This is a genomic window from Variovorax sp. J22P240 (assembly GCF_030316855.1).
Lineage (GTDB): Bacteria > Pseudomonadota > Gammaproteobacteria > Burkholderiales > Burkholderiaceae_C > Variovorax.
The window spans coordinates 57672-114821 of the sequence record NZ_JASZYR010000002.1 but is presented as its reverse complement, the minus strand read 5'-3'; the positions used below and the strand labels follow the sequence as shown (position 1 = coordinate 114821).

At 65.0% G+C, this 57150-nt stretch carries 53 protein-coding genes (2 of these 53 running past the window's edge); 18 read left to right on the top strand and 35 right to left on the bottom strand.

The window, feature by feature from the left end:
• Both QTI24_RS07420 and QTI24_RS07415 read left to right on the top strand, forming a co-directional pair.
• A protein-coding gene (locus tag QTI24_RS07420; protein ID WP_503011233.1) for an Hsp70 family protein crosses the window boundary here: on the top strand, positions 1-1203 show its 3' portion. It extends 78 nt beyond the left edge of the window; 1203 of the gene's 1281 nt are visible here — the last part of the coding sequence; its start codon lies beyond the left edge, outside the window; it ends in the stop codon at positions 1201-1203.
• Positions 1200-1709, top strand: a complete 510-nt coding sequence (locus QTI24_RS07415) for a M48 metallopeptidase family protein (protein WP_286599441.1) — start codon at positions 1200-1202, stop codon at positions 1707-1709. The genes QTI24_RS07420 and QTI24_RS07415 overlap by 4 nt, the downstream gene beginning before the upstream one ends.
• 15 nt (positions 1710-1724) lie before the next feature.
• On the opposite strand, the gene nagZ is transcribed toward QTI24_RS07415, so the two are convergent.
• From nagZ to QTI24_RS07305, 22 genes are all read right to left on the bottom strand, one after another.
• Entirely contained in the window at positions 1725-2798 is a 1074-nt protein-coding gene (gene nagZ, locus QTI24_RS07410) for a beta-N-acetylhexosaminidase (RefSeq protein ID WP_286599440.1), read from the bottom strand.
• Positions 2795-3190: a holo-ACP synthase gene (acpS, locus tag QTI24_RS07405; RefSeq protein WP_286599439.1), complete on the bottom strand. Its 396-nt coding sequence runs from the start codon at positions 3188-3190 to the stop codon at positions 2795-2797. Before acpS ends, nagZ begins: the two co-directional genes overlap by 4 nt.
• Positions 3187-3942, bottom strand: a complete 756-nt coding sequence (locus tag QTI24_RS07400) for a pyridoxine 5'-phosphate synthase (RefSeq protein ID WP_286599437.1) — start codon at positions 3940-3942, stop codon at positions 3187-3189. Before QTI24_RS07400 ends, acpS begins: the two co-directional genes overlap by 4 nt.
• The gene (gene recO, locus QTI24_RS07395) at positions 3939-4697 is read right to left on the bottom strand and encodes a DNA repair protein RecO (protein WP_286599435.1); all 759 of its coding nucleotides are present in this window, start codon (positions 4695-4697) and stop codon (positions 3939-3941) included. The genes QTI24_RS07400 and recO overlap by 4 nt, the downstream gene beginning before the upstream one ends.
• 15 nt (positions 4698-4712) lie before the next feature.
• The gene (era, locus tag QTI24_RS07390; RefSeq protein WP_286599434.1) at positions 4713-5681 is read right to left on the bottom strand and encodes a GTPase Era; all 969 of its coding nucleotides are present in this window, start codon (positions 5679-5681) and stop codon (positions 4713-4715) included.
• Entirely contained in the window at positions 5678-6376 is a 699-nt protein-coding gene (gene rnc, locus QTI24_RS07385) for a ribonuclease III (protein WP_286599432.1), read from the bottom strand. The genes era and rnc overlap by 4 nt, the downstream gene beginning before the upstream one ends.
• A gap of 71 nt (positions 6377-6447) precedes the next feature.
• Positions 6448-6804, bottom strand: coding sequence for a DUF4845 domain-containing protein (locus QTI24_RS07380; RefSeq protein ID WP_286599426.1), 357 nt, complete (start codon positions 6802-6804; stop codon positions 6448-6450).
• A gap of 33 nt (positions 6805-6837) precedes the next feature.
• Entirely contained in the window at positions 6838-7809 is a 972-nt protein-coding gene (gene lepB / locus QTI24_RS07375; protein ID WP_286599424.1) for a signal peptidase I, read from the bottom strand.
• 3 nt (positions 7810-7812) lie between these two features.
• Entirely contained in the window at positions 7813-9624 is a 1812-nt protein-coding gene (gene lepA, locus QTI24_RS07370; protein ID WP_286599422.1) for a translation elongation factor 4, read from the bottom strand.
• Between the two features lie 524 nt (positions 9625-10148).
• Positions 10149-11627 carry a DegQ family serine endoprotease gene (locus tag QTI24_RS07365; RefSeq protein WP_286599421.1) on the bottom strand — a complete coding sequence of 493 codons (1479 nt, stop codon included), beginning with the start codon at positions 11625-11627 and terminating at the stop codon, positions 10149-10151.
• A gap of 87 nt (positions 11628-11714) precedes the next feature.
• Positions 11715-12779 (bottom strand): MucB/RseB C-terminal domain-containing protein, encoded by a 1065-nt coding sequence (locus QTI24_RS07360; protein WP_286599418.1) that lies wholly within the window; start codon positions 12777-12779, stop codon positions 11715-11717.
• 22 nt (positions 12780-12801) lie between these two features.
• Positions 12802-13437 carry a sigma-E factor negative regulatory protein gene (locus QTI24_RS07355; protein WP_286599417.1) on the bottom strand — a complete coding sequence of 212 codons (636 nt, stop codon included), beginning with the start codon at positions 13435-13437 and terminating at the stop codon, positions 12802-12804.
• A 13-nt stretch (positions 13438-13450) separates the two neighbouring features.
• On the bottom strand, positions 13451-14125 hold the full coding sequence (gene rpoE, locus QTI24_RS07350) for an RNA polymerase sigma factor RpoE (protein WP_286599415.1): 675 nt from the start codon (positions 14123-14125) through the stop codon (positions 13451-13453).
• A complete protein-coding gene (locus QTI24_RS07345) occupies positions 14122-14607 on the bottom strand; it encodes a YgfX family protein (protein WP_286599414.1) in 486 nt (161 codons plus the stop codon). The genes rpoE and QTI24_RS07345 overlap by 4 nt, the downstream gene beginning before the upstream one ends.
• A gap of 13 nt (positions 14608-14620) precedes the next feature.
• On the bottom strand, positions 14621-15865 hold the full coding sequence (gene fabF, locus QTI24_RS07340) for a beta-ketoacyl-ACP synthase II (RefSeq protein ID WP_286599413.1): 1245 nt from the start codon (positions 15863-15865) through the stop codon (positions 14621-14623).
• A gap of 94 nt (positions 15866-15959) precedes the next feature.
• A complete protein-coding gene (gene acpP / locus QTI24_RS07335) occupies positions 15960-16199 on the bottom strand; it encodes an acyl carrier protein (protein ID WP_007830471.1) in 240 nt (79 codons plus the stop codon).
• A gap of 99 nt (positions 16200-16298) precedes the next feature.
• Positions 16299-17042: a 3-oxoacyl-ACP reductase FabG gene (fabG, locus tag QTI24_RS07330; protein ID WP_286599412.1), complete on the bottom strand. Its 744-nt coding sequence runs from the start codon at positions 17040-17042 to the stop codon at positions 16299-16301.
• Positions 17043-17066: 24 nt separating this feature from the next.
• Positions 17067-18020 carry an ACP S-malonyltransferase gene (fabD, locus tag QTI24_RS07325; protein ID WP_286599411.1) on the bottom strand — a complete coding sequence of 318 codons (954 nt, stop codon included), beginning with the start codon at positions 18018-18020 and terminating at the stop codon, positions 17067-17069.
• 46 nt (positions 18021-18066) lie between these two features.
• Positions 18067-19044 (bottom strand): beta-ketoacyl-ACP synthase III, encoded by a 978-nt coding sequence (locus tag QTI24_RS07320; RefSeq protein WP_286599409.1) that lies wholly within the window; start codon positions 19042-19044, stop codon positions 18067-18069.
• A complete protein-coding gene (plsX, locus tag QTI24_RS07315; protein ID WP_286599408.1) occupies positions 19044-20096 on the bottom strand; it encodes a phosphate acyltransferase PlsX in 1053 nt (350 codons plus the stop codon). Before plsX ends, QTI24_RS07320 begins: the two co-directional genes overlap by 1 nt.
• Before the next feature lie 96 nt (positions 20097-20192).
• Positions 20193-20375: a 50S ribosomal protein L32 gene (gene rpmF / locus QTI24_RS07310; protein WP_028248601.1), complete on the bottom strand. Its 183-nt coding sequence runs from the start codon at positions 20373-20375 to the stop codon at positions 20193-20195.
• A gap of 149 nt (positions 20376-20524) precedes the next feature.
• Positions 20525-21073 carry a YceD family protein gene (locus tag QTI24_RS07305; RefSeq protein ID WP_286600070.1) on the bottom strand — a complete coding sequence of 183 codons (549 nt, stop codon included), beginning with the start codon at positions 21071-21073 and terminating at the stop codon, positions 20525-20527.
• A gap of 38 nt (positions 21074-21111) precedes the next feature.
• Here QTI24_RS07305 and QTI24_RS07300 point away from each other — a divergent pair, with 38 nt between their 5' ends.
• The 3 genes from QTI24_RS07300 to QTI24_RS07290 are packed head-to-tail and all read left to right on the top strand — an operon-like array spanning position 21112 to position 23611.
• Complete coding sequence (locus QTI24_RS07300; protein WP_286599407.1) at positions 21112-21693, top strand: Maf family nucleotide pyrophosphatase; 582 nt, start codon at positions 21112-21114, stop codon at positions 21691-21693.
• Positions 21690-22457: an SAM-dependent methyltransferase gene (locus QTI24_RS07295; RefSeq protein ID WP_286599406.1), complete on the top strand. Its 768-nt coding sequence runs from the start codon at positions 21690-21692 to the stop codon at positions 22455-22457. The genes QTI24_RS07300 and QTI24_RS07295 overlap by 4 nt, the downstream gene beginning before the upstream one ends.
• Positions 22394-23611 (top strand): MFS transporter, encoded by a 1218-nt coding sequence (locus QTI24_RS07290; protein ID WP_353506084.1) that lies wholly within the window; start codon positions 22394-22396, stop codon positions 23609-23611. The genes QTI24_RS07295 and QTI24_RS07290 overlap by 64 nt, the downstream gene beginning before the upstream one ends.
• A 1-nt stretch (position 23612) precedes the next feature.
• On the opposite strand, the gene QTI24_RS07285 is transcribed toward QTI24_RS07290, so the two are convergent.
• The 4 genes from QTI24_RS07285 to QTI24_RS07270 are packed head-to-tail and all read right to left on the bottom strand — an operon-like array spanning position 23613 to position 26744.
• The gene (locus QTI24_RS07285) at positions 23613-24656 is read right to left on the bottom strand and encodes a S49 family peptidase (protein WP_286599405.1); all 1044 of its coding nucleotides are present in this window, start codon (positions 24654-24656) and stop codon (positions 23613-23615) included.
• 1 nt (position 24657) lies between these two features.
• Positions 24658-25023 carry a Rieske (2Fe-2S) protein gene (locus QTI24_RS07280; protein WP_286599403.1) on the bottom strand — a complete coding sequence of 122 codons (366 nt, stop codon included), beginning with the start codon at positions 25021-25023 and terminating at the stop codon, positions 24658-24660.
• A 10-nt stretch (positions 25024-25033) separates the two neighbouring features.
• Entirely contained in the window at positions 25034-25702 is a 669-nt protein-coding gene (locus tag QTI24_RS07275; RefSeq protein WP_286599401.1) for an HAD family hydrolase, read from the bottom strand.
• The gene (locus tag QTI24_RS07270) at positions 25695-26744 is read right to left on the bottom strand and encodes an RluA family pseudouridine synthase (protein WP_286599399.1); all 1050 of its coding nucleotides are present in this window, start codon (positions 26742-26744) and stop codon (positions 25695-25697) included. The genes QTI24_RS07275 and QTI24_RS07270 overlap by 8 nt, the downstream gene beginning before the upstream one ends.
• A 538-nt stretch (positions 26745-27282) precedes the next feature.
• On the opposite strand from QTI24_RS07270, the gene QTI24_RS07265 reads away from it, so the two are divergent.
• The 10 genes from QTI24_RS07265 (at position 27283) to QTI24_RS07220 (ending at position 40655) form a co-directional block, all read left to right on the top strand.
• On the top strand, positions 27283-30318 hold the full coding sequence (locus tag QTI24_RS07265) for a ribonuclease E/G (protein WP_286599398.1): 3036 nt from the start codon (positions 27283-27285) through the stop codon (positions 30316-30318).
• Between the two features lie 507 nt (positions 30319-30825).
• Positions 30826-31548 carry a sugar transferase gene (locus QTI24_RS07260; protein WP_286599396.1) on the top strand — a complete coding sequence of 241 codons (723 nt, stop codon included), beginning with the start codon at positions 30826-30828 and terminating at the stop codon, positions 31546-31548.
• Entirely contained in the window at positions 31545-32972 is a 1428-nt protein-coding gene (locus QTI24_RS07255) for a mannose-1-phosphate guanylyltransferase/mannose-6-phosphate isomerase (protein WP_286599395.1), read from the top strand. The genes QTI24_RS07260 and QTI24_RS07255 overlap by 4 nt, the downstream gene beginning before the upstream one ends.
• 40 nt (positions 32973-33012) lie before the next feature.
• Positions 33013-33978, top strand: coding sequence for a GDP-L-fucose synthase (fcl, locus tag QTI24_RS07250; RefSeq protein ID WP_286599393.1), 966 nt, complete (start codon positions 33013-33015; stop codon positions 33976-33978).
• Positions 33979-34010: 32 nt separating this feature from the next.
• On the top strand, positions 34011-34988 hold the full coding sequence (locus QTI24_RS07245; RefSeq protein WP_286599392.1) for a hypothetical protein: 978 nt from the start codon (positions 34011-34013) through the stop codon (positions 34986-34988).
• Positions 34985-35647, top strand: coding sequence for an acyltransferase (locus QTI24_RS07240; RefSeq protein WP_286599391.1), 663 nt, complete (start codon positions 34985-34987; stop codon positions 35645-35647). The genes QTI24_RS07245 and QTI24_RS07240 overlap by 4 nt, the downstream gene beginning before the upstream one ends.
• Positions 35644-36825 (top strand): glycosyltransferase, encoded by a 1182-nt coding sequence (locus QTI24_RS07235; protein WP_286599390.1) that lies wholly within the window; start codon positions 35644-35646, stop codon positions 36823-36825. The genes QTI24_RS07240 and QTI24_RS07235 overlap by 4 nt, the downstream gene beginning before the upstream one ends.
• Positions 36822-38171: an O-antigen ligase family protein gene (locus QTI24_RS07230; RefSeq protein WP_286599389.1), complete on the top strand. Its 1350-nt coding sequence runs from the start codon at positions 36822-36824 to the stop codon at positions 38169-38171. The genes QTI24_RS07235 and QTI24_RS07230 overlap by 4 nt, the downstream gene beginning before the upstream one ends.
• Positions 38168-39388 carry a glycosyltransferase gene (locus QTI24_RS07225; RefSeq protein WP_286599388.1) on the top strand — a complete coding sequence of 407 codons (1221 nt, stop codon included), beginning with the start codon at positions 38168-38170 and terminating at the stop codon, positions 39386-39388. The genes QTI24_RS07230 and QTI24_RS07225 overlap by 4 nt, the downstream gene beginning before the upstream one ends.
• Positions 39389-39395: 7 nt before the next feature.
• Positions 39396-40655, top strand: coding sequence for a glycosyltransferase WbuB (locus QTI24_RS07220; RefSeq protein ID WP_286599387.1), 1260 nt, complete (start codon positions 39396-39398; stop codon positions 40653-40655).
• 100 nt (positions 40656-40755) lie between these two features.
• On the opposite strand, the gene QTI24_RS07215 is transcribed toward QTI24_RS07220, so the two are convergent.
• The 7 genes from QTI24_RS07215 to hemC all read right to left on the bottom strand — a co-directional run bounded on the left by QTI24_RS07215 (position 40756) and on the right by hemC (position 48898).
• Positions 40756-43011, bottom strand: coding sequence for a polysaccharide biosynthesis tyrosine autokinase (locus QTI24_RS07215; RefSeq protein WP_286599386.1), 2256 nt, complete (start codon positions 43009-43011; stop codon positions 40756-40758).
• Positions 43008-43448: a low molecular weight protein-tyrosine-phosphatase gene (locus QTI24_RS07210; protein WP_286600067.1), complete on the bottom strand. Its 441-nt coding sequence runs from the start codon at positions 43446-43448 to the stop codon at positions 43008-43010. Before QTI24_RS07210 ends, QTI24_RS07215 begins: the two co-directional genes overlap by 4 nt.
• 11 nt (positions 43449-43459) lie before the next feature.
• Entirely contained in the window at positions 43460-44617 is a 1158-nt protein-coding gene (locus tag QTI24_RS07205; protein ID WP_286599384.1) for a polysaccharide biosynthesis/export family protein, read from the bottom strand.
• A 236-nt stretch (positions 44618-44853) separates the two neighbouring features.
• Complete coding sequence (locus tag QTI24_RS07200; protein ID WP_286599383.1) at positions 44854-46137, bottom strand: heme biosynthesis protein HemY; 1284 nt, start codon at positions 46135-46137, stop codon at positions 44854-44856.
• A 7-nt stretch (positions 46138-46144) separates the two neighbouring features.
• Positions 46145-47224, bottom strand: coding sequence for a uroporphyrinogen-III C-methyltransferase (locus QTI24_RS07195; RefSeq protein WP_286599382.1), 1080 nt, complete (start codon positions 47222-47224; stop codon positions 46145-46147).
• Positions 47221-47991: a uroporphyrinogen-III synthase gene (locus QTI24_RS07190; RefSeq protein ID WP_286599380.1), complete on the bottom strand. Its 771-nt coding sequence runs from the start codon at positions 47989-47991 to the stop codon at positions 47221-47223. Before QTI24_RS07190 ends, QTI24_RS07195 begins: the two co-directional genes overlap by 4 nt.
• Position 47992: 1 nt before the next feature.
• Positions 47993-48898, bottom strand: coding sequence for a hydroxymethylbilane synthase (gene hemC, locus QTI24_RS07185; protein WP_286599378.1), 906 nt, complete (start codon positions 48896-48898; stop codon positions 47993-47995).
• A gap of 95 nt (positions 48899-48993) precedes the next feature.
• Here hemC and ppc point away from each other — a divergent pair, with 95 nt between their 5' ends.
• Complete coding sequence (gene ppc, locus QTI24_RS07180; RefSeq protein ID WP_286599377.1) at positions 48994-51840, top strand: phosphoenolpyruvate carboxylase; 2847 nt, start codon at positions 48994-48996, stop codon at positions 51838-51840.
• Here the strand turns inward: ppc and QTI24_RS07175 are convergent, their stop codons facing one another.
• Positions 51841-53238, bottom strand: coding sequence for an XVIPCD domain-containing protein (locus tag QTI24_RS07175; RefSeq protein WP_286599376.1), 1398 nt, complete (start codon positions 53236-53238; stop codon positions 51841-51843).
• 46 nt (positions 53239-53284) lie between these two features.
• The gene (locus tag QTI24_RS07170) at positions 53285-53803 is read right to left on the bottom strand and encodes a hypothetical protein (protein ID WP_286599375.1); all 519 of its coding nucleotides are present in this window, start codon (positions 53801-53803) and stop codon (positions 53285-53287) included.
• A 413-nt stretch (positions 53804-54216) separates the two neighbouring features.
• Between QTI24_RS07170 and QTI24_RS07165 the strand changes: the two genes are divergently transcribed.
• Positions 54217-54435 (top strand): hypothetical protein, encoded by a 219-nt coding sequence (locus tag QTI24_RS07165; RefSeq protein ID WP_286599373.1) that lies wholly within the window; start codon positions 54217-54219, stop codon positions 54433-54435.
• A protein-coding gene (locus QTI24_RS07160; RefSeq protein WP_286599372.1) for a glycoside hydrolase family 94 protein crosses the window boundary here: on the top strand, positions 54432-57150 show its 5' portion. 5444 nt of this gene lie beyond the right edge of the window; 2719 of the gene's 8163 nt are visible here — the first part of the coding sequence; its start codon is at positions 54432-54434; its stop codon lies beyond the right edge, outside the window. The genes QTI24_RS07165 and QTI24_RS07160 overlap by 4 nt, the downstream gene beginning before the upstream one ends.

Genomic DNA, 57150 nt, shown 5'->3' with positions numbered 1-57150 from the left:
GGGCTGGCGCGCCCGTTGACGCTCGAAGGCTCGGCCACCGCCATCCCGACCGCCCTCTTCTTCAATGCCGAGGATCGCAGCACGCACTTCGGCCGCGATGCCATCGCGCATTACCTCTCGGGCACCGAAGGCCGGCTCATGCGCTCGCTCAAGAGCCTGCTGGGCAGCTCGCTCATGCAGGAGCAGACGGAGATCCTGAATGAACGGGTCAGCTTCGAGGACATCGTCACCCTCTTCCTGTCGGAACTCGGGGCGCGCGCCCGCAAGGAGCTTGGCGCACAACCCGGGCGCGTGGTGATCGGCCGGCCGGTCCGATTCGTCGACGACGACGAGGAGCGCGACAGGCTGGCCGAAGACACCCTGCGCCGGGCCGCACTGAACGCCGGGCTCGGTGACGTCGAGTTCCAGTACGAACCGATCGCGGCGGCCTTCGACTACGAGCGCCGCGTCAGCCGCGAATCGCTGGTGCTGATCGTCGACATCGGCGGCGGCACGTCCGACTTCACGGTCGTGCGCCTGGGCCCCGAGCGCACGGCGCACGCCGACCGGACCAGCGACGTGCTGGCGACCACCGGCGTACACATCGGCGGCACCGACTATGACCAGCGCCTCAGCCTCGAGTGCGTGATGCCGCACCTCGGCTTTCGGCACATCGGGCCGCAGGGCCGCGAAGTGCCGAGCCGAACCTTCTTCGACCTGTCGTCCTGGCACCTGATCAACTGGCTCTACGCGCCCAAGGCGATCCGGCAGGTGCAAGACCTGCGCACGAGCTACCTGGACATGCGCCTGCACGAACGCCTGGTGAATGTGCTGGTCGATCGGCAAGGGCACCGAATCGCCAGCGAAGTCGAGGAGGCGAAGATCCGCACCTCCATGACGAACGATGGGGTGGCGATCGACCTGTCCTGCGCGGAGCCGGGCCTGAGTGCGGCACTCGGCGCCGACGACATGGCGCGTCATCTTTCCGCGCTGCTCGACAGCGTGGTCGCTTGCGCGCGTGACTGCGTGCGGCGCGCGGACCTTGCTGAAGGCAAGCTCGACGCGATCTACCTGACCGGCGGCTCTTCCGCATTGCGCCCCTTTCAGAGGGCGTTGGGGGCTGCGTTTCCGGGCACGAAACTGGTCGAAGGTGACCTGTTTGGTGGCGTTGCCGCTGGCTTGGCCTACGCCGCCGCCAACGCGCGAACCCCGCAAACCGCATGAAGTACCTCGCCGCGTATCCCGCGGCGCTGCGCGCCCAGGTCGAGCAGCTGATCGTGCAAGGTCGCCTGGGCGAGTGGCTGCAGAAGCGCTACGGCAGCACGCACGGCATCCGCACCGACCGAGCGCTCTACGACTATGTGAACGATCTCAAGAGCCAGTTCATGCGAAACGCCGAGCCGCTCTCCAAGGTCGCCTTCGACAACAAGCTCCACGTGATCCGCAACGCGCTCGGCACCCACACGACCGTCTCGCGCGTGCAGGGCAGCCGGCTGAAATCCAAGCGAGAGATCCGCGTGGCGAGCCTGTTCAAGGAAGTGCCGGTCGAATGGCTGCGCATGATCGTCGTGCACGAGCTCGCTCACATGAAGGAGCGCGAACACGACAAGGCCTTCTATCAGCTCTGCGCCCACATGGCGCCGGACTACCACCAGCTGGAGTTCGACTTGCGCCTGTACCTGACGCATCTCGACGGCGGCGGCGAGCGGCTCTGGTCGGCAGCCGCCTGAGCACGCACGCCAGGGCTAGGGACGCGGAAGTATCTCGATGGCGCGTCGATACGCGGGCGATTGCTGCAGTTCGGCCCAGTCCGGCGCGGGAGCACGCGGCAGCAGGCTTCGCCGGCGCGACTCGCTGGCTGCACGCGGCGTCCATCGGCCGCTGCGCTGTGCGGCAGCGAAACCGTCAAGCATTTCGTCCAGAGCAGCGCCTTCGCCGATGCTCTGGTTGCACAGCAAGGCCAGGTCACAGCCCGCCGCGAGCGCGGCAAGCGCGGCGTCCGCGTAGCTCAACAGCTCACCATTGACGCGGCGCGCTGCCTCCATGCTGAGGTCATCGCTGAACACCGCGCCGTCGAAGCCGAGCTTGCCGCGCAAGATCTGCTGCAGCCACTTCGATGAAAAGCCGGCCGGTCGGTCGTCCACCTTCGGATAGATCACGTGGGCCGGCATCACCGCGGCGAGCGTGCCTGTCAGCCAATCGTAGGGTCGCGCATCGTCGGCGAGGATCGCCTTGAGGCTGCGCCGGTCCACGGGGATCGCGACGTGTGAATCGGCCTTGACGAAACCGTGCCCCGGAAAATGCTTGCCGCAATTGGCCATGCCCGCTTGCAGCAGACCGTGCATCAAGCTCCTGGCAAGCATTGCGACCACGCGCGGATCGCGGTGAAAACTGCGGTCGCCGATCACGCTGCTTTCGCCGTAATCCAGGTCGAGCACCGGCGTGAAGCTGAAATCGACGCCGCAGGCCCGAAGCTCGGACGCCAGAACGTGGCCGCAGGCGACGGCAACCTGGGTCGCACGCAGGGCATCTCTAGTCCAGAGCTCGCCGAGCACGCGCATCGGCGGCAGGCGCGTGAAGCCATCCGTGCGAAAGCGTTGCACGCGGCCGCCTTCATGGTCCACGCAGATCAGGATGTCGGGACGCAGCGCCTTGATCTCGGCATTGAGGGCGGTCATCTGCGCCCGGTCGTGCCAGTTGCGCGCGAAATGGATCACGCCGCCCACCAGCGGGTCGGCGAGCCGGCGGCGATCGGCCGCGGTCAATTCGGTGCCCGCCACGTCGATGATCAGAGGGGCATGCAGTGCGTTGTCGGTCATTCTTGGCGTTCGACCACGACGAAGCTCGCCGCGTAGTCGGTTTCATCGGTGACGGTCACGTGGGCGCTCAAGCCCTCCGCTTCGAACCATTCCTTGAGGCCGCCGTGCAGGACGATCACGGGCTTGCCGCTTTTCAGATTGGCGATCTCGCACAGGCGCCAGCTCATCGGCATGCGCATGCCCGTGCCGATGGCCTTGCTGAACGCCTCCTTGGCGGAGAAGCGCGTGGCCAGGTAGCGCAGGCCGCGCTGGGGCCAGCGTGCGCTGCGGGCCTGCCAGACCGCGTACTCGGCGTCGCTCAGGACCTTCTGGGGGAAACGATCGCCCTGGCGCTCGAGGGTCGCGGCGATGCGCCGGACATCGCAGATATCGGTGCCGATGCCGTAGATCACTTGGCTTCGGCGATGCGCTGCAGGTACTCGCGCGTCGCGGCCGAGTAGCCGAGTTCCAGGGAGTCGGCGACGAAGGCATGGCCGATCGACACCTCGCGGACGGCCGGCACGGCGCGCAGGAACTCGGTCAGGTTGTCGCGGCTCAGGTCATGGCCGGCGTTGACTTCGAGACCGGCGGCATGCGCCGCGCGCGCAGCATCGACATAGAGCTGCAGGACGGCATCCGCCTTGGGGGTGTCGCGGGATGCCGCGTAGCCTTCGGTGTAGAGCTCGACCCGGTCCGCGCCGACCGCCTTGGCCGCGGCCATCATGTCGGGGTTCGGGTCCATGAAAAGGCTCACGCGCACGCCAAGCGCCCGCGTCTCTGCGATCAGCGGCCGCAGGCGCCCGGCATCCTCGGGGAAGCTCCAACCGTGGTCGCTGGTCGATTGGGTTTCGCTGTCGGGCACGAAAGTGGCTTGGTGCGGCCGCAGTTCGCGCACGAACTCCATCAGGTTGTGAAAAGGGTTGCCCTCGATGTTGAACTCGGCCCGAGGCCAATCCTTGCGCAGCAGCACGGACAGGTCGCGCACGTCCTGCGGTCGGATGTGGCGTTCGTCCGGCCTCGGGTGCACCGTGATTCCGTGCGCGCCGGCATCCAGGCACATCGCAGCGGCAAAGAGCACGCTGGGGATGCCGAGCGGTCGCGTATTGCGTACCAGCGCGACCTTATTGAGATTGACGGACAAGGCGGTAGGTTTCAGTAGGCTCATAGGGCTTGCAGGTCTCGCATCATCTGCCGCGTACGCAGCGTTGCAATGCCACAATGGTAGTTGAGCAAGGTGCGCAGTTGCGTGCGCAATGCGCCGTTGACGCCCGCGCAGGCTCTCAACGTGGCGGCAAAGGGTGCGCGATCGTCGAGCGCGGCTTGCAGCGCCTGCCAGTCGGCGCCTTGCAGCGCGGCCTCCTCGTCTGCCGCTTCGCGCAGGCCGGCCTCGGGCACCAGCGCATAGCGTGCGTTGTGCACCAGCGGTGCCAGCGTGAGCGTCTGGGCGTCGAGGGTAGGCAGCAAACCGACTTCGCGCAGAACCAGCAACTCGAAGGCGCGCAACGCGGCCGATTGCGTCGCAGCCTGCGCGCCCGCATGTTCGCTCGCCAGCACCTGCACCACCGCTGCATAAGCATCGAACAGCGCCTCGTGGGGGTCGTCACGCGCCAGCAGGCGCAGCAGCAGTTCGTTCACGTAGTAGCCCGACAGCAGCGCCTCGCCAGTCGGCATCACGTGCCCGCCCATCCATTCGGCGCCCTTGAGCGTGCGGATCTCGGCGTCGCCGCTGAAGTTGAGCTGGAGCGGCTGCAAGGGCAGCAACACAGGGCGAAAGTTGGAGCTGGGCCGCTTCGCGCCTTTGGCCACGATCGCGATGCGGCCGTGGTGACGCGTGAAGGTCTCGAGGATCAGGCTCGATTCGCTCCAGTCATAGCGATGCAGCACATAAGCCGGCTCGTGCGAAACGCGCTTTAAGGCCATACGCCCGGGGCGTGCTCATTCATAGCCGAAGGAGCGGACCCTCGCTTCGTCGTCGGCCCAGCCGGAACGCACCTTGACCCAGAGCTCGATGAACACCTTGGCATCCATGAGCTTCTCGAGTTCCTGCCGCGTCTCGGTACCGATGCGCTTGATGCGCTCGCCCTTGTCGCCGATCACCATGGCCTTGTGACCGTCGCGCTCGACGACGATCGTCGCCGCGATCTTGAGCAGTCGCTTCTGGCCCTTGCGAGCCGGGGGCTCCTCCTCGAACTTGTCGATGATGACGGTCGAGGTGTAGGGAAGCTCGTCGCCGGTCAGGCGGAACAGCTTCTCGCGCACCATTTCGCTGGCGAGGAACTGCTCGCTACGGTCAGTGAGCTCGTCCTCGGCGTACCACCAGGCTTGCTCCGGCAGGTACTTTTCGCAGATGCCGAACAGGCGCTCGATGTCCTTCGAGTTCTTGGCCGACATCGGAACGAATTCGGCGAAGGCATGCTTCTGCTGCATGGTCTGCAGCCACGGCGCGATGTCGCCACGGCGATGGACATTGTCCAGCTTGTTGGCGATCAGCACCGTTGGGATGCCGGAGCCGAGCAGCCTCAGCACCCGCTCGTCCGCCGGGGTGAAACTGCCGGCTTCGACGACGAACAGGATGAGATCGACGTCCGATACCGCGCCCACCACCGTCTTGTTGAGCGAACGGTTCAGCGCGTTGGCATGCAGCGTCTGGAAGCCAGGCGTATCGACGAAGACGAACTGCGTCGCGCCCAGCGTGCGCATGCCCGTGATGCGGTGCCGCGTGGTCTGCGCCTTGCGCGAGGTGATGCTGATCTTCTGGCCAACCAGGGCGTTGAGCAGCGTTGACTTGCCCACGTTGGGCTTGCCGACGATGGCGACCAGGCCGCAGCGCTGGGACGCCTGAGCGCCTGGAGCTCCGGACCCGTCTTCGGGCGCAGGAGGATTGGATTCGATGGGGTCGTTCATGGGGATGCCTTCGCGCCGCGCGCCTTGAGCCGGATCAACATGGCCGCCGCGGCGGCCTGCTCACCGGCGCGGCGCGAGCCGCCGATGCCGCGCTCGCGAAGACCCAGTTCGGGCACCTCGCATTCGACATCGAAAGTCTGCTTGTGGGCCGCGCCGAGCGTGCCAACCACGCGATAAACCGGCAGCTTCATTTTGTGGCCCTGGAGCCATTCCTGCAATTCGGTCTTCGGGTCCTTGGCCGCAGCATCCATGCGCGGGTTGATCTCGACGGATTCGTAAAGTCGGTGCACCAGCGCTTGTGCGGCGTGATAGCCGGCGTCGAGATAGACCGCGCCGATCACTGCTTCCAGCGCATCGGCCAGGATCGACGGGCGGTTCTGGCCACCCGAGCGCGACTCGCCTTCACCAAGCCGCAGCAGCGGCGACAGCGCCAGCTTGACCGCCAACTGATGCAGCGTGTCCTGCTTGACCAGATTAGCCCGGACCCGAGAGAGGTCGCCTTCGGGCAACGCCGAAAGACGCGTGTAGAGCAAATGGGACACGGCGAGATTGAGCACCGAGTCGCCCAGAAACTCGAGCCGCTCGTTGTGATCAGCCGAGAAACTGCGGTGAGTTAGCGCCAGCTGGAGCAACCGGACGTCGCCGAACGAATGCTGAAGACGCGCCTGCAACGCGCCGAGCCCACCTTCACTCACAACGCAGCCGCGGCCGGCAAGGCCAGGCCCGTTCCACGCCACAGGAAGTGGGCAAGCCTGGGGGTGCGCATCTACTTGGACTGGCCCTGGTATTTCAGGACCAGGTAGGCAGGGCCGAAGAGATGGATTTCGCGATCGTAAGCAAAGGACACGATCACCTTGTCGCCATCCTTCCTTACGTCGAGATCCTTGCCGGTAACCGACTTGAAGTCGTCGATGGCCTGGGCACGGTCGAAGATGGCGCGGACCTCAGGCACCGTTGCGCCTTCCTTGGCCTTGTTGGCGGCCTTGGTGATCGCCTGGTATTCGATCAACGTGGGAATCACCTGCGCGACGACCACGCCGACGCAAGCCAATACGACCGCCACGAACAGCAGGCCGATGAACGAGATGCCGCGCTGTTTATGCCTTGTCTGCTTTGCTCTCATGCCCTCTACCCCTCGAATGAAAAACTCGAATATTTATTGGAAACTGCCGATGCGCTTGAAATTGCCGAAATTCATCCAGACCAGGAAGGCTTTGCCAACGATGTTCCGGTCGGGGACGAATCCCCAATAGCGCGAGTCCAGGGAATTGTCCCGGTTGTCGCCCATCATGAAATAGTGACCTTCGGGCACCTTGCACACCACGCCTTCAACACTGTAGCGGCAATTTTCCTGATACGGGAAAGCCATGATCTCGGCTTCGGACAACCCGGCACGGCGACTGTCGTCATTGAGCAATTTGTGCTCCTTGTCGCCCAGTTTTTCGGTGTATTGCTTGAGGTAGCGCATGGCCTCCTCGTCGAAATACTCGGGGATGGCATTCTTGCTTACCGGCTGGCCGTTGACCGTCAATTTCTTGTTGAGGTAGGCCACTTCGTCGCCCGGCACGCCGACCACGCGCTTGATGTAATCCATGCTCGGCTTGGGCGGATAGCGAAAGACCATGACTTCGCCTCGCGCAGGAGGCCGGCCCTCGGTGATCTTGGTGTTGATGACCGGCAGACGCAGGCCGTAGACGAACTTGTTCACCAGGATCAGGTCACCGGCAAGCAAGGTCGGCATCATCGAACCGGACGGAATCTTGAACGGCTCGAACAGGAACGAGCGCAACAGGAACACCGCCAGGATCACGGGGAACAGGCCTGCGGTCCAATCCAGCCACCAGGGCTGCATGACCAGGCGTTCGCGCGCCTTGGTGTCGACGGTATCGACCTGGGTGATGCCCTGTTTCGCCAGTTCTTCGCGTCGCTGCGCCAGCGAGGCGTCGAGCGCCGCCGCTGCGCGCCGGCGCTTGGGCAGAAAATAGAAGCGCTCGGCCACCCAATAGATTCCGGTGACGAGTGTTGCGAGAAACAGCAGCAACGCGAAGTTGCCTTCGACCGCGCCGAAATACCAGGCGCCGATGTAGCCGACAAAGGCCGCGAGGATCAATGAGGTGAGGAATGCCATCTTTTAGTCTTCGACCTGAAGGATGGCGAGGAAGGCCTCTTGCGGGACTTCGACCGAGCCGATCTGCTTCATTCTTTTTTTGCCCGCCTTTTGCTTCTCGAGCAGTTTCTTCTTACGGGTGATATCGCCGCCATAGCACTTGGCGAGCACGTTCTTCCGGAGGGCTTTGATTGTCTCACGCGCAATGATGTTGGCCCCGATCGCGGCCTGGATCGCGACGTCGTACATCTGGCGGGAAATGATCTCGCGCATCTTGGACACGACCGCGCGGCCACGGAATTGGCTCTGGCTGCGGTGCACGATGATCGACAGCGCATCGACCTTTTCGCCGTTGAGCAGGATGTCAACCTTGACGACGTCCGACGCACGGTATTCCTTGAACTCGTAGTCCATCGAGGCATAGCCGCGGCTGACCGACTTCAGCTTGTCGAAGAAATCCAGCACGATCTCGCCAAGCGGCATCTCGTAAGTCAGCATGACCTGCCGTCCGTGGTAAGCCATGTTCATCTGCACACCGCGCTTCTGGTTGGCGAGCGTCATGACAGAGCCGACGTACTCCTGCGGCATATAGAGATGCACCGTAACGATCGGCTCACGGATCTCCGCCATCCTGCCGACGTCGGGCATCTTGGATGGGTTCTCGACCATGATCACTTCGCCGTCGTTCTTCACGACCTGGTAGACCACGCTCGGCGCGGTCGTGATCAGGTCCTGGTCGAACTCTCGCTCCAACCGCTCCTGCACGATCTCCATGTGCAGCAGGCCCAGGAAGCCACAGCGGAAGCCGAAGCCGAGTGCCTGGCTCACTTCGGGTTCGTAGCGCAGCGACGAATCGTTGAGCTTGAGCTTCTCCAGAGCGTCGCGCAGCGAGTCGTACTCGCTCGCCTCGGTCGGATAGAGGCCGGCAAACACCTGCGGCTGGATTTCCTTGAAGCCGGGGAGCGCCTCGGTTGCGGTGGCTGCGGCGCCGCCGGTCCCTGGCTTGATCAATGTGACGGTGTCGCCGACCTTCGCGGCCTGCAGCTCCTTGATGCCGGCAATGATGTAGCCCACTTCGCCCGCTTCGAGCGACGCGCGGGGTTCATTGGCGGGCGTGAACACGCCGATGTTGTCGGCGTTGTACATCGCACCGGAGGCCATCATCTTGATGCGCTCGCCCTTGGCGAGCCGGCCGTCGACCACGCGCACCAGCATCACCACGCCGACGTAGGAATCGAACCAGCTGTCGATGATCATCGCGCGCAGCGGGCCATCGGGATTGCCGCGCGGCGCAGGCATCTTCATCACCACCGCCTCGAGAATCTCGTCGATGCCCATGCCCGTCTTCGCGGAGCACGGAATCGCATCCGTCGCATCGATGCCGATCACATCTTCGATCTCGCTGCGCGCGTTGTCGGGGTCCGCGTTCGGCAGGTCCATCTTGTTGAGTACCGGCACCACTTCGACACCGAGGTCGAGCGCGGTGTAGCAGTTGGCAACGGTCTGCGCTTCGACGCCCTGGCTTGCATCAACAACGAGCAACGCGCCTTCGCATGCAGAGAGCGAGCGACTCACCTCGTAGGAGAAGTCGACGTGGCCCGGTGTGTCGATCAGATTGAGGTTGTAGACCTGCCCATCGCGCGCCTTGTAGTGCAGCGCAGCGGTCTGTGCCTTGATGGTTATCCCACGCTCTTTCTCGATGTCCATCGAGTCGAGCACCTGCGCTTCCATCTCCCGTTCGGCGAGGCCGCCGCAGCGTTGGATCAAGCGATCCGCAAGCGTCGACTTGCCGTGATCGATGTGCGCAATGATCGAAAAGTTTCTGATGTGATTCATCAACGGGAACGCTTAAGTACTTGAATTGGCTCGTGCGCAGAAGGCGACAGGCAAGAAAAAAGGGCGCGTCCACAAGAGACGCGCCCTGAACCAACAAGCAATGGCAACTGCAGTAGTTGGAACTTCATTGTAGGCAAAAAGGGGGGCGCGTACAGCCGGGCCGGAGCCCTGGGACGGTCGTTGCAGGTCAGCAACATGGGACTTATGAACAGCTTATCAACAGAATCGGTGGACCGTTTCCTTAACAACTTGTGGGCGAACTGTGGAACGCCGGTGGATGGGCTGCGGGTATCTCGCATCGTGAAGATTCCAGGGTCGCTTATGCGTCGACTGATGCCCGAAGGGGCTCTATTCTACCGAAAATCATCATTAGAGGACTTTGAAGTTAGTGAATACCAACCAAAATCGACCCGCTCGACTGCCAAGAAAAATTTCATGATGCTGCTGTCCGCACGCGACAGCGTCCCAAAAAACGGGCCCCAAACCCGACTGACGGGTGGGGCCACTTGACGCATCGTGCGAGATCAGCGTGAAGGCCGGATCAACGCATACTGCGCCCAGTCGCCCCGGCGGAACAGCAGGGTGACGGGCTTGCCCTTTTCGCTCTTCGCCAGGGCAGTCTCGAATTCCTTGACGCTGGCGATCTCGGTGTTGCTGATGGCGAGAATCACATCGCCTTCGCGCAGGCCGGCTCGCGCAGCTGCATCGGTGGCCGCGTCGATCTTGACGCCACCCTTGACCTTGAACTCCTTCTTCTGCGCATCAGTGAGGTCACTGAGCACGAGCCCCATGGACTTCGTGGCGGCCGATGGCGGCTTGTTGGCCGGCTCGTCCCGATCCGCGACACGCTTGGCAGGCTTTTCGGGCTCGATCTCGGCGATGGTCACGTTCAGGTCGCGCGAACTACCACGGCGGAACACCGTGACCAGGCTTTTCGTACCGGGCTTCGTGTTGCCGACGAGGCGCGGCAAGTCACTCGGCTTGTCGATGGACTTGCCATCGAACTTGGTGATGATGTCGCCCGGCTCGATGCCGGCCTTCTCGCCTGGCGAGCCCGATTCAACCCCGCGCACGAGAGCGCCCTGCGCCTTGCCAAGTCCGATCGACTCCGCCACGTCCTTCGTGACCTGATCGATCTGCACGCCGATACGGCCGCGCGAAACCCGTCCGAACTGACGCAGTGCGTCGCTCACGCGAATCGCCTCGTCGATCGGGATCGAGAAGGAGATGCCCATGAAGCCGCCGGACCGCGAATAGATCTGGCTGTTGATGCCGACCACTTCGCCACGCATGTTGATCAGCGGGCCGCCGGAATTGCCGGGGTTGATGGCGACGTCGGTCTGGATGAAGGGCAGGTAGTCGCCCGTATCGCGCTGCTTGGCGCTCACGATGCCGGCAGTGACGGTGTTCTCGAGGCCGAACGGCGAGCCGATCGCCATCACCCATTCGCCGACACGGAGCTTGGAAACGTCGCCGACCCTGACCGCCGGAAGGCCAGTGGCGTCGATCTTCACGACCGCCACGTCTGTGCGCTTGTCAGCGCCGATGATCTTCGCCTTGAACTCACGCTTGTCAGGCAAGGTCACCAGCACCTCGGATGCGCCGTCGACCACGTGCGCATTGGTCATGACAAAGCCGTCGGACGACAGGATGAAGCCGGAGCCTACACCGCGCGGACGCTCCTCCTCCTGGGGCTGCTGGGGACGGTTCGGTCGCGGGCCCTGGCGCGGAACGCCAGGCATCGGCTGACCGAAGAAGCGGCGGAAGAACTCCTGCATCTCCTCGTCCATCTCGCCACTGCCGCTTCCCTGCGCCACTTTCTCGATGGTGCGGATATTGACCACGGCCGGGCCGACCTGGTCGACGAGATCGGTGAAGTCCGGGAGCACGCGCGCCTGCGCTTGAGCGGGTGTTGACGGCAGCAGCGCGGCGGTCGAAGCAACCACCATGGCGCAGGCCATGAGACATGAACGGAATGTGTTCCCTTCGAACTTGAACATCATCGGTTTCTTTCGTTGAGACTAGGACTAGAACAAAGAAATTCTGCGAACGCTCGCGAGGTCGCGGGCGAAAGGCCTCGAGTCGCCGGCTTACCGTGCACGCGTCAGGCTCTGGGCGAACGCGTCGAGTGTTTCCGGCGGAACTTCGCCAACCGCAGTCAACCACCAATCGCCGTCCTTGTCGACCAGACGACGGGTGAGCGTGTAGGTGGCGCCGAGCGCAAGAAGGACCTCCCGCGGCTTGCGCTGCGCGTCGTAGGGCTCGACGAACAGAGAGACCGAAGCCAGCCCGTCGGAGAAAGTCCATTGCATGGTGTGGCCCCGCGCATCGCCGCCCATCGAACGTCGATAGCAGTTGATGGGTTTGAAACCCGCAACAGGTGCCTTGAGCGACCAGCCCTCGCTCTGCGCCGTCGTGCGCTCGAGTTCGGACTTCTCGACGCGGTAGCCTGCCGTGCTGCTCATCATCTGGGTCAGGGCGTGCGTCTTGATGGGTGCATCGAGTTGGAGTTCGGAGAACGCCGACTGCTCGATCACCTTGCTTTCGCCGTCGATGGTCTGCAGCTTGACGACCAGGCCCGAGCGGCGCTCGCTCCAGACACGGTAGCCGAATCGGAAGCCGTCGCGAGGCTCCACCTGCACGACGTCGGCGTCGAAGCCTGCCACGCGATCCTTGCCGATCACGCGCACCCCGTAAAGCGCGGCGATGGACGAATCGGGATTGCCCAGCAGGTTGGGAAACAGTTCGAGGTTCTCGCGCCTCTCGCTCTTGACGACCTTCGATTCGGGCAGGAAGGTCACGACCTTGTCGTTGCGACGGAACGTCGAGCGCGGTGGGCCTGACAAGGCCTCGATGCGCTCCATCTGGAGATCGCCCTCGGACACGTGCCAGATGCGGGCACTGGAGAGCGTGCCCGTCGCAGCGGAGACGACGAAGGTCCCGATGTAGCTGCGCTGGCGCGAGGCCGTATGCATGCGCTGGAGCCATTCGACCACGCTCAAGGTCGGCGCTTCGCCGCCCGCCGCATTCGATGAACTCGGAGTCTTGGGTGGCGACGAAGAAGTCCGACTCTGGGCCACAGCGGCCTGTGCCATGCACAGGGCCGCCATCAGGGTCAGAAATCCACGCACAGGAATCGGCATCGGAACAATCATTGCAACGGATGGATATGCGCGATCAGCGCGACGGCCTCTCGAACGTCGCATTTCGCAGGAAGCCCGAGGGCATCTGCGACGCACCTCCCGTTTGCTGATGCGCTTCCAGCAGTTGATCCAGGCGTGGATCGCGCAGCATGATCTGCGGACTACCGTTGCCGACCATGACACGCGTCGGCGTCAGGGCCTGGACTGGTGGCTGGGCGGCGGCCACGACCGTCGGCGCCGCCTGCTGCACCGAGGCCAACTGAGCACCGGACGCTCCGAGGCCGCCCACGCCGACCCAATTCCACCCGATGGCGGCCGCCGCAGCCAGGGACGCCGCACCGGCGACCAGCTTCCAGCGGAACACCGGCTCGTTGGCGGCCTCGACGTGCCGCCGGACCGGAGCTGCCTTGGGGAGAACAGGAATCGAGGACGGGATCATGGATTCCACTGCAAGCCGCCCCTGCAGCCGAGACAGGAAAATCGAGGTGTCGCTGCACCTCGCGTGGACGCCTGAGCGCAGTACGTCCCCGACCAGGTGATAGGTCTGCCAGGTCGCCCTCAGGTCGTCGTCGACGCCGAGCTTGTCAATCACTTGGGCGAACTCGTCGTCCTGCAAATGACCGTCGGCAAGCGCCGAGACCTGTTCGTGGACCGTGTTTGTGTTGTTCATTTCATTCACCTGCTTACCAACGCTTGCCGGACTGGTTGTCCAGCAAGGGCTTGACTCTCGCCGAAATAGCTTCGCGGGCCCGAAAAATCCGAGACCGCACCGTGCCGATCGGACAATTCATCACCTCGGCAATCTCTTCGTAACTCATACCTTCGATTTCGCGCAGCGTCACCGCCTGCCTCAACTCGGCAGGCAGCGCTTCCATCGCCGCCTCGACGGCTGCCGCAATTTCATTCGCAGCCATCACGGATTCGGGGGTCTCGTCGCTGATTGGTTCGTTTCCGGGCCGGTAAGTTTCATCCTCGTCTTCAGAAGACGAACGCAGGGCACTTTCCGAAACCGTCGGGTCGCGCTTCATGTCGACCAAAGCCTTCTTGGCCGTGTTGACGGCAATCCGGTAGAGCCAGGTGTAGAACTGGGCCTCGCCCCGAAACTGGTGAAGGGCGCGATAGGCGCGGATGAAGGTCTCCTGCGCGATGTCCTCGACCAGGTTCACGTCGCGGACCATGCGGCCGATCAGCCGCTCGATCCGGCGCTGGTACTTGATGACAAGCAGCTCGAAGGCCTTCTGGTCCCCCGCGACGGTGCGCTGGACCAGCTGAAAGTCGACCTCGCCCGGCCTCGCTCCCGCGGCGGGCTCATCGGTCAGGCCGGCGTCCGGTGGCACCGGGGGTAGCGAAGCTGTCATGAGGAGGAATGATGCACGTCGACGCCCTTCGAATCGGCCTTTTGGGCGGTCGGCTCCGGCGAAGGCGCGCGCGAATATAGCGCACGGCGCAAATCGCGCCAGCGTTCCGGCATGGCCCGCCGGTCGACCCAGACCCAGCGTCGCGCCCGCGCGGGCTCTGATAGGTGCACCAGCAGCAAGGCTTGCAGGTCGAGCACGACACTGGCCTGTGCGGTTCGAAGCGCCGCATGGCCCGAGATCGACCAATGTTGGCCGTCAAAGCTCAGATCGGCCGGGTCCGTGCATCGAAGGACGCCGGTCCATGCGGCAAGACCGGCGACAGCCGCGCTGAGCGCCAATATCCCCTGCCGCCAGTCGAACCCGGCCGCCTGGACGCAAGCGACGGTCACACCGAGGACACCAAGGGCCCAAAGACCCAGCAGAAGCCGCTCCGCATAGCGAGAACGCCCCACCGGGTAGTTCACCGATGGGGCGCTGTGCATGAGACGAAAAGATTCAAACGCGCTTGAACACCAGCGTGCCGTTGGTGCCGCCGAATCCAAAGTTGTTCTTGACCGCCACGTCGATCTTCAGATCGCGCGCCTCATTGGCGCAGTAGTCGAGATCGCACTCCGGATCCTGGTTGAAGATGTTGATCGTCGGCGGGCTCTTCTGGTGGTGCAGCGCCAGAACGGTGAACACCGATTCGATGCCGCCGGCGCCGCCAAGCAGGTGCCCGGTCATCGACTTCGTCGAATTCACGATCAGCTTCTTGGCGTGGTCGCCGAAGGCATTCTTGATCGCGTTGGTTTCGTTCAGGTCGCCCAGCGGCGTCGAGGTGCCGTGGGCATTGACGTACTGGACCTCATCGGCGTTGACGCCCGCGTTCGCCAGCGCCATGGCCATGGAACGGCGTGGGCCGTCCACGTTGGGCGCGGTCATGTGGTAGGCGTCGCCGCTCATGCCGAAGCCGGAGACTTCCGCATAGATCTTGGCGCCGCGAGCCTTAGCGTGTTCGTACTCCTCGAGCACCAGCACGCCGGCGCCCTCGCCCAGCACGAATCCGTCGCGGTCCTTGTCCCAGGGGCGGGAAGCCGTCTTGGGATCGTCGTTGCGGGTCGACAGGGCGCGAGCCGCAGCAAACCCACCCAGGCCGAGCGGCGATACCGTCGACTCCGAGCCGCCCGCAATCATCACGTCGGCATCGCCGTACTCGATCATTCGGGCGGACGTGCCGATGGCATGCAAGCCGGTGGTGCACGCGGTCACGACTGCGATGTTCGGGCCCTTGAAGCCGTACTTGATCGAGACATGCCCCGAGATCATGTTGATGATCGATGCCGGTACGAAGAAGGGCGACACGCGGCGCGGACCCCGCGCGACCAGTTCGGCGTGCGTGTCCTCGATCAAGGGCAGGCCCCCGATGCCGGAACCGATGTTGCAGCCGATGCGGACCGCATCTTCTTCTGACAGCGCGTCACCCGTGGGCAGGCCGCTGTCCTGTACCGCCTGAATCGCGGCAGCGAGCCCGAGATGGATGAAGCGGTCCATGTGGCGCGCTTCCTTCTCGGGGATGTATTCCTTGATGTCGAAACCCTTCACCTCGCCCGCGAACTTGCAGGAGAAGCCGCTCACGTCGAACTTGGTGATGGTGTCGATGCCCGAATTCCCGGCCAGCAAATTGGCCCAGGATTCGGCAACGGTGTTTCCGACAGGAGCGAGGCAACCGAGTCCGGTCACGACGACGCGGCGTTTGGTCATGCCGGCAAACCTTTCTGGGAGCACTGAGGCCGTTATACGGTATGCGCGAGCGTTGGGGCTGCGGACCGAAGGAACGGTGACTCAGCGTGGCCGATCAGGCCTTTTGATTCTTGGTGGCGTAATCGACGGCGTTCTGCACCGTCGTGATCTTCTCGGCGTCTTCGTCCGGGATCTCGATGCCGAACTCGTCTTCGAGCGCCATCACGAGTTCGACCGTGTCGAGCGAGTCCGCGCCGAGATCAGCCACGAAGGCCTTTTCGTTGGTGACTTGGGACTCTTCCACGCCGAGTTGTTCGGCAATGATTTTCTTGACACGTGCTTCGATATCGCTCATTTGGTTCCCTCTGAGGGTTGTAGGTAATCGGTGGATTTTAGCCGGCCGCATTGTGGCATTTGCCGCACGGCCGTCGGTGAAAGGTATTGCTCAGCGCACTTACATGTGCATGCCGCCGTTCACGTGCAGTTCCTGCCCCGTGACGTACGCGGCCTGGGGAGAGGCCAGGAAAGCGACCGCGTGGGCGATGTCGGCTGGTTTGCCGAGGTGGCCGAGCGGAATCTGCGCGAGCAGGGCCTGTTGTTGCGCTTCGGGGAGGCTGGCCGTCATGTCGGTTTCGATGAAACCTGGAGCCACGCAGTTGACGGTGATGCTGCGGCTGCCGAGTTCGCGCGCCAGCGCACGGGTCATGCCCGCCACGCCGGCCTTTGCAGCCGCGTAGTTGGCCTGGCCTGCATTGCCGGAGGCGCCCACCACACTGGTGATGCTGATGATGCGGCCGTAGCGCTGCTTCATCATCGGACGGATGACCGCTCGCGAGAGACGGAAAACCGCTTTCAGGTTGGTGTCCAGCACCGCGTCCCAGTCAGCGTCCTTGAGGCGCATCGCCAGGGTGTCGCGGGTGATGCCGGCGTTGTTGACCAGCACGTGGACGGCGCCGTAGACCTTGACGATCTCATCGATCAGCGCCTCGACCGCTGCGCCGTCATTGACGTCCAGCGCACAGCCGCGGCCATCGTAGGCACTCAGGGCGGACGTGATCTTCGCGGCCCCTTCTTCCGTGGTGCCGGTGCCAATGACCTTGAGGCCGCGTTGGGCCAGTTCCAGCGCAATGGCGGCGCCGATTCCGCGGGACGCGCCAGTGACCAGCGCAACCTGGCCTTCGAATTTGGGAGTACTCATGAAAGTGACCTCGAGGCTCAATGCTCAGGCAGTGAGCAGTTTTCTGGTTTCGGCAAGGGTTGCCGGGTCGTAGACTGAAGCCGCACCAAGCTCCGGCGCGATGCGCTTGGCCATGCCGGCCAGGACCTTGCCCGGGCCGCATTCGACGACGGCGGAGACCTCACGCGCTTTCAGTGCCTGCACGGTTTCGACCCAACGGACCGGACCCGCAGCCTGGCGCACCAGGGCATCGCGAATCCGATCGGGATCGGTTTCGATGGTCACGTCGATGTTGTTGATGACGGGAATCTCGGGCGCTGCCAGGCTGACCGACGCCAGACGCTCCCGCAGCGCCTCGGCCGCCGGCTTCATCAGGCTCGAATGGAAGGGGGCCGACACCGGCAAGGGAAGCGCGCGCTTGGCGCCATTGGCCTTCAACACTTCACAGGCCTTGTCGACGGCAGCCTTGCTTCCGGCGATCACCGTCTGCATCGGATCGTTGAAGTTCACCGCCTCCACGACCTCGGCGCTTCCAGGGCCGAATCCAGCCGTCACTTCGGCGCAGCCGGCCTTCACCTTGTCCGCATCCATGCCCAGAATGGCCGCCATGGCGCCCACTCCGACCGGCACGGCCTGCTGCATCGCCTGGGCGCGAAAACGCACCAGTGGCGCCGCTTGAGCCAGCGTCAGGACTCCGGAAGCCACCAGCGCGGAATACTCGCCGAGCGAATGACCCGCGACGACCGACGGCTTGTCTCCACCTTCGGCCAACCAGGCGCGCCAGGCGGCAACGCCAGCAATGAGCATCACGGGTTGCGTGTTGGTCGTCAGGGCCAGGACCTCCTTGGGACCCTCATGAATCAGGCGGGCGACATCTTCGTCCAGGGCGTCGGATGCCTCGCGCAGCGTTTCAAGCACTACGGGGTGATCGCCCCAAGCGTCGAGCATGCCGACGGCCTGCGAGCCCTGACCCGGAAAGACGAAAGCGAAGGACTTCATTGTTGTGTCTCCAATCGCGCCGCTGCCACTTGGGCAACGCACTGTATTAGTAGTTGAGCAGGACCGCGCCCCAGGTGAAGCCGCCACCAACGCCTTCGAGCATCAGCGTGTCGCCCTTCTTCACCTTGCCCGAGCGAACTGCGTTGTCCAACGCCAGCGGAATCGAGGCTGCCGAAGTGTTGCCGTGTTCGTCGACGGTCACGATCAGCTTCTCGCGTGCCAGCTTCAGCTTCTTCGCCGTGCCTTCCATGATCCGGATGTTGGCTTGATGGGGGATCAGCCAGTCGATGTCCGCTTCTGTCTTACCCGCCTTTTGCAGCGTGGTACGCGCGGCTTCCTCGAGGACTCGCACGGCCAGCTTGAACACGGCTTGCCCATCCATGTGGAGCAAGGGCGTGCCGAGCACAGAGCCGCCGGACACGTGGCCGGGCACGCAGAGAATGCCGACGTGCTTGCCATCGGCGTGCAAGTCGCTCGCCAGAATGCCGGGCTCTTCGCTGGCTTCGAGGACCACTGCCCCGGCGCCGTCGCCGAACAGCACACAGGTGGTGCGGTCGTTGAAGTCGAGGATGCGGGAAAACACCTCGGTGCCCACGACCAACGCGCACTTGGCACTGCCCGTGCGGATCATCGCGTCCGCCACCGTCAGTGCATACACGAAGCCGCTGCAGACTGCCTGCACGTCGAACGCCGGGCACCCTGCAATCCCCAGCTTGTTCTGGAGGATGGCAGCCGACGAGGGAAACACCATGTCGGGCGTCGAGGTCGCGACGATGATCAGATCGATGTCGCTCGTGCTTCGGCCCGCAGCTTCCAGCGCCTGCTTGGCGGCTTCCAGTCCGAGGTCGCTGCTCGCGACGTCGGGTGCCGCGAAATGTCGGGCGCGGATGCCGGTGCGCTCGATGATCCACTGATCCGAGGTTTCGATGCCGCGTGCGGCCAAGTCCCGGGTGAGGTCGTCATTGGTCACACGGCGCGGGGGCAGATAGCTGCCGGTGCCTGTGATTCGAGAAAAAGGAGTCATCAAACGTGGAGCGCCGCCGCGTCAGCCGGCGCCGCCGATTCTTGCCGCGCGAGCAGGGGCGCGGCGTGGGCGATGCGGGCCCGCACGCGATCGAGCAGGTTGTTGCGAGCGGCATCATAAGCGCGATCCAGCGCGTGGCCGAAGGCCACTTCGTCCGCGGAGCCGTGGCTCTTGAACACAAGACCACGAAGCCCCAAAAGAGCCGCACCGTTGTACCGCCGATGATCCAGCCTCCGCTTAAGCGCTTTTAGGACCGGATAGGAAACGATTGCAGCAAATTTGCTGAAGATACCGTTCGAGTATTCGATTCGCAAGAAGTCAACGATCATGGAGGCGACGCCCTCGGTCGCCTTTAACGTGACATTGCCAACGAAGCCGTCACAAACAACGATATCTGTCGTTCCCTTGAAAATGTCGTTGCCTTCCACGTTGCCGTAGAAATTCAAATCTTGGGAACTCGCCGCTTTTCGCAGCAGTTGGCTGGCCTTCTTGATGGTTTCGCTGCCCTTGATGGCTTCTTCGCCAACATTGAGCAAGCCCACCGTTGGGGACTCGTTCCCCGTCAAGGCAGACACTAGCGCGGAGCCGAGAACGGCAAACTGCAGCAGGTCTTCGGCATCGCAATCGACGTTGGCGCCCAGATCGAGCACTGTCGTCGCCCCACCCTTGCTGTTGGGCAATTGAGGCGCGATGGCCGGCCGATCGATTCCGTCCAGCGTTTTCAACAAGTAGCGCGCGATGGCCATCAGTGCGCCGGTATTTCCGGCCGAGATCGCGGCTTGGGCGGCGCCGTCCTTGACCTGCTGAATGGCGACTCGCATGGACGAGTCCTTCTTCTTGCGCAGCGCCACCTCGATGGGATCGTCCATCCCGACCACTTCGCTGGCCGCGATGACCGTGGCTCGAGGATGCGCGAAGCCAGCCAATGCCGCCGGCGCACCGACGAGAAGCAACGACGCTTCGGCGTGGCGCTCGAGAAATGCGCGGCAGGCCGCAAGCGTGACGCGCGGCCCATGGTCGCCGCCCATGCAATCAACGGCCAGCGTGATCACAGACGGCGCAGGAGAGATTTCGGAAGGCGTGACCATCAAAACAAAGGCCCGACGCTACGGCAAAAGTAGCTTCGGGCCCTGGCCTTGAAACGAAGATCAGGCTTCAGACTTGGTCTTGAGCACCTTGCGGCCGCGATAGAAGCCGTTCGGGCTGATGTGGTGACGCAGATGCGTTTCGCCGGTGGTGGGCTCGACGGCAATGCCGGGCACGCCCAGGGCGTTGTGCGAACGATGCATGCCGCGCTTCGACGGCGACTTCTTGTTTTGCTGGACGGCCATGCTGGCTCCTGGAAGTATTCGGTTGGGTGGGTGTGCATGCGGGGCGGCGGTAACGCTTGCAAAGCTTGTAATGCGTTATCGGCGGCGCGCGCGAAGCCCATGATTATAGCCCAGGACGGCATCGAACACCAGAGCGGGGTATCGGCGACCTATTTGGGCTTGTCCGAACGCAAGTTGCCGAGCACGGCAAAAGGGTTCGGGCGAGCGGCTTCCGCAGCCTCGAAGTCGGGGTCCACGGCAGAAAGCTTCATCGGCTCCGGACAGACTTCATGTCGCGGCGTGACGGGGATGTCCATCAGCAACTCGTCCTCGATCAGGGCATGGAGATCGAATTCGCGGCTCGCCACCAGGACGTCTTCCTCGGCCTCTTCGTCCTCGGCCGCGGCGGTGGCCTCGTCGGCGGCAAAGCGGAACCAGCGGTCGACAGCCAGATCCACATCGACGGGCGTTAGGCAACGCTGGCAGATCAGGGGAACCTTGGCGTCCGCCGTCAGGTGCAACCAGGAAATTGGGGAGCCGGCAGCACCGCTGCGGCGCTGGCCAACGGCCGTCCATTCGACGGTCAGGTCCGCGGCCGGCGAGGCCAATTCCGCACTCAGGCGCTCGTACGACTGAAGCGGATCGATTCCGGAAATGGGGGCTGCGGCTTCGGCAAAGCCGTTCACGTCGAGCCGCCGAGGGGCAAATTCTCTGGTCATTCGCATCAGTCTAAACCGCTCACGCACAATCGTGGCCCATGCAACGCAATGTCATCCTTGCTTCGACCTCGCGCTACCGCCGCGAGCTTCTTGGGCGCCTGCGCCTTCCCTTCGATGTCCAATCGCCGGAAGTCGACGAGACGCCGCTCCCTGGCGAAACGCCCCGCGCACTGGCTGAACGCCTCGCGCTGGAGAAGGCGAACGCGATCGCCCGCCGCTTTCCCGATGCGGTCGTGATCGGCTCCGACCAGGTCGCCGACCTTGCCGGCGAGCCCCTGGGCAAGCCCGGCGACCATGCGCGCGCCACCGCCCAACTGCGGCGCATGCGCGGCCAGACACTCATCTTTCAGACGGCCGTCGCCGTTGTCTGCCAGGCCACGGGCTTCGTCCAGCGCGACCTGGCGCCGGTACGCGTGGTCTTTCGGGACTTGAGCGATGCGGCGATCGAGGCCTATCTGAATGCAGAACAGCCGTATGACTGCGCCGGCAGCGCCAAGAGCGAAGCCCTCGGCATCGCCCTGCTCGACGCCATCGACAGCGACGACCCGACCGCCCTGGTGGGCCTGCCATTGATTCGCACCGCGAAGATGCTGCGTGCGGCGGGAGTCGACCTGCTGTGAATACGCCGAGCCGCGGAAAGCTCTACCTCGTCCCCGCCCCGCTCGATTTCGGGTGCGACGAGCAGGCGCCGCTCCAGGACGCTTTGCCGCTCGGCACGCTGCAGGCAGCCGCACGAATCACGCACTGGATCTGCGAGAACGCCAAGTCTGCACGCGCCTATCTCAAACGCATCGACTCCGTCGTACCGCTCGCGGCCCCGCTGCAGGCCCAGCAGATCCAGGAACTGCCGCGCGAAGTGCACAAGAAGGGTGATCACGCGGGACAGTTCGATGCGCGTCCACTCCTCGCTGCCGCGCTGGAAGGCCACGATGTCGGGCTGCTCAGCGAAGCTGGCATGCCGGCCGTCGCGGACCCCGGGTCGTCGGTTGCCAAGGCAGCGCATGAAATGGGCATCACCGTGGTCCCGCTGACGGGGCCTGTGTCGCTCCTGCTGGCGCTGGCGGCAAGCGGCCTCAACGGCCAGAACTTCGCATTCGTCGGCTATCTGCCGCAGGATGCCGACGCGCGTGTGCAGCGCATCCGCGAACTCGAGGCCCTGGCACTCAAGACCGGCCAGACCCAACTTTTCATCGAAACACCCTACCGCAACACAGCCTTGCTGCAGGCGCTTACCCAGACGTTGCAGCACAACACGCGTCTCGCGGTAGCCCGAGGGCTCACGCTGGCGTCCTCCCAGGTACGAAGCGAAACCGTGAAGGCATGGCGGGCCAAGCCATCACCGGCCGACGAACGGGCGCCTGCCGTATTCGCCATCGGCCGCTAGCGCTGTCCAACCTGATGATGGATTTCCCCGCACGCATGCGCTGGGCCTCGCGCACGCAGTTCTTCGGCTCCGGCTTCGTTTTCGCGACATGGGGGGTGCACATCCCTACGGTGAAAGCCCACTACGGCGTCAACGAAGCCGAACTCGGCCTCGCCATGCTCGCGGCGGGCGTTGGCGCCCTGCTGGGCCTGACGCAGGCCAGCCGCTGGATCGGCCGTCACGGCGCCCGATCCATGGCTGGCGTTTGCGGCACCGTCTACGCCTTGCTCCTTGCCGGCCTGCTGGTCATGCCGGCCTACGCGGCCTTGCTTGGCTTGCTCGTCGTGTTCGGCATCGTGACGAGCGTCTTCGATGTGGCAATCAACACGGAAGCCGCGCAACTCGAACTCCGCGGCGGCAGGCCCTTGATGAGCGGCATGCACGGCATGTTCAGCCTGGGTGGGATGGTCGGGGCCATGACCGGCGGCGCGGCCATTGCGGCGGGAATGGCACCGCAACACCACTTGATGCTGGTTGCCGCCGTGATGGCGATTGCGATTGCCGTGTCCGCGCGCTGGATGCTGCCCAAGAAATCGACGGCGTTTGCCAGTGATGGTCATGGCTTCCGAATGCCGCGAGGCACCCTGGCCGTCCTCGGCCTGCTGGCTGCGTTGGGACTGATTGCAGAGGGCGCCATCTACGACTGGAGCGTGCTCTATCTCAACCAGGAACTGGGCAGCCCCCAGCAGCAGGCGGCCCTGGCTTACGCCAGTTTCTCGGCCGCGATGGCGATGGCGCGCTTCGGCGGCGATGCGATGCGGGCGCGCTTCGCACCGGCCGTGCTGCTTCGTGGCAGCGCATTGCTGGCAGCGGCGTCCATGACCCTGGTGCTGATCACCAACCTACCCTGGCTGGCATTGGCCGGTTTTGCGGGCGTGGGCGTCGGATTCGCCAACGTGGTGCCCATCCTCTTCGCGGCGTCCGCGCGCGTGCCCGGTGTCGAGCCGGCGCGCGGCATCGCGGCAGTATCGGCGGCGGCATATCTGGGCTTCATGGCGGGTCCGCCGGTGATCGGCTTCCTGGCCCAGGTCAGCTCACTGACCGTGGCGCTCTACGTGGTGGTGGCGTTTGCTGCAGCCCTAGCCGCGTCGGCTCGCTACGCCGACGTCCCCTGAATCAACGCAGCGCGGGCGCCGTGCGCATCGCGCGGACGGAGGCGTCGCCCAATGCGGCGCCGAATTTCTTGGCGAGCTTCTCGGCCACGTTGTCGCGGCGCGTGTAGTCGATGACTTCCTCGGCCTTGATCACTTCGCGCGCAACGAAGTCGACGTTGCCGAGTTGGTCCGCCAGACCCAGCTCGACCGCCTGCTGGCCGCTCCAGAAAAGGCCACTGAAGAGGCCGGGCGTGCCGGCCTTCAGCCGGTCGCCGCGCCCGGTCTTGACCACGTCGATGAACTGCGTATGGATCTGATCGAGCATCTGCTGCGCGTGGGCGCGCTGGGCATCGCTCATCGGGCTGAACGGATCCAGGAATCCCTTGTTCTCGCCGGCCGTCAGGAGCCGGCGCTCCACGCCGACCTTGTCCATGAGGCCCGTGAATCCGAAACCGTCCATCAGCACGCCGATGCTTCCGACGATGCTCGCCTTGTCGACGAAGACCTTGTCGGTGGCAGCGGCGATGTAATACGCGGCCGACGCGCAGGTCTCCTCGACCACCGCGTAGACGGGCTTGTTGTACTTGGCCCGCAGGCGCTTGATCTCGTCGTTGATGATGCCGGCCTGCACAGGACTGCCGCCCGGCGAGTTGATGAGCAGCACGACGCCCTTGGCGCCTTCGTCCTCGAAAGCGGTCTTCATGGCCGCGACTACGAACTCGGCGCTGGCGTCCGCGCCGCTGGCGATTTCGCCCTTGATCTCGATCACGGCGGTGTGGGCAGTCGCCTTGGCCGTCGCCGGCGTTCCGCGCGACAAGGCGAACCACGCCAGGAAAATGAAGAAGGCAAGCCAACTCAGCCGCACGAAGGTTTTCCAGCGGCGCGTGGCCCTCTGTTCGCGCAGTGAGGCGAAGGCCAGTTTTTCCAGCGTTGCGCGCTCCCAGCCGGACTGCAGCGTCGGGTCGTTCTTGGACATGCTTCTTGGTCCGCCTTGCGCGGAAGGAATGGGCGCGGCGCGCTCGAAGGGCTCGAAACCTTCGGGCTCCGTGCGGTTGGAATCGGTCATCTCAGAAAGCGAGGGGTTGGAGGTTCCAGGCAGTATGCCAGTGCACCACGCCGTCACGTTCGCTGAGAGCGATCTTCACCAGCCCTCCGCGGCACGGCCCGCCAGCGCACTCGCCGGTGTCCGGCCTGTAGACAGCGCCATGGGTGGCGCACAGGAGCCATTGGCCGCTGTCATCGAAGAAGCGATCGGGCTGGAAGTCCAGTTCCATCGCCACGTGGCTGCAACGGTTGAGGTAGGCATGCGCCACCCCCTCGAAGCGAACCGCAAACGCCCGGCAAGTCTCACCACCATGCAGGACGTCGAATGGCACGGCTCGGCCGCCTTCGACCAGATCGGAGGCATTGCAGAGAGGAATGCATTCGCTCATGGACGGATTTTCATGCGTTCGCCAGAAGCCACTCCGCCAATCCGGAAACCGAATGCGCCACGTGCAGCGGCGCCAACGCGTCGAAGGTGTCGGGTTCATGCGCGCCGTAGGACACGCCCACGCTCGCGCAGCCGGCGTTGATCGCGAGTTGCAGATCGTGCGTCGTGTCGCCGATCATCAGGGTTCGATCGGCTGGCACGTCGAGTTCGTCCATCAGCTCAAGCAACATGCGCGGGTGCGGCTTGCCGAATGTTTCGTCGGCCGTGCGGGAGGCGGCGAAGCACTCTCGCAGGGCGACGGTGGCCAGCGCTTCGTTCAGGCCGCGGCGCGACTTGCCGGTGGCCACCGCCAGCTTGTGGCCGCGCTCCCGAAGCGCATCGAGCATCGGCAGGACGCCATCGAACAGCACGACGTCATCCTGGTGCTGGAGATAGTGGTAGCGGTAGCGCGCACCGAGTTCGGCGTACTTTTCCCTGGGCACGTCGGGCGCGGCGCGGGCGAGCGCCTCGGCCAGGCCGAGGCCTATGACCCACGCGGCGTCGCTCTCGCTGGGCTTGGCTCCGCCGACGTCGACCACGGCGGCCTGGATGCAGCGCACGATGAGGCGCGTGGAGTCGTACAGGGTCCCGTCCCAATCGAAGGCGATCAGATCGAAACGGCGGGGACGGATATCAGTCATGGGGCGTTGTCGAAGGATGGGCCGCGAGCGCGTCGAGCGCGATGGGGGGCATCAAGGCATGCAGTTCCGGCGGCAGGTCTGCCTGAAGTGCCATGCGCTCTCCGCTCGCAGGATGGGTGAACTGCAGGCGCCAGGCGTGCAGGAACATGCGTTTGAGGCCGACTTTCTGGAGCGCACGGTTGCGCTCGAAGTCGCCGTACTTGTCGTCACCGGCGATCGCATGGCCGGCCGACGCCAGGTGCACGCGAATCTGATGCGTACGGCCGGTCTTGATGGTGACCGCCAGAAGCGAGAAGGAAGCAGCATCGCCGGGCAGGGCGAATCGCGCCAAAACCTTGACCAGTGTGACGGCGCGCATCGCATCGGGATGGTCCTTGGCGACGACGCGCACCCGCCGCTCCCCCTCTGCCGAGCCCGCTTGGCTGGGCAACAGGTATTTGGCAAGCGGCGCGTCGAGCACCTTCTTGTTGGCGGGCCAGTTGCCTTCGACCAGCGCCAGATAGGTCTTGCCCGTCTCCCGCTCGCGAAACTGATCCTGCAATGCGGTCAGCGCGCTGCGCTTCCTGGCGACCAGCAGGATGCCCGAGGTCTCGCGATCCAGGCGATGCACGAGTTCCAGGAAGCGGGCCGCGGGCCGTGCCGTTCGAAGTTGCTCGATCACTCCGAAGCTCACTCCGCTCCCGCCATGGACTGCGACGCCGGCCGGCTTGTTGACGGCAAGCAGCGCGTCGTCCTCATACAACAAGGGAAACTCCCGGCCCGGCGCGGGTGGGGTCGCGCCCTCTTCCGACCGGGCCGCCACCCGCACCGGAGGCAGCCGCAACACATCGCCCTCGGCGAGACGCGTCTCCGCCTGGGCGCGCCCCTTGTTGATGCGCACCTCTCCCGAGCGAATGATTCGGTAGACGTGGGTCTTGGGCACACCCTTGAGGTGCCGAAACAGGAAATTGTCCAGTCGTTGGCCGGCAGATTCCCCGTCGACTGTCAGAAAGCGAACTTCTGCCGCCGCGGGGCTTGGCTTCGCACCTATAATGTTTTTCACCAGCGCGGTCTTGTAAGTGCTTGATTAATCAGAAGTTTAGAGCACCACGGGAAGCGCTGTGAGGTCGATGCCGCTTTGATGCCGAACTCGCAAGCCACGCGCAAGAGCGCAAGGCGGCGGGCACTGCATCCGAGTCAAGCCGACGCCCACGAAACACCGATACGGAATACCCCAGCCGGCAGGCTACAAGCTGCCGGCGGATCGAAGCGAGTACCTTGTGTTGATGCTACTGATTCAACTGCTCCTGCGCTGGCTGCCGCCAGCGAGATCAGGCATTGAATCGCCAGCAGAGCGCGCCACCATTGCGCCAATAGCTATAAAAAATATAGCAAATCAACACCACATCGGGCTCGCGCCCATCCACGCGCCCCCACCCCGTCTGCCATCGACTTGATACTCGAGGTGGTTGTCCGCGCTTGCGCGGCGGCCATGGCAGCCAGGGCACAGAGGCAATTCCTTCGTTTCGCGCGACGTCGTCCGTGCATCGTTAGGTCCGTCACGGACCGGTAGAACGACAGAAATAGAAGGACAACGCATCATGAAGCGGATGCTGATCAACGCCACGCAGGCTGAAGAACGCCGCCTGGCCATCGTCGACGGACAAAAGCTCCTCGACTACGAAATCGAGATCGAAGGGCGCGAACAGCGCAAGGGCAACATCTACAAGGCCGTGGTGACGCGCGTCGAGCCGTCGCTGGAAGCCTGCTTCGTCGACTACGGCGAAGACCGCCACGGCTTCCTGCCGTTCAAGGAAATCTCCAAGCAGTACTTCGCGGAAGGCGTCTCGGCCAGCCAGGCCCGGATCCAGGATGCAATCAGGGAAGGCCAGGAACTGGTCGTCCAGGTCGAGAAAGAAGAGCGTGGCAACAAGGGCGCGGCCCTCACCACCTTCATTTCGCTGGCCGGCCGCTACGTCGTGCTGATGCCGAACAACCCGCGCGGCGGCGGTGTCAGCCGGCGCATCGAGGGCGACGACCGCGCCGAACTCAAGGAGGCGATGGACCAGCTCGAATACCCCAAGGGTATGAGCATCATCGCCCGCACCGCAGGCATCGGCCGCTCCGCGCCCGAACTGCAGTGGGACCTGAACTACCTGCTCAAGCTCTGGACCGCCATCGACGGCGCAGCCAAGGGCGGCAAGGGCGCCTTCCTGATCTACCAGGAATCCTCGCTGGTCATCCGCGCGATCCGTGACTACTTCAATCACGACATCGGCGACATCCTGATCGACACCGACGACATCTACGACCAGGCACAGCAGTTCATGGCGCACGTGATGCCGGAACATGCCGCCCGCGTGAAGCGCTATCGGGACGACGCTGCGCTATTCAGCCGCTTCCAGATCGAGCACCAGATCGAATCGGCCTACGCTCGCACCGTGCAACTGCCCAGCGGCGGCGCGATCGTGATCGACCACACCGAAGCACTGGTTTCCGTCGACGTGAACTCGGCGCGAGCCATCAAGGGCGGCGACATCGAGGAAACCGCGACCCGCACCAACCTCGAAGCCGCCGACGAAGTCGCGCGCCAGATGCGCCTGCGTGACCTGGGCGGCCTGATCGTCATCGACTTCATCGACATGGACGAGTCGAAGAACCGCCGCGAAGTCGAAAGCCGCCTGCGAGATGCCCTGCGCCAAGACCGCGCCCGCGTCCAGTTCGGCTCGATCAGCAAGTTCGGCCTCATGGAAATGAGCCGCCAGCGCCTGAAGCCAGCGCTGAGCGAGGGCTCGTCGATCCCCTGCCCCCGTTGCGGCGGCTCGGGCCACATCCGCGACACCGAATCGAGCGCGCTGCAGATCCTGCGCATCATTCAGGAAGAGTCGATGAAGGACAACACGGCAGCAGTGCATGTGCAGGTGCCGGTGGAAGTGGCCTCCTTCCTGTTGAACGAGAAGCGCCCCGAGATCGCCAAGATCGAGCTCAAGCAGCGCGTGACCGTGCTGATGGTGCCCAACAAGACGCTCGAAACCCCCAACTACAAGCTGGAACGGCTCAAGCACGACGATCCACGGCTCGACCACATCGAAGCCAGCTACAAGATGGCCGACGAGATCGAGGACCCGACCTCCGTCACGCGCCGCTCGCAGGAGCCGACCAACAAGCAGACCCCGGTGATCAAGGGGGTGCTACCCGATGCACCGGCGCCAATCGCCGTGCCGAAGCCCGAGACGGTGCGCCCGCCTGTGGCCGCACCGGCACCCACGACGACGGCTACGGCCGCGCCTGCGGTGGCCAAGTCGGCCGAAACCGGCTTTTTCGGCTGGATCAAGCGCCTGTTCGGTGCAGAGCCGGCGCCGGCGCCTGCCCCCGTCGCCATTCCCATCGAGGCACCGAAGCCGCGCCGTGAAGGACGTGGCGGGCGTGACGGCGAAGCTCCGCGCACCGCTCGCGAAGGCGAACAGCGCCGCGGTGGACGCGGCGAAGGACGTGGTGGCCGCGACGGCGATCGCCGCGGGGCTCGCTCCGGCGAGCGTCGTGAGGGCGAGCGCCGCGAAGGACGTGAAACTCGTAGCGAAGCACGCAATGACGGCCAGGTGCGTGAGCCCCGTGACACCCGCGCGCCTCGCGAAGGCGAGCGCCGTGGCCGCGGTGAACGCCGTGACGGCGAAGCGCGCCAGTTGCCGGCCGAGGCGACCGACATTCAACTTGACGCACAAGCGATCGCCTCGAACGCCGGCGACGAAGCGGCTACGCCTTCGGAACGCGCACCGCGCGGTCGCGGCGAACGTCGGGAGCGCGGTGAGCGCGGTGAGCGTGGGGAACGCGGCGAGCGCAACACCGACGCCCAGCGCGAACGCAATGGCGAGACCACCGGCGAGACTAACGTCCAAGCTTCGCAAGGTGATGCTCCGGCCGAACGCGGCCAGCGCAACGGTCGCGAAGAGCGCGCACCCCGTGGCGAGCGCAACGAAGGACGCCGCGAGCGTCGCAACGAAGGCACCCCCCGGTCTGACGAGGCATCGGTGGAAGCTCAAGCTCAAGCGGTCGACGCCAACGCATCCACGGGTGCCGGCGCGATCGGCGAAGGCCAAGGTCCCGATGCCGCAACGCGCCGCGACGGCGAAGAGCGCCGCGGCCGGTCGCGGGACCGCTACGGCCGCGATCGCCGCGAGCGCAGCCCCCGCGACGACGCTGATGTGAATCAGCCTGCTCCGGCTGCCCCCGTGACCGCCCAGGCGGACGACGCGCTTCAGGTCGAGGCACCGCCTGTCATGGCGCGCCCTGAGCGCGTCGCAGCCCCTGTGGCGGCGCCCATCGTCGTGGAGGCGAAAACCGCCGCCTCCTCGCGGGCTCTTCCGAAGATTCAGCCCTTCGAACTACCGCTGGACGAACTCGCCCAGGTGGCGGAAGGCTCCGGCCTGCATTGGGTCAATTCGGACGCTGAACGCGTCGCACAGGTTCGCGCTGCGATCGCGGCGGAACCCAAGCCGGTGCACGTGCCGCGCGAACGCCCGCCGGCGATCGTGATCGACGAAGGTCCGCTGGTGCTGGTCGAGACCCGCCGCGACCTCGGCTCGATGGTCCTGCCTTTCGAGCAGCAGCCCGGACAGGACGCAAGCGCCCGTCACTGAGGCGCAAGGGGAGGCGCCTCGCCTCCCCTTTCTCATTTGATCTGAAGAGCCGGCTCGCACGAGCCTCGCGGCACCCGGTTGCCGCAGCCATCCTGAAGACTGGAAGGTCTCCGCCAGCGCCCGCGGGACCCTTTCCTTCACATTCGCGCACCAACGGCCTACTTTGGCTCGCAATCTCGGCGAGAAGATGCTGCGTTGCCCATCGGAAACATCCGTGCTTTCGTGACAAATCGCCAAACGGCGTATGCAAACAACACCCCCAGAGCGTTTAACGTTAACATGTTGTCATACAAAAGGATTACACTTTGGGTGGATATGTTGCAGTGCATCAAAGTGGGCCAGGCAGATACCTACAGAGGAGAAGACCTAGGCCGTTTGGCGGAAGATGTACGGCTTTTGTTGACATCACAGCGGCCGCAGCATATGTTCAAATTCTTGCTAATAGTAGTAAAGCGTTACACTGCCGCGCTCTTGATTGAGGCAGCACCCGTTACGGGGGATTTTTAAATGTTTCGTTCAGACTCGACCGCACATGGCAACGTGGTCCGACGCTTCCCCCCGGAAGGTGGTGGCCCTCCTTCGCCCCCCATTTACGCACAACCGCGCAAGCTCAACCTCGCCGAACGCGTCACGAAGCGGACCTTCGACATCGTGGGCGCGCTGGTCTTCTTCGTCGTTTTCGGACCCCTCTATTTGCTGGTCGCGCTGGGCGTTGCAGTCAGCATGGGGCGGCCGGTCCACTTCTGGCAAAACCGCCTCGGAGAAAGAGGCCAACGGTTTCGCTTCTACAAGTTCCGCTCGATGGTCCGCAATTCCGAGGACGTGCTGGACGAATTCCTGAGCCGCAACGACATGGCGCGCACCGAATGGGACACCTTTCAGAAGCTGGAAAAGGATCCGCGGATTACGCCGATCGGCCAGTTCATCCGCAAGCTGAGTCTCGACGAGCTCCCCCAGTTCTGGAATGTGCTCAAGGGCGACATGAGCATCGTGGGGCCCCGCCCCTGCATGGAGCGCCAGCGCAGTCTCTACGGCAAGGGTTGGGAGCACTATTGCGCGATGCGTCCTGGCATCACGGGGCTGTGGCAGGTCAGCGGACGCAATCGCTTGTCGTACGCCCGCCGCGTCGAACTGGATGTGGAATACGTCAGCAACTGGTCCCTATGGCTCGACATCAAGATCCTCGTGAGGACGGTCCGCGCCGTCACCACGGGGGAGGGCTCGCGATGACTCAGATCCAGCCCGTCGTCCTGTGTGGAGGCAGCGGCACAAGACTGTGGCCGCTGTCGCGCAAGACCCTTCCCAAGCAATTCGTTCCACTGGTCGGCAACAAAAGCCTTCTCCTGCTCACACTCGAGCGGTTGCGGCAGCTCAACACCGAGGTGACCTGCGTCGCGGCTGAAGAGCATCGCTTTCTCGTCCAGGAAGGCATCGACGCAGCCCAGGTGAGCGGCAAGCAACTGCTGGAGCCGGTGGCACGGAACACGGCCGCTGCGATGGCCGCGACCGCGCTGCTGACCGACCCCGAACGCCTGCTGCTCTTCGCGCCTGCCGACCATCACATCCCGGATTCGGAGCGCTTCGTCGCCACGATCCTCAAAGGCATCCCTGCCGCGCTGGCGGGTTATCTCGTGACCTTCGGCGTCGAGCCGACGTTCCCGAGCACGGCCTACGGCTACATCCGTCAGGGCGACAAGCTCGACGCGGCACTGGGCGAAGAAGCTGGCCACGCGGTCGCTGCCTTCATCGAGAAGCCGGATGCAGCCCGTGCCGAACAGTTGCTACTGGAAGGCGGAAACCTCTGGAATGCCGGGATTCTTCTCGTGCAGGCCAAGGTGCTGATCGCGGCGCTTCAGGAGCACGCGAGCGACATCCTGGACGCCTGCAAGCTTGCGACTGCGACGATCGACGCTGACGGCGATTTCATGCGCATGGACGGCGCTGCCTTCGGGCGCTGCCGCAGCCAAAGCATCGACTACGCGGTGCTCGAAAAATGCGCTCGCGTCGCGGTCATTCCCTTCCAGGGCCGGTGGAGCGATGTGGGCAGCTGGAATGCCGTCGCCGACCTGCACGACACCGATGCCAACGGCAACCGCATCAGCGGCCACGGCTTCGCGATGAGCGCCACCAACACCTTCATCCATGCGCCCGGCCGCCCGGTCGTGGCCCTGGGCACCAAGGATCTGCTGGTCGTCGACACGCCCGATGCGCTCCTGGTCGTGCACAACGAATGCGCAGAGCAGGTCAAGGACGTGGTCGCCTTGCTGACCACGCACGGCCACAGCCAGGCGACGCGGCATCGGCGCGTTCCAAGGCCGTGGGGCGCCTACGACAGCATCGACGACGGCGAACGTTTCGCCGTCAAGCGCCTGACGGTCAAGCCCGGCGCGCGACTGGCGCTGCGCATGCACCACCACCGCGCCGAACACTGGGTCGTCGTCCAGGGCACGGCCAAGGTGACCTGCGACGACAAGGCGCAGCTCGTCAAGGAAAACGAATCGATCTACATCCCCGTGGGTGCGATCTACCGGCTGGAGAACGCCGGCAAGACCACCCTGGAAGTGATCGAGGTCCAGACCGGTGGATACCTCGGCGAAGACGACATCGTGCGTCTCGACGACGCCCCTTCCGCAGGCGAAAGAAAACTCGCCTGATCGACCTCTCCCATCAACCTCAAGCCAGCGCGGTAGTTCAATGAACGAGTTTCAGAAGCGAATCTTCGTGGCGGGGCACCGCGGCATGGTTGGGAGCGCGATCGTGCGGTGCCTGGCCGAGAAGGGTTACACCCACATCGTGTCCAGGACCCATGCGGAGCTCGACCTGACCGACCAGGCCCAGGTGCGCGCCTTCTTTGCCGAGGAACGGCCCCAGGAGGTCTATGTGGCTGCCGCGAAAGTGGGCGGCATTCACGCCAACAACAGCTATCCGGCCGAGTTCATCTACTCGAACCTGATGGTCGAGGCGAACCTGATCCACGAGTCCTGGCGCACGGGCGTGAGCAAGCTGCTCTTCCTGGGTTCGAGCTGCATCTATCCGCGGCTGGCCCCGCAGCCCATGGCCGAAGACGCGCTGCTGACCGGCAAGCTGGAACCCACCAACGAGCCCTATGCGGTCGCGAAGATCGCCGGCATCAAGCTCTGCGAGAGCTACAACCGGCAGTACGGCTGCGACTTCCGCAGCGTGATGCCGACCAATCTGTATGGGCCGGGCGACAACTATCATCCCGAGAACAGCCACGTGCTGCCGGCGATGATCCGTCGCTTCCACGAAGCGAAGCTCAGCGACGCACCCTCGGTGGTCATCTGGGGCACGGGCTCACCGAAGCGGGAGTTCCTCTATGTCGACGACATGGCAAGGGCCTGCGTGCACGTCATGGACCTTCCGCGGAACACCTATGCGGCCCATACGGACGTCATGGCCAGCCACATCAACGTCGGCAGCGGTGAAGACCTTTCGATCGCCGAACTTGCACAGACGGTGAGCGACGTGGTGGGCTACCGCGGCGCGATCCACTTCGACACCAGCAAGCCGGACGGAGCGCCGCGCAAGCTGCTCGATATTTCCTGCATCCGCGAACTCGGCTGGAAGCCGAGGGTTTCCCTGCGCGCGGGAATTGTGCTCGCGTACGAAGATTTCTGCAGCGAAGAACTTGTCGCTTGAGGGGCGCGCCCCTCCCCGTCGTGATGTCGAGCATGCACGCAGCCTCCATTTCCCTCATCCCGCCGGGCACCGGCGGCGTGCGGGACTACGCGACGACCGTCGGAGGCCCGCTCCACACGCCGCTGCTGGAGTTGACGCCCACGACGGACACCTCGACCCTGTCCGGCGATTTCCTGCTGCTGCATTTCAGCGGCTACGGATTCCAGAAGCGCGGCGTGCCGGTCTGGCTGGTCCGGAAGGTCCGCAGCCTGCGCACCCAGTTCAAGGCCTTCGGAATCGTGTTTCACGAACTCTTCGCGCCGGCAGGTTCTCCGCTGGGTTCGGCGTTCTGGCTCAACGGCTATCAGAAGCGGATCGCCAAGCAACTGCTCGTGCTCTCCGATTTCTGGCTCACCAATCGGGAAGAGTCCGGCCGTTGGCTGCTGAATCAATCCCAGGCCGCGCCTCATCGCGTGCTTCCGGTGTTTTCCAACGTGGGCGAGCCTCCTGCGGTCGATCTGGACAGGGAACCTCGGCTGGTCGTCTTCGGGAGCTCCGGGGTGCGGGCCAATGTCTATCAATGGGGCGACGGCGAGATCTTCCGCTGCGCCAAGCGAAAAGGACTCGAGATCCACGACATCGGGCCGGCCATGTCCGACGGCGTGCTGGCACAGCGCCTCGCGCAGGAAGGTGTCGTCACGCATGGAAAGCTGTCGGCCGAGGATGTCAGCCGCGCACTGTCCAGCGCGACCTATGGCGCCCTGTCGTATCCGACGGACTACGTCTCCAAGAGCGGCGTCTTCGCCGCATACAGCGCCCATGGCATCTGCCCCATCCTGCTCTGGCAGGACTACGGGGCGCACGACGGCCTGACGGCCAACGTCCACTACGCGGCCGGTTTCGATGCGTTGGAAGCGTCCGACATCGATTCGCGCTCCGTCGGACTCGCCGCGCGCCAATGGTATGAGCCACACTGCGTGAATGCCCATGTCACCGCGCTTCGCACGCTGATCTCCGAGGCTCGAAGGTGAACGACATCCGCTTTCTCTGGACCTCGCGCGAGCGACCCGAACCAGGGTCGCGGCGCTGGCTCGTGGTGTGGGCGAAGCGGGCGCTGAACTTGCAAGGCTTGCTCAAGATCCTGATGAATCGCCGCCACTTTCGCGCGCGCGGAGTCGAGGTAGGGGCGCTGTCCATCCTCGACCGCTTCGATCTCAAGGGACCGGCCTCGAACCTGCGCGTCGGTGAGCACACCTTCATCTCAGGCTCGGCGGAGATCGTCGTGCTCGACACCGTCACCATCGGCTCGCGCGTGGTCATCAATGACCGCGTCACCATCCTGACCGCCAGCCACCATCTCGGCGACCCGGGCTGGCGGCTCTTTAAGAAGCCGATCCACATCGAGGACTACGCATGGATCGCCGTCGGCGCGACGATCCTGCCTGGCGTCAGGATCGGCTATGGCGCCGTCGTCGGCGCGGGCGCAGTGGTCGCGAAGGATGTCCCCCCGCTCGCGGTGGCCACGGGCAATCCCGCGACGATCCGGCTGAACGCTCGTCCACCCAATCTTTGCTACGACCCCGTTTCGCTGCTGCCCGCCTATGAGGCGTGGACCGGCCACGACAAGGAACTTGCCGCACCGGCGACGTCACCGCTGCAGGGCGAGACGGGCGTAGGACCACGACCATGAGATCCGTCCTCGTTACCCATCCCGGGCTGCAGCATTCGCACCAGCTCGCGCTGGCCCTCCATGAGAGGTCGCTGCTGCAGTCTTTCTGGTCCGGCGTGCCCGTGACCGCGCAAGGCGAGCCGCCCCCGTGGTGGCTGCCGGGCAGATACCGCCAGAAGCTCCGCCACGTCGACATTCCCGAGACACTGCGCCGTCATCCGGCGCGCTTCCAGTTTGCGTTGCGCGTGGCGCGGTCGATGAGCCATGGCCGGACAAGCTCCGATACGACGCATCGCATCTTCCATTGGTTCGACGCGTGGGCCGCACGGCAAATCCTGCAGTTCAAGCCGAAGGTCGTGGTCGCCTATGAAAACGCGGCGTACCACACCTTCAAGGCCGCCAAGGCGATCGGCGCGCGATGCGTGCTGGATGCCGCGGCGTTCCACCACCAGTCGGCGGCCGAACTGATCGGCCAAGGCACCACGCCCTACACGCCCGAGATCAACCGGCGCAAGGACGAAGAGGTCGAGATGGCCGACCTCATCCTCACCTGCTCACCGCTGGCGGCGGAAAGCTACGTGTCGAACGGCGTCTCGCGCGACAAGCTGCGCCCCTTGCTCCTGGGCGCGGAGCCGCCGCCCCAGATGCCGACCTGGCAGCCGCCCCAGGGCAGCCCGCGATTCGTGTTCGCGGGCACGCTGTGCCATCGCAAATCGGTCGACCTGATCGTCGACGCGTTCCAGCGCCTGCATGCCGACGGCCTGTCGTACGACCTGGAGTTCATGGGCGGCATCGGCGAGCCGAGTTTGCTGAGCGCGGTCGAGGCCACGCCCAACGCCCGCCACACGGCCAATGCGCCGCAGAAGGAGCTGTACTCGGTGCTGGCCCAGGCGGACTGCCTCCTGCTTCCCTCCCGGTCCGACTCCTTCGGCATGGTCGTCGCCGAAGCCATGGCCTGCGGCACGCCGGCGATCGTATCGACGCAGACCGGTGCCAAGGCGATGGTCGAGGCCTACCCGGGAAGCGGCTGGATCGTCGAGCCCGACGCGGATGCGCTTTATGCCACCGTGCGCCATCTCATCCAGAATCCCCAACTGCTGCAGGCGGCACGACCGGCCGCAATGCAGTCGGGGCAGGCCTTTTCATGGGCCAACTACCGCTCTCGCGCGGGCCACCTTCTGGAGGAGTTCGTGCAATGAGCACCACGGCGGCGCAATTTCCGCGCGCGTTGAGCCAGCGCACCTCGCTGAGCCGTGCCGGCTATGCGTTCATCGCGGTCTTCCTGCTCGTAGTGCTGGAAGGTGCGGTCCGCAAGTGGGTGCTTTTGTCGGCGACATTGCCGCTGATCCTGGTGCGCGATCTGCTCGCGATCTACGTGATCTTCTACGCGTGGAACATCGGAGCCCTGCGGCGGCAGAAACGCATCACCACGGTGCTGCTCGCATGGTCGTGCGTGGTCGTGGCATGGGGCCTTCTGCAACTCGTCGCCGGAGAGAGTTCGCCGGCCGTGCTGCTGATCGGCCTGCGCTTCTGGCTGCTCTATATCTGGTTCGGCGTTGCGGCGGCTGCGGCAATGAACGAAGCCGACTACCGCGCGGCCATGCTGGTGGCGGTTGGCACCCTCCTCGTGATGGCGCCACTCTCGGTGGTGCAGCACTTTTCGCCGCCGGGCGCGCGCATCAATGCGCAGTTGGAAGGCGGAGACGAAGAAGGGGTTTTCGTCGCGGTGGCCGGCGTGGTCCGCACGACAGGGACTTTCAGTTTCACGCTTGGCTACTCCACCTTCATTGCGCTCGTGGCGCCTCTGGTCTTCGCGCTCGTTGGCGCAAGGAAGAGGACCAGGCTGCAGTTTCTGTTCGTGGTGGCGGCCTTCGGGTGCTTCATCATCGCCAGCGTGGTCAGCGGCTCGCGCACGGCGGTCATCTACTCGGGCCTGATGGTGGCAACCTACTTTGCGGGAAGGCTCTGGCTCGCGAAGGGCAAGGGGAAGGTCAGGGCGGCCATTGCCATCTTCTTCGGCATGATCCTGGTGGCGTTGCTCCTCTATGCGTTCAGCGGCGCCATCGAAGTCACGGGACAGCGGTTCGAGCAGGCCTCGGAGGTCGAGGACTTCTGGGAGCGCATGCTCCACATCTTCATCGGCGAGCCCTACACCTACAAGATGATCACGTGGCTGGGATACGGGCTCGGCCTGGGCTCCAACCTGGCCACCTATGTGCGCACGGGCGACTCCACCTACTTTGCGTTGGCCGAAGTCGAGGCCAGCCGGATCCTGCTGGAAGGTGGCCTGATCGGCTACTTGTTCACGGCGCTCAAGCTCGTGGTCCTGGCCATCGGAGTCGGCAAGAGCATACGCCTCGCCTACAAGCAGCGCTCCGTGTACCCGATCCTGCTCTGGATGACCGTGTCTCTGGCCATCCTTACCTGGCCGGCGGTGGGCCAGATCTCCGCGCATGGGCTGCTGGGCCTCATGCTGGCTTTCGGGTTGCTCGTCTTCAGGTACCCGAAGATGGAATTCTTCCCCCCTCGAAGCTCGTCGCCGTGAGGCTCCTTCACCTGATCACGTCGGTCGACCCCCGCGGAGGCGGTCCCATCGAGGGCGTCCTGAGAATCCACGAAGCACTCGTCGACCTCGGCCACGGCAGCGAACTGCTGTCGCTGGACGATCCCTCGGCGCAGTTCGTGCGCAACTGTCCGGCGCCGGTGCATGCGCTGGGGCCATCGTCCACCAGCTACCGTTACAACGCGAACGTCGTCGGCTGGCTGCGCGAGCATGCGTCCGACTATGACGCCGTGATCGTCAACGGGCTCTGGCAGTACCCCGGCTTCGCCGCATGGCGGGCGCTGAGCCAGTCCGTCACGCCCTACTTCGTCTACACGCACGGGATGCTCGATCCGTGGTTCAAGCGGCGCTATCCGCTCAAGCACCTGAAGAAATGGCTGTACTGGCCCTGGGCCGAATACCGGGTTCTGCGCGATGCGGCCGCGGTGATCTTCACCTGCGAGGAGGAACGCGTACTGGCGCGCCAATCCTTCTGGCTGTATCGCGCGCGGGAAGTCGTGGGCTCCTACGGCACCTCATCTCCGCCATCGAATGCGCGGGAACTGGCGTCTACCTTCCTGTCGGCGTTCCCCGAGCTGAAGGACAAGCGCCTGCTGCTCTATCTTGGCCGCGTCCACGAAAAGAAGGGTGGCGACCTGCTGGTCGAAGCGTTTGCCCGCGTGCTGGGTGACAGTCCGGACCTGCGGCTCGTGATGGCCGGCCCCGGCGAGGAAGCTCTCGTGCAGCAGCTCAAGAGCCGCGCCGAGCAATTGGGCATCGCGTCGCACATCACATGGACGGGGATGCTGGCCGGCGACATGAAATGGGGCGCCTTCTACGCCGCCGACGCCTTCTGCCTGCCCTCTCACCAGGAAAACTTCGGCATCGCCGTGGTGGAAGCGCTTGCCTGCGGCAAGCCGGTCCTGATCAGCGACAAAGTGAACATCTGGCGCGAGATCGCCGAAGACGGCGCGGGTCTGGTCGGCGACGACACGCTCGAAGCGACCGTCGACACCCTGCAACGCTGGCTGGCGCTGCCGCGTTCGGAAGTAGCTGCCTTGCGCATCGCGGCGCTGCGCTGCTTTCAATATCGCTTTCAGGTCAGGCAGGTCGCCGAGACACTCGTCCAGATCATCGGAGACCATTCTCCCGGGGCCTCGCGCTTCGGCCCACTTCAAGGTCCGCAAAGCGCGCCGAGCCGGCGCCACAACACTGTCTGAAGGCCTCATGAAGCTCCTCGTCTACGGAATCAATTTCGCGCCAGAGCTCACCGGCATCGGCAAGTACACGGGCGAAATGGTTGCCTGGCTGGTCGCGCAGGGGCATGAGGTGCGCGTCGTCACCGCCCCGCCCTACTACCCGGACTGGGCCGTCTGGCCCGGCTACAGCGCTTCGCGCTACGCCACCGAGACATGGCACGGCGCCGCTGTGATCCGCACGCCGCTGTGGGTGCCACGCAAGGTGACGGGCGCCCGCCGCCTCCTCCATCTGGCCAGCTTCGCGCTGACCAGCATCCCGGCGCTGCTCGCGCAATGGCGTTGGAAGCCCGACGTCGTGTGGGTGACCGAGCCGCCCTTGTTCTGCTCGCCGGCCGCACTCGCGTTCGCGCGCCTGCGTGCGGCCAAGGCATGGCTGCACATCCAGGACTATGAAGTGGATGCAGCCTTCGAACTCGGCCTCCTCAAAGGTGCGCGCCTGCGTTCGCTCGTCGCGGCCGTCGAGCGTGGCCTGATGCGCCGCTTCGACCGCATCTCGACCATCTCGCTGCGCATGATGGAACGCGCCAGCACCAAGGGCACCGAGGACGCCAGACTGGTCTCGCTGCCCAACTGGGCCGACGTATCCGCCATCCAGCCGCTGCGCGCCGACAGCCCCTATCGCGCTGAACTCGGCATCGCTTCCGACGCCGTGGTCGCCCTCTATTCCGGCAACATGGGCGCGAAACAGGGTCTGGAACTGCTGGCCGAGACCGCCCTCATGCTTCGCGACCACCCGAAGCTTGAGTTCGTCTTCTGCGGCAACGGCGCCGGCCGCGCCGACCTGATGAAGCGCTGCGAGGGACTTGCGAACGTGCGCTTTCTGGACCTGCAACCCGTCGACCGCCTGGGCGACCTGCTGGGCCTTGCTGACATTCATCTCTTGCCCCAGCGCGCCGACGCCGCCGACCTCGTGATGCCCTCCAAGCTTACCGGCATGCTGAGCAGCGGCCGTCCGGTCGTCGCCGGCGCCCGCGCCGAAACCGAACTCGGCAAGGTCACAGCCCAATGCGGCATCGCCGTCCCCCCAGACGACGCCAAGGCCTTCGCCGGCGCCGTCATGACCCTGGCATCCCAGCCAGACCTGCGCCGCGACCTCGGAGCCCGGGCCCGTAGCTACGCCGAAGAACGCTTCGATCGCAACGCCGTGCTAGCGCAGTTCGAACGCGACCTGGAAGCCTGCACCACTCAAGTGGAACCCCAGGGCCGGCGTAGCCAAGCCCCTTCGTGAGCCCTTCGTGGACACCGCGGAACCGGCTCCGCCGGGCCGCTGTTGTTGCCCCCGGCAGGGGGTGGGCGGCTACACGAAGTGAGCAAGCCTGGGGGCGAGCCTATTGCTCTTCGGGCAGGATGCTCTCGTAGTTGTAGTTGGTATAGCGATAACGGCCGTACTTGTACGCCGCATACGCGCGGCGCCCGACGTTCATCGCATTGAGCAGCACGCCTGTGGCCGTCTTGCCGCTCATCACGAGCCGCCGCGTGCTTTCCTTCAGTTCGCCCATGGTCGACAGATCCGCACGCGCCACCAGCAACACCGTGCCCGCATGCGCCGCGACGGTGCTCGTGTCGGCAGCGACCAGCACCGGCGGGGTATCGATGACGACGAGGTCGTACTGCGCGGACAACTTTTCCAGTGCCGACTTGAACGAATCGGACACCAGCAGTTCAGCAGGGTTCGGAGGCAATTGGCCAGTGGCCAGGAAATCCAGGTTCGGTACCACCTGGCGGTGCACGGTCTGCTGCACCGTCAAGCTGCCCGCAATCAGTTCGGACAGGCCGCCATGGCGCTGTAGTCCGAAGTACTGGTGCGTGTGGCCGCGCCGGAGGTCGGCGTCGATCAACAGCGTCTTCCGACCGGCTGCCGCCATCAGCGCGGCGAAGTTCGCCGTCACAAAGCTCTTGCCCACGCCCGGCGTGGGGCCGGTGATCAGGACGCGGTTGTTCGGAGACTCCAGCATCGCGAACTGCATCGCGGTGCGCAGGCTTCGCAGGCTTTCCACCGCGGGATCGTCCGGATGCTCGATGGCCAGCAGCCTGACGCCGGTGGCGCCACTGAGTCGTCGCTTGGAGATCGCGTCCTGCGCCGCACTCAACGGGATCGTGGAGAACACCGGCAGTCCACTCTCGGCCTCGACTTCGTGCGGATCGCGGAGCCGCCGCTCGACGAAGGCGTTGCGCAGGAAGGCGGCGGCGACGCCCAGGAACAAGCCCAAGGCCAATGCGGCACCGATGATGACCTTCCGGTTCGGCTTGACGGGATAGGTCGGAAGGATGGCTTCATCCAGCACGCGGACATTGCCGACCTTGCCTTCCTTCACCAGCCGCAGTTGCAGCGCGTTGTTGAGCAGCGACTGGTAGAGCTCCGTGTTCACCTTCACGTCGCGCTCCATGCGCACAGCCTCCTGCTGAAGCGCGGGCAGGTTCTTGATCCGCGCCTGGATGCCGCCCATGTCCACCTTCAGGGCGGCGATCTGCGAGTCCAGGGTCTGGATGGTGGGGTGATTCACGGTGAACCGGCTTTCCAGTTCGCGCCGGCGTTGCTCGGCTTCGAGCAGCTTCGTCTGGCGATCGACTGCCTGCCCCAGGACCAGCGTGGCCTCCTCCCCGATGGTCACGGTGCCCTTCTCCATGCGAAAGCGGTTGTAGGCGTCCTCGGAGGCCTCCACCTGGCGCTTGAACTGCGGAAGCTGGACGTCGAGGAACGCCAGGGTCTTCTGCGCCTCTGCCGCCTTGCGCTCGATGTTCTGCTTGACGTATTGCTCACCGACCGCGTTCAGCAAGCGTGTGAGCTTGTAGGGATCGCCGTCCTGCAGTGACACGCTGATGATGCCGGACGCCTTGCCACGCTCGGCCAGGGCGAGGCTGGACTGCAGGGCGATAGTGGTCGGCAGCTTGGCGGAGCGCACGAGGTTGAACTGCGCACCCGGCTTGCCGGCGAGCTCGGTCACCAGCAGCTCGATGCTTCCCTTGCCGACATTCGCCTTCAGGAGCGTGCCAACCGTCCCGGTCAGCGGCTCGGGCAGGCCCGGGGACGAAAGCGTGTACTTCCCGGCCTCCTGGGCGGTCACGATGAAGAGCGAACCCTCCATTTGGACAGGCACGTTGAATTCGGACACCGCGATCTGCTCCGTGCCCGACACGTAGCCGTCGAGCCACAGGAAGCCCGGGTCCGACAGGCCGGTCGCGCGCCGCGCCATCCAGCCGCCGACGTACGGGACGTAGCGCGGATTGGCCGTGATGTAGAGCTTGGTGGCCTCCACCGCTTGGCCCGCGATCATGCGCGAACGAAGAATCTCGATCTCCGCGCTCGCGGGTGTCTTGACGTCGACCAGCCCGCCGGCTTCGCTCAGGATGCCCTTGCCGCCGGCGTCCGTATCCTCGACCTGGACGACAAGGTTCCCCTCGTAGATCGGCCGCTGCAGCAACGCATAGGCGACGCCGATCGCGAACACGACGAGGGTGACGGCAGCAATCAACCACTTGTTCGCCGTCAGGACCTCGAGGTAGTGCCCGAGGTTGAGATCCTCCTCGTCCGTCGTGCCGAACGAACTGGGACTGGCTTTGGGTGGTGTGAGAGTGGAGGTCATCGACTGGATACTCTTGATATGCGTTTGACCCATTCCTGGGCCCCGTCTTCTATGAGCGAAAAGGACTGGCTGAAAGCCGTGCGGCCCGCGCGGTAGGGGTCAGGCACGTCCTGGTCGCTGAACTCGCACAGACGAAACACCTTGCCGGCAGCAAAGACGTAGCGCTCCTCGACCGTGCGCCGCTGCTCATGGTCCATCACCAGGATCAGATCGGCTCTCTGGCACAGGTCGAGACTGATCTGGCGCGCACGATGGCTTGCGAGGCTGAGGCCGCGCTCGTCCATCAATTCGCAGGCGATCGGATCTGCCTTGCTCCCGACCAGCGCCTCCAGGCCCGCGGAACTGACCTGCGCGTCCGGCAAGGCCGCGGCAAGAAGGCCTTGCGCCATCGGGCTGCGACAGATGTTTCCGAGGCACACGACGAGGACGTTCCGGATGGTCACGATCTCTACTGTCCGGAAACTGGCGAACCCAGCTGGCGATAGGTGATCGCGGTCGTGGCGGTCGGGAGAACGAGGTTCAACACGCGGTTCCACTGAACCAGCGGGACGGGATCGACGTACACCACGTCCTTGGGCTTCAGCGCGAAACCATCCGCCATCGCGATGGCCGTCGGCGTGCGCGCGTCGAGGTGGAAGATCGACTGGCCCTTCGCCTCGTTGCGGATCACGTAGATCTGAATCGGGTTGGCGGTGGTCAGGTTGAGGCCCCCGACTTCGATCAGCGCGTCATTCAGGCTCAGCCGGCCGCTGCGCAGCATGACGCCCATCTGCTGCGTCACTTCACCCATCACTGTGACCTTGCTCTCGTCGCGATTGCGCACATAGATCATGTCGCCGGTCTTGAGCGGGATGCGGCTGGGATCGATGCCGGCGTCGGCCATGGCGATCAGGTCGATGCGCGTCGTCTTTCCGTCGCGCGTGAGGTTCACGGAGGTTCGGTCGCCGCTCGGAGCCACGCCGCCCGCACGATTGAGCGCCTCGGAAAGCGTCATCGGAATGTCCGTGAACACCTGCAGGCCGGGCGTGCGCACTTCGCCTTCCATGTAGGCACGCTTGCTCCGGAACGCCTCGACGCGCACGCTGAGCTGCGGATTCTTGAAGACGCGCGACAGCCGCTGCACGACGGCTTCTTCCAACTCCTGGATGGTCATGCCGACCACGTTCAGCTTGCCCACGTAGGGGAAGCTCAAGTGTCCGGTGTTCGACACGATGTAGCCCGGCGCCGGCGAAACGCTGGCCGGATCGGCCACCGTGGTCGCCGGGACGGTGCTGAACACCATCTCCGGATGATCGAATACCACGATCCCCACGACATCGCCGATCCCGATGCGGTAGGGCCCGGCCTGCCCGAGCAAGGCCATCACGTCGGGGCCGAGCTTGGTCTCGAGGGTGGCCGCGCGCTGCGCCTGAATCAAATCGGGCGTGATCTCGATGAGAGCGCCCGGAGGCGGCGGATCGATGGTGGACGTCGAGAAGCCCGCGGGCGACACGGATTTCGACGCGTCATTGCTTGCGGAACGGAAGCCCGGTGCCAGCGGCGCACAGCCCTGGACCAGCACACCTACGGCGACCAGCAAAGCGGCATGTAGTGGAAGACTTTTCAAAACTAACTCCGCATCGTGACCCAGAAATGAATACTTTTGCAAACAGTTACGACTGTACATCAGGAAATCGGGCTGCTCAAACCCTTTCTCGGCGTAGGTCGTAAGGCAGAGGCGATCGAGATTTATGACCCAAAAAGGCAATGCAAGTTGTAGGCGCACTGCCCGCATTGAAACTTTCGGGCTAATCGCAACGCTACTATTTAAATAGCACACTCGCCGCGTGCGGCAGGGGTTTCTCAGGGATTTTCTGCTTGAGCCGCGCGCTTCCAGGCTGCGGAGGCCTGGTCCGCATCGTCGCGCGCTTCGGCAAGTTGCGCCAGCGCCAGCCAGGCTCGTCGATGTAGGTTCGCGTCATGCAAGCCAAGTCCGGCCTGTGTGAGCAACTGTTGCGCCTTGCCCCAGAGCTGGCGCCGCATGCAGGCCATGCCGGCAAGGTACTGCAGATTGGCGTCGCGCGGGCTGTTTCGCTGCGCCGATTCGATACGGGCCAGCCATTCGGCATCGACCGAGTCGAGACCCGCCTCAAGGGCTCTCACCAGCCTGACCTGCAGGGATGCACCCAGGCTATGAGGCTGCTCGATCATGCGTTCCCAGACCGGCAGCAGCCAGGCGCGCGCCAGCGTGAGATCGCCGCGCAGCGCCACCATGCGTTGGGCCGCGTGGATCGCGACCTCGGGCATCTCGCGCTCCCAGCTTTCGAACTCATTCCAGGCGCGCAACAGTTGGGTCGGATCGTGTGCGCCCGACAGCAGTTCGGTCGCCAGCCCGCGCACGATGCTTTGTGCCGCGGCATCCGAGAAGGCGCGGTGCTTGGCCAACAGGCGCGCGGTTTCGAGCGCTTCAAGCGTCCGGCCATCCTGACGCGTCGCCTTCAGGCGCAAGCGCAATGCCAACGTCCGCCGTTGCGCGCCCTGCGGCAGCTCCTCCAGCCGAGCCAGGGCGGCGGGCGCATCGCGATCGTCGAGCGCCCAGCGGGCGGCACGCAATTGCACACCTTCGCGTGTTTCGGGCGTCGACAGGGCGCCGCGCTCCGCACTCTCGTTGAGGGCCTGCTGTAGATGGGCATCGCGAGCGGGGCGGTCCTGCAGCGATTGCGCGCTCTCTGCCGCAAGCAGATGCGCCATGACACGCACCTGCAAGGCCTGCGGAAGCCCCGCGTCCAGCGCCGCGAGCGCTCTTTCCTGCGAGAGCGCGGCCAAGGCGGACTTGCGCGCGCGCGAAAAGCGTCCGGCCAGCAGTTGCACCGCGGCGTCGAGCAGCGCGGCGTGCAGCGCACGCTCCTTTTGCTGCAGGCGCCACTGACGCGCCTGCTTCGGCAGCGAGAAGAGCGCCGAGAGACCGCGCAGCGCAACGTGCAGCAGCACGAAGGCGGCCACCAGGAGCAGCAGCACCAGGTTCAGCGACAGGTCGACCCGCCATGGCGGCCAGAAGACGGTGATCGTGCCCTGGTTGTTGCCGGCGAACAGCGCGACCGCAGCCGCGATGCCGAAGAGTGCGAGAAACCAAAGGGCTGCGCGCATGACCCGACTAGCGACCGGCCGCGGCCGTTGCCAACGCCGCCAAGGTTTCGTCGACGCGCGGCGGCTCGCTGGTCTTCACCTGCGCCTGGAGCTGCTGCACCAGCGTGGCGGCGGCCTGGACGCGACGCGAGGCCGGATCGAAATAGCGGTTGATCGCCGCCGAGACCGTCGCGAGTTCGCCGCGGGCCGTATCGACCTGCCTCGACAACAGCGCCAGGCGCGCGTTGAGCAGCTTGAGCTTGAGGTTCTCGCGCAGGAAGAAGGTCTGGTCGGGCGTCAGCAGCACCGCCTCGGGGCGTTCGATGCGTCCGACCCGCAGCAGCGAGCGCGCCTCGTTGCGCACCATCGACAGGAAGCGCTGCCACCACGGAGCATCCGCCGGCACGGGCTCGACCTGCAGCGCATTGCTCCCCGCGATGCGCGTGCCCACCGCGTTGAGAACGGGCAAGTCGTCCACGCTGCGAATGAGGTCGTCGAGCTTCTGGAGCGCTTCGCCGTTGTCGCCGCTCGCGCTGCTGCGAAGCCGGTCGGCATCGTGCTGCATCGCGCGCTGCAGCGGAGCGAGACGCGGCTGCGCGGCGCGCGAAATTCGCATGTCGCCCGCCTTGAGCGCCGCAAGCAAAGGCTGGACGTTGCCCGTGACCTGCGCCTGCTGCAACGCGAGCCGCACGGCCGCCTCGATGTCGACGACCAGGTTCTCGTCGCGCGAGCGCGAAAGACTCTGCATCAGCTCCTCGAGCTGGGAGCGTTGCAAGGCGACCTCTCCCACGCGCGTCTCGGCGAGGGCCAGCCGCGCCGCCGTGTCGCGCACGACTTCATGCGCTTGCCGTGCAAGCGTGCGGGCCTCGAGGGATTGGGCGAGTGCATCGGCGCTCTGGCGCGCGAGCTGCTCCTGCATGCCGCTGACCTTTTGCCAGAGCGCCAGTGCGATCACCAGCGCGGCCAGGGCAACGATGGCCAGCACCGCGAACATGACTTTCGACAGCAACGCCACGGCCGCCGCATGGCTTGTCTGCACAGGGGACAGCACCGGAGCGCGCACCACAGCCTCATGCGGGGACTCATTCAAGACGGAAGCGTCGCTCATGCGAGGGATTCTATCGACGCGACCAGTGCCACCGGCGACGGGCTGGAGACTCGCACACTGCCGAAACCCGCCGCGCGCGCTGCATCGGCGATGCGCTCGTGCGTGGCAATCGCCCGCGCCGCGTTCCATCGCGTGTCGGGCATGCAGCGGCACAGATTGGCGATGGCCTCCGAACTGCTGAACAGCCAGACCGCGCCCCCGCTCGCAGCTTCGGCCGCGAGCTGGTGCTCGGCCTCGCCGAAGGTCGGTGCCAGACGTCGATAGGCGGTCACCTCGTCGCAAGCACCGCCAGCCGCGGCGATCTCGCGCGCAAGCCAATCGCGTCCAGAGACCCGGCCCGAAGCGTCGCCACCCCGCACGATCAGCACCCGTGTCCCTGGCCGCACCTGCGGTCGCACAAGCGCCCACAGGGCTTCGGAATCGAACTGCGCGGCATCCGCAGGCGGCGCGTCGATGGACGACACCGGCACGCCAGCTTCCCGCAGCCCGCGCGTGGTGCCGGGACCTGTTCCCCAGAAGCGCGAACGTGAGACCGCGCTCGCGTCGATGCCCCTGAAGAAATGCTCGGCTGCGGCGGCGCTCACGAACATCAGCGCGTCATAGTCGGAAAGGCGTTGCCACGCCGCGTGAAGCGCCTTGGGGTCTGCCAGCGGCTCGATGGCGATCAACGGCAATGCGACCGCATCCAGCCCCGCGGCCTGCAAATCGTCGACCCAGCGCGCAGCCTCGCGGGCTGGGCGCGTGACGATCACCCGTGCTGCCACCATCTCAGTGCGCGCCGGCCGCGCGAAGCATCCTCGCGGCATCGTTGCCCAGCGCGCCGGCCTCCGCGAAATCCGAAGCTTTGGCCAGCGCGTGCACCCTCACCAGCGGTTGAGTGCCCTCAGGGTCCCCCCACGCCGCATCGATCCGCAGGCCGCCATCGGGCTGCCATCTCGCATGGGCCGCCAGCGGCATGGAACAGCTGCCGCCCATCGCACGGCTGACCGCGCGCTCGGCCGCTGTGGCGAGCCAATCGCCGCGGCTCGACAGTGGCGCGAGCAGATCGATCAGGTCATTTCGGTCCGCGCGAACCTCGATGCCGAGCGCGCCCTGCCCTGCGGCCGGGAGCATCGTGTCGGGCTCGAAGGTCTGGCGGATGCGGCTTTCGAGGCCCAGCCGCTTCAAGCCGGCCGCGGCCAGCACGATTGCGGCGTACTGGCCTTCGTCGAGTTTTCGCAGCCGCGTGTCGAGATTGCCGCGCAAGGGCTCGATCCGCAGATCAGGCCGCAGCGCGCGCAGCAGCACCACGCGACGCAGGCTGGAGGTGCCGACCACCGCGCCTTGCGGCAAGCCGTCGAGCGACGGATAGCGCGGCGACACCAGCGCGTCGCGGGGATCTTCGCGCTCCAGCACGCAGGCCAGCGCGAAGCCTTCGGGCAGGTCCATCGGCACGTCCTTGAGCGAGTGCACCGCGATGTCGGCGCGCCCTTCTTCGAGCGCGAGTTCGAGTTCCTTGACGAAGAGCCCCTTGCCGCCGACCTTGCTGAGCGAGCGGTCGAGGATCTGGTCGCCGCGGGTGGTCATGCCGAGCAGGCTGACCGTGTGGCCTTGTTCTTGCAGCAGTGCTTTGACGTGCTCGGCTTGCCACATGGCCAGCCGGCTTTCGCGCGTGGCGATGACGATGTTGCTCAAGACCGTTTTTCCAATGAGAAAGAGACCCGTGGGATGCTAGCATGTTGCGCCGCAGCAACGTAGCCGCAGGCCCATCCGACGAGGAGATAACCCGAATGAAGACGAGCCCCGCACCGGCTGCCTCCAAGCGCCGGCATAGTGACGAGGACCTGCCCCTCATCAACGACATCCGGCTCCTCGGCCGCATCCTCGGCGATGTGATCCGCGAGCAGGAAGGCGCGGAAAGCTACGCGCTGGTGGAAAAGATCCGCACCCTGTCGGTGGCTTTCCGGCGCGACGCGGACCATGCGGCGGACCGCGCGCTCAAGAACCTGCTCAAGGGCCTGAGCGCGGCCGAGACGGTGCGGGTCATCCGCGCCTTCACCTACTTCAGCCACCTTGCGAACCTGGCGGAGGACCGCCACCAGATCCGGCGCCGCACCGAAGCCGACCGTGCCGGCGAGAGCGCCGAAGGCAGCCTGGAGGTCGCACTCGCGCGCATCCGCAAGGCCGGCATCAAGCCCGAGGCGGTGGTGGCGTCGCTCGTGCACAGCTACGTGTCGCCGGTACTTACCGCGCACCCGACCGAGGTGCAGCGCAAGAGCATCCTGGACGCCGAGCGCGCCATCGCGCAGCTGCTAACCGCTCGCGACGAGATCGCCTTGCGGCAGCTCGCCTTCGCGGGCAAGAAGGATGCGTTGACACCGATCGAATACGCCGAGAACGAAAGCCAGATGCGGACCCGCGTCACGCAGCTCTGGCAGACGCGCCTCCTGCGCTTCTCGAAGCTCACGGTGGCCGACGAGATCGAGAATGCGCTGAGCTACTACGAAGCGACTTTCCTGCGCGAGATCCCGCGCGTGTATGCCGATCTGGAGAAGGCGCTGGCCCACGGCGGCGCTGTCCCTTCGGTCGCGCCCTTCCTGCGCATGGGCCAGTGGATCGGCGGGGACCGCGACGGCAATCCCAACGTGACGGCAGAGACCCTGGAGTACGCGCTGCGGCGCCAGGCCGAGTTGGCGCTGCGCCACTACCTGACGGAAGTGCACTACCTGGGCGGCGAGTTGTCGCTGTCGGCCACCCTGGTCGATGTGTCGGTGGAGATGCAGGCGCTGGCCGAACGCTCGCCCGACAAGAACGAGCACCGGGTGGACGAACCCTATCGCCGCGCATTGACGGGTATCTACTCGCGCCTGGCCGCGACCCTGCGTGATCTCACCGGCGGGCAGGCCGCGCGCCACGCCGTGCCGCCGCAGAACCCCTATCCCAACGCCGAGGAGTTCCTGGCCGACCTGCGCACCATCGAGGAATCGCTCGGCGACAAGCACGGCGCCGTGCTGGCCGCGCAACGGCTGCATCCGCTGATCCGCGCGGTGGAAGTGTTCGGCTTTCACCTCGCGACGGTCGACCTGCGCCAAAGTTCGGACAAGCACGAGGCGGTGGTCGCCGAACTGCTCGCCACCGCGCGCATCGAGCCCGACTACGCCTCGCTGGCCGAGGAGGCCAAGCAGACGCTGCTGCTGCGGCTGCTCGACGACGCCCGCCCCTTGCGCGTGCCGGATGCCGACTACTCGCCCCTGGCAAGGAGCGAGATCGCGATCTTCGCCGCTGCCCGCACGGCGCGTGCGCGCTTCGGCGTGGCGGCCATCCGCCACTACATCATCAGCCACACGGAGACCGTGAGCGATCTGCTCGAAGCCTTTTTGCTCCAGAAGGAAGTCGGCCTGTTGCGCGGAACGCTGGCCGAGAACGCCACCTGCGATTTGATCGTCGTGCCGCTCTTCGAAACCATCGAGGACTTGCGCAACGCCGCGCCGATCGTGCGCGCTTTCTACGCCCTGCCCGGCATCCATGCACTGATCCAGCGTTCGGGCGCCGAACAGGACGTGATGCTCGGCTACAGCGACAGCAACAAGGACGGCGGCATCTTCACCAGCAACTGGGAGCTTTATCGCGCCGGCCTCGCGCTGGTCGCGCTCTTCGACGAACTGAACGTGGAGAGCAGCGTGCCCATCCGCCTGCGCATGTTCCACGGCCGAGGCGGCACGGTGGGTCGCGGCGGCGGTCCGAGCTACCAGGCGATCCTCGCGCAGCCGCCGGGCACGGTGCGCGGGCAGATCCGCTTGACCGAACAAGGCGAAGTGATCGGCTCGAAGTACGCCAACCACGAGATCGGCCGGCGCAATCTCGAGACGCTGGTCGCCGCGACGCTGGAGGCCACGCTCCTGCCGACCGCCAAGGCGGCGCCCGCGACCTTCGTGGCGGCCGCGGCCGAGTTGTCGGCGGCGAGCATGGCGGCTTACCGGGCGCTGGTCTACGAAACGCCGGGCTTCGGCGACTACTTCTTCAGCGCCACGCCGATCCGCGAAATAGCCGAACTCAACATCGGCTCGCGCCCCGCCTCGCGCAACCCGAGCCGCAGCATCGAGGACCTGCGGGCGGTGCCATGGAGCTTCAGTTGGGGGCAGTGCCGGCTCACCCTGCCTGGCTGGTACGGGTTCGGATCCGCCATCGAGCAGTTCCTCGCGCAGGCCGCCAATCCGGCCGCTCGCAAGGAGCGCCACGCCTTGCTCCAGCGCATGTACGTGCAATGGCCCTTCTTTCGCACGCTGCTGTCCAACATGGACATGGTGCTCGCCAAGAGCGACCTCGCACTGGCCTCGCGCTACTCGGAGCTGGTAGCCGAGCGCAAGCTGCGCCAGAAAGTGTTCTCCATGATCGACGCCGAGTGGCACCGGACTTCGGATGCGCTGGTGCTGATCACGGGCGCGAGGCAACGACTGGAAGGCAATGCCGAGATGCAACGCTCCATTCGCCATCGTTTTCCGTACATCGACCCACTGCACCACCTGCAGGTGGAACTGATGCGCCGCTACCGCGCGGGGCAGGACGACGAACGGCTGCAACGCGGCATTCACATGTCCATCAACGGGGTGGCGGCAGGGTTGCGGAACACGGGTTAGCTAGCGCTGCATGCTCATGACCGGGCCGGCCTGCTGCTGCGCGTTTCGCTGATCAAGGGCCTGAGCCCGCTCTCGATCGTGTGCGTGATGCTGGAACTGCTGCATCGCCTGCGGCCATTGCGCCGCGCTTTGCGCCATCGGCGTGTGGAGCGACTCCATCGTCGGCACGCTGGCGATCTGCTTGAACAACGATTTCAGATCGCCTCGCACCGCGAAGATCTTGGAGGCGGCGTCGGTGCTGGGCGACAGATGGTCGATGCGGCTCATTCCATGGTTGCGTGCGGCGACTACCAACGCGGCAGCCAGGTTGTCGCTGCGCTCGTCGGGTGCACGGCCATGCGCTCGATCCATCTCATGCACCAGGGTGCGGGTTCGCAAATAGAGCGCATGGTCCGGGTGTGCGGAATTGTCGAGGCCGACTTGCTCCGCCTTGGGGTGTGCGGGGCCGGACGACCCGACGGGCGTGATGCCGCGCGATCGAAGGACGCTCCACTCGGGCACAGGACGGCTCTGTCCGTCGACCAGAACATCGCCGTTGCGCGCAATCTGATAGACCTCGGTGTACCGTGCAATGGGCCGGCTGGGATCGAAACGGCGTTCAGGCGGGACATCGCCCAGGGCGACGCCGCTGTTATGAAAATACGCAGTGCTGGCTTCAAGGACCACGGCCGCTGTGCCATGCAGGTCGTAGCCGCCGCCGATGCCCGAGTGGTTGCCGGCGATTTCGGTGAACCTGACGCGCGGATCGGCCCTGTAATCGGCAAGCTTGAATTCACCGCGCAATTCGTCCTTGGCGCCGAACACCATGACGTTGCCCAACACATTGGGGGGCAATGACATGTCTCCCTGGATGAATGTATGCACGGGGTCGATCAGGACCATGCTGGCGATGGGGACGGAGCCCGGCGGGGCGACGACGGTGCCATCGGGCAAGACGAGGCCGCGCTCGTGCAGGAGTTGAGCAAACACCACTTGAGTGGCGGTGCCTCGACTGAACCCCACGGTGGAGACGGAAAGGTCGGAGGAAGTCGCCGCAGTGGTGTCTCTCAAATAGTCACGGGCTTGTCTCGTCAATTCCTGCAGCGCGGCTTCGGCCGCCTGATGAACAGTTGGCGTGGGTAAAACCCCCGCATTGATCCGGTGGCCATGACTACCGCCAGTGCCGACGCCAGGGAAGTAGCCAACCCTGAAACCATCGCTTTCGCTCGCCTTCGCTTGGTCGTAAAGATTGGCCACATTGGTCTGAAAAGGATGGCCGGACAACGGTATGTTGTTCCGGTCATTGCCGGTGCCATCAAAGGCCGCGAGGTAAACGAACCTGCGGGCCGGAACGCCGGAATCGGCCGTTAAAAGACGGGCTCTCGCTGCTTCCAATTCTGCGACTTCGGCGGGCGACAAGTATCCTGCAATTGAGGCTCCCATTTTCACGCTCCCTGATGACTTGTTATTTATGCGTATTGACGGGGTAGATTTCGCGAGTTACGAGGTACCTTGACTCCGTTGTTTTCAGAATTGGAGGGTCGTATTCGTGCTTGGCCTTCGGCGTCACCAAGAACACATGAAGCTGCTTGCCATCAATCACAAAAGTCACTTTATATTTCTCCATGTCGGACGGCAAAAGGTTGCGCAAATCGACCCGATCCTCAATAACTTCGCCTGTGGCCTTGATGCGCCATTTCACGAATAAAAATTCGCCAATAGGCATGGCGCCAAAGACACTGGACTGCGGCCCGAGTCTTTCCTTCGGTGGCTGAACTTTGTCTCTCACCATTCGATACTGATCGCCGTAGCTGTACTCCAGCAAATCAACTTGGGTGGCCCATCTGTCGGATTTCCCATCAAAGGAAAAACCGTGAAAGGCCTGCTTCGGCCCCATCGCACAGGCAGCCAGGGTCGTCAGCATGGCCACACATATCGCCGTGAAGAACCGGCGCATCAAAGGAGTGAGGGTGAAACGGTTCATGCCGCGCCCCTCCACCGGCAAGCGCCAGCTGAAGCGGTGGGGCAGTGGAGAAGCCGAGTCCAGCAACCTTCGCAACACGGTGCCCCGGTGTTGCAGCGGCTCTTGGCGAGACGAATGAAATCGTTTGGTCGGGCGTGCGCGTGCCCTGACCGCAAGCGGTTTTCCATGTGAACACTCCCTGAATCTTCTATTGGCCTGCGCACGGTTGCGCGCGAGGCTGCGCCACTATACCGGCCGCAAAAGACCGCGCGCCCGGCCGATGAAGAAGACAAAACGGTGATGTGCGCCGTCTCCTACGTCAACAACCGACTCGGGAGAAAGGAAGGGTATTCAATGAAGAGTACCCTGACCCCTACGTTCACAGCTCTCGCAATCGCGCGGCGGCTCAAGGGCCGTTCAGAGGAATCTCCGCCATGTCTACCCCGCAATCGCTTGCCCGTTCCCCAATCGACTTCGTCAGCGGCGACTTCGATGCGCTGGCATCCCACATGCGACATTGCGCGTCTGCACAAGGGCGATGGTTTGCGGTCCAGAGCCATCTGCAGCGGGTGCGTTCAGTCGCCGCTGGCCGCATCGTGACGATGGCCTGCGTGGCCGTGGTGCTCGCCATCGGACTGTTCGCGGTCGCTTGAGCGCCGCGGCGGTCGTCGACCGGCTCGATTCGCTGAGCCAGTACGCGCGCAACCTGCTCCTGAGCCCGCACCAACCGGTCGAGCCACCGATCCGGGCCGAACTGTTCGGCGCCCAGCGTTTCGAGCAGCACGGCCACAGCCTGGCACGCGCGCAGGTCGTACAGCGCGGCAACGCGCGAGGCGATGCCACACCTTTTTTTCCGAGAGTCGACAAGAACCTCGCATCGCTGCGCAGCGCCTTCGACTACATCGCGTTGATCTCGCAGAGCGGCCGCTACGTGACGCCGGCGGCCGAATGGCTGCTCGACAACTTCCATCTCGTCGAGGCGCAACTCCATCAGATCCGCGAGGGCGTGCCACGCAGCTACTACGCGCGGCTGCCCAAGCTGGCGGCACCGCCGCTGGCCGGCCTGCCGCGGGTCTACGGAATCGCCTGGGCCTACGTGGCGCACACGGACAGCGTGCTGAACAAGGAACTGTTTACCGCGTTCCTCAACGCCTACCAGGACATCGACGAGCTCACGCTCGGCGAGCTGTGGGCCTTGCCGACCACGCTGCGGGTGGTCCTGCTGGAGAACCTGCGGCGCGTCGCGGAGAGCATTGCCGAGAGCAAGGTGGCGCGCGAAGTCGCGCACGCGGCATGGGACGCGGCCGAGAGCCTTTCGATGCAGGACCTCGATGTGCTCTACCGCGCGCTGCAAAGCCGCGGCATGCAGGAGAGCTACCTCACTCAGCTGTGGCAACGCTTACCCGTCGAGCACGGCGATAACGCACCAGCGCTCGTGAAATGGACCGAGCAGCACTGCCCGAACGGTCCCGCACTGATCGCGGATGCACAAACGGCGCAGGCCGCCGCCAACCTCACGGTCGGCAACATCATCATCACCCTGCGCATGATCGGGCAGGTCGAGTGGGCCGACCTGATCGAGCCGGTCAGCCGCTCGCTGCGGGTGCTGCGGCAATTGCCCAGCTATGGCCGCGAGAGCGAACTCACGCGTCAGCAGATCACGCACGCGATGGAGCAGGTCGCGCGCGCCCTGCGAAAGCCGGAGCGCGAAGTCGCGGAAGTGGTGGTACGCCTGGCGCTGGAAGCCACCGACGACCCTCGGGCGCAGGAAGATGAAGAGGCGCGCTGGTCGCTGGCTGAGCGGACGGCCGGCTACTACCTCTTCGGCGAAGGCCGCCCGGCATTGATCGCCGCGCTGGCGCCCGCCGGCGGCGACCGGGCGGTGCCGTTTTCGCTGCGACGTATTTCTCATCGCAGCTGGCGCCTGCCGCTCTACGCGCTGACGATCGTCGTCGGCACGGCGCTGATGCTGGCCGCTTCAGTCCACGGCCTGAACCGCGCCGGCTGGCCCGATGCCGCCTGGACGTCCGTGGTGGCGCTGGTGCTGCTGGCCTGGCCGCTCTCCGAATCGGTGATCGCGCTGGTGCACCGCATCGTCGCCGAATCGACTCGCGTGCGCGCGCTGCCGCGGCTGGATTTCGCCGCGGGCATCCCGCAATCGCATCGCGTGCTCGTGGTCGTCCCGTCGATGCTCAGTTCGCTGGAGGCCAATGCCCAACTCGCTCACCGTCTGCATTTGCATTGGCTCGCCAACCGCGAGGATCATGCGCAGTTCGCCCTGCTGACCGACTGGACGGATGCCCCGCAAGCCTCGATGCCGGACGACGCAGCCCTGCTCGACGACGCGATGCGGCGCATCGCCGCGCTCAACGACACCTACCCCACACCCGCAGGCATGCCGCCGCGCTTCACGCTGCTGCACCGCCCGCGAACCTGGTCCGACACCGAACAGCGCTGGATGGGCTGGGAGCGCAAGCGCGGCAAGCTCGAGATGCTGCTGCGCCTGCTGGCCGTTGGCGACGCGAGCGGCTTCATGCCGACCGCGCAGGGACTACAACTGGCCGCGCGCATCCCGTACGTGATGACGCTCGACAGCGACACCGGCCTGCCGCCCGGCACGCTGCGCGACCTGGTTGCGGTCGCCGCGCATCCGCTGAACACACCGCAGATTGCCGAAGAAGGCCAGCGCGTGGTGGCGGGCTTCGGCATCTTCCAGCCGCGCATCGTCACACCCTTTCCAGAGCACGAGGAACGCTCGCTGTTCCACTGGATGTTCGCGGGCCAGTGCGGGCTCGACCCTTACAGCAACAGCGCCTCCGACCTCTACCAGGACGTCTTCGGCACCGGGTCGTTCACGGGCAAGGGCCTGCTCAACGTGCAAGCCGTGCACGCGACGTTGGACCGGCGCATGCCCGACGGCGCGGTGCTCAGCCACGACCTGCTCGAAGGCACGGTCGCGCGCTGCGCGGTGGTGAGCGACCTGGTCCTGATCGAGGACCATCCCCACCACGCCGGCGTCGCTGCGTCGCGCGTGCATCGCTGGACGCGCGGTGACTGGCAACTCCTGCCGCTCATGCTGCGCGCTCGGCGCTTCGGCATCGATGCACTCGGTCTATGGAAGATGAGCGACAACCTGCGCCGGGCCCTGGTGGTGCCGGCATCGATCGCGCTGCTCGTGTGGGTCATCTTCACGGATTCGCTTCCGTTGACCTGGGCGCTGGCAGCGGTCGCCTCGGCGCTCGCGCTCGGGCCTCTGCTGGGCGCCCTCGCCGGACTGGTGCCGACGCGGCGCTCGATCGAGCTGCCGCACTTCTTCGATGTTGGAGGGACCGAACTGCTGCGCGCCCTGGCCAGCGCCGCCTGGCAAT

Bases quoted from the DNA above. Each gene is read 5' to 3' on its own strand.
- QTI24_RS07170 (WP_286599375.1), bottom strand. From the start codon at position 53,803: ATGAACCGTTTCACCCTCACTCCTTTGATGCGCCGGTTCTTCACGGCG.
- QTI24_RS07215 (WP_286599386.1), bottom strand. From the start codon at position 43,011: ATGACCTCCACTCTCACACCACCCAAAGCCAGTCCCAGTTCGTTCGGC.
- QTI24_RS07290 (WP_353506084.1), top strand. From the start codon at position 22,394: ATGGCGGGCCAAGCCATCACCGGCCGACGAACGGGCGCCTGCCGTATT.
- QTI24_RS07360 (WP_286599418.1), bottom strand. From the start codon at position 12,779: ATGATTGTTCCGATGCCGATTCCTGTGCGTGGATTTCTGACCCTGATG.
- acpP (WP_007830471.1), bottom strand. From the start codon at position 16,199: ATGAGCGATATCGAAGCACGTGTCAAGAAAATCATTGCCGAACAACTC.
- QTI24_RS07415 (WP_286599441.1), top strand. From the start codon at position 1,200: ATGAAGTACCTCGCCGCGTATCCCGCGGCGCTGCGCGCCCAGGTCGAG.
- QTI24_RS07200 (WP_286599383.1), bottom strand. From the start codon at position 46,137: ATGCGCGCAGCCCTTTGGTTTCTCGCACTCTTCGGCATCGCGGCTGCG.
- QTI24_RS07260 (WP_286599396.1), top strand. From the start codon at position 30,826: ATGTTTCGTTCAGACTCGACCGCACATGGCAACGTGGTCCGACGCTTC.
- QTI24_RS07165 (WP_286599373.1), top strand. From the start codon at position 54,217: ATGTCTACCCCGCAATCGCTTGCCCGTTCCCCAATCGACTTCGTCAGC.
- QTI24_RS07255 (WP_286599395.1), top strand. From the start codon at position 31,545: ATGACTCAGATCCAGCCCGTCGTCCTGTGTGGAGGCAGCGGCACAAGA.
- rpmF (WP_028248601.1), bottom strand. From the start codon at position 20,375: ATGGCCGTCCAGCAAAACAAGAAGTCGCCGTCGAAGCGCGGCATGCAT.
- QTI24_RS07280 (WP_286599403.1), bottom strand. From the start codon at position 25,023: ATGAGCGAATGCATTCCTCTCTGCAATGCCTCCGATCTGGTCGAAGGC.
- QTI24_RS07265 (WP_286599398.1), top strand. From the start codon at position 27,283: ATGAAGCGGATGCTGATCAACGCCACGCAGGCTGAAGAACGCCGCCTG.
- QTI24_RS07305 (WP_286600070.1), bottom strand. From the start codon at position 21,073: ATGACCAGAGAATTTGCCCCTCGGCGGCTCGACGTGAACGGCTTTGCC.
- QTI24_RS07190 (WP_286599380.1), bottom strand. From the start codon at position 47,991: ATGGTGGCAGCACGGGTGATCGTCACGCGCCCAGCCCGCGAGGCTGCG.
- QTI24_RS07400 (WP_286599437.1), bottom strand. From the start codon at position 3,942: ATGAGCCTACTGAAACCTACCGCCTTGTCCGTCAATCTCAATAAGGTC.
- era (WP_286599434.1), bottom strand. From the start codon at position 5,681: ATGAACGACCCCATCGAATCCAATCCTCCTGCGCCCGAAGACGGGTCC.
- QTI24_RS07345 (WP_286599414.1), bottom strand. From the start codon at position 14,607: ATGCACAGCGCCCCATCGGTGAACTACCCGGTGGGGCGTTCTCGCTAT.
- fcl (WP_286599393.1), top strand. From the start codon at position 33,013: ATGAACGAGTTTCAGAAGCGAATCTTCGTGGCGGGGCACCGCGGCATG.
- rpoE (WP_286599415.1), bottom strand. From the start codon at position 14,125: ATGACAGCTTCGCTACCCCCGGTGCCACCGGACGCCGGCCTGACCGAT.
- QTI24_RS07355 (WP_286599417.1), bottom strand. From the start codon at position 13,437: ATGAACAACACAAACACGGTCCACGAACAGGTCTCGGCGCTTGCCGAC.
- QTI24_RS07220 (WP_286599387.1), top strand. From the start codon at position 39,396: ATGAAGCTCCTCGTCTACGGAATCAATTTCGCGCCAGAGCTCACCGGC.
- lepA (WP_286599422.1), bottom strand. From the start codon at position 9,624: ATGAATCACATCAGAAACTTTTCGATCATTGCGCACATCGATCACGGC.
- lepB (WP_286599424.1), bottom strand. From the start codon at position 7,809: ATGGCATTCCTCACCTCATTGATCCTCGCGGCCTTTGTCGGCTACATC.
- QTI24_RS07195 (WP_286599382.1), bottom strand. From the start codon at position 47,224: ATGAGCGACGCTTCCGTCTTGAATGAGTCCCCGCATGAGGCTGTGGTG.
- fabF (WP_286599413.1), bottom strand. From the start codon at position 15,865: ATGACCAAACGCCGCGTCGTCGTGACCGGACTCGGTTGCCTCGCTCCT.
- QTI24_RS07300 (WP_286599407.1), top strand. From the start codon at position 21,112: ATGCAACGCAATGTCATCCTTGCTTCGACCTCGCGCTACCGCCGCGAG.
- QTI24_RS07235 (WP_286599390.1), top strand. From the start codon at position 35,644: ATGAGATCCGTCCTCGTTACCCATCCCGGGCTGCAGCATTCGCACCAG.
- fabG (WP_286599412.1), bottom strand. From the start codon at position 17,042: ATGAGTACTCCCAAATTCGAAGGCCAGGTTGCGCTGGTCACTGGCGCG.
- QTI24_RS07285 (WP_286599405.1), bottom strand. From the start codon at position 24,656: ATGACCGATTCCAACCGCACGGAGCCCGAAGGTTTCGAGCCCTTCGAG.
- QTI24_RS07230 (WP_286599389.1), top strand. From the start codon at position 36,822: ATGAGCACCACGGCGGCGCAATTTCCGCGCGCGTTGAGCCAGCGCACC.
- recO (WP_286599435.1), bottom strand. From the start codon at position 4,697: ATGGCCTTAAAGCGCGTTTCGCACGAGCCGGCTTATGTGCTGCATCGC.
- QTI24_RS07275 (WP_286599401.1), bottom strand. From the start codon at position 25,702: ATGACTGATATCCGTCCCCGCCGTTTCGATCTGATCGCCTTCGATTGG.
- QTI24_RS07245 (WP_286599392.1), top strand. From the start codon at position 34,011: ATGCACGCAGCCTCCATTTCCCTCATCCCGCCGGGCACCGGCGGCGTG.
- fabD (WP_286599411.1), bottom strand. From the start codon at position 18,020: ATGAAGTCCTTCGCTTTCGTCTTTCCGGGTCAGGGCTCGCAGGCCGTC.
- QTI24_RS07365 (WP_286599421.1), bottom strand. From the start codon at position 11,627: ATGATGTTCAAGTTCGAAGGGAACACATTCCGTTCATGTCTCATGGCC.
- QTI24_RS07320 (WP_286599409.1), bottom strand. From the start codon at position 19,044: ATGACTCCTTTTTCTCGAATCACAGGCACCGGCAGCTATCTGCCCCCG.
- ppc (WP_286599377.1), top strand. From the start codon at position 48,994: ATGAAGACGAGCCCCGCACCGGCTGCCTCCAAGCGCCGGCATAGTGAC.
- nagZ (WP_286599440.1), bottom strand. From the start codon at position 2,798: ATGACCGACAACGCACTGCATGCCCCTCTGATCATCGACGTGGCGGGC.
- QTI24_RS07380 (WP_286599426.1), bottom strand. From the start codon at position 6,804: ATGAGAGCAAAGCAGACAAGGCATAAACAGCGCGGCATCTCGTTCATC.